Origin of the sequence: Rhizobium sp. NPDC090279 (genome assembly GCF_044769665.1) — a bacterium.
Classification (GTDB): domain Bacteria; phylum Pseudomonadota; class Alphaproteobacteria; order Rhizobiales; family Rhizobiaceae; genus Rhizobium.
This window is the reverse complement of sequence record NZ_JBIVYI010000001.1, coordinates 855,934-900,920: the sequence shown is the minus strand read 5'-3', so window position 1 is coordinate 900,920 and position 44,987 is coordinate 855,934. Positions and strand designations below refer to the sequence as shown.

General features: G+C 59.1%; 37 protein-coding genes and 2 pseudogenes (1 of these 39 running past the window's edge). 28 read left to right on the top strand and 11 right to left on the bottom strand.

All coding sequences use genetic code 11. The features are described from left to right. Positions 1 to 280 precede the first annotated feature (280 nt). Complete coding sequence (locus ACIQWP_RS04090; protein ID WP_402782661.1) at positions 281 to 574, top strand: hypothetical protein; 294 nt, start codon at positions 281 to 283, stop codon at positions 572 to 574. A gap of 12 nt (positions 575 to 586) precedes the next feature. Here ACIQWP_RS04090 and ACIQWP_RS04085 read toward each other — a convergent pair. After that, a pseudogene (locus ACIQWP_RS04085) lies at positions 587 to 739 on the bottom strand (IS630 family transposase); the annotation flags it as partial. 87 nt (positions 740 to 826) lie between these two features. Between ACIQWP_RS04085 and ACIQWP_RS04080 the strand changes: the two are divergent. Continuing rightward, on the top strand, positions 827 to 2,380 hold the full coding sequence (locus ACIQWP_RS04080) for an ISL3 family transposase (RefSeq protein ID WP_402782659.1): 1,554 nt from the start codon (positions 827 to 829) through the stop codon (positions 2,378 to 2,380). Positions 2,381 to 2,471: 91 nt separating this feature from the next. Here the strand turns inward: ACIQWP_RS04080 and ACIQWP_RS04075 are convergent, their stop codons facing one another. Beyond that, positions 2,472 to 3,959 carry a GMC oxidoreductase gene (locus ACIQWP_RS04075; protein WP_402782657.1) on the bottom strand — a complete coding sequence of 496 codons (1,488 nt, stop codon included), beginning with the start codon at positions 3,957 to 3,959 and terminating at the stop codon, positions 2,472 to 2,474. A 123-nt stretch (positions 3,960 to 4,082) separates the two neighbouring features. Here ACIQWP_RS04075 and ACIQWP_RS04070 point away from each other — a divergent pair, with 123 nt between their 5' ends. After that, complete coding sequence (locus ACIQWP_RS04070) at positions 4,083 to 4,970, top strand: sugar phosphate isomerase/epimerase family protein (RefSeq protein ID WP_402782655.1); 888 nt, start codon at positions 4,083 to 4,085, stop codon at positions 4,968 to 4,970. 25 nt (positions 4,971 to 4,995) lie between these two features. Here the strand turns inward: ACIQWP_RS04070 and ACIQWP_RS04065 are convergent, their stop codons facing one another. Further along, on the bottom strand, positions 4,996 to 5,844 hold the full coding sequence (locus tag ACIQWP_RS04065) for a sugar phosphate isomerase/epimerase family protein (RefSeq protein ID WP_402782653.1): 849 nt from the start codon (positions 5,842 to 5,844) through the stop codon (positions 4,996 to 4,998). Positions 5,845 to 6,655: 811 nt separating this feature from the next. Between ACIQWP_RS04065 and ACIQWP_RS04060 the strand changes: the two genes are divergently transcribed. Beyond that, the gene (locus ACIQWP_RS04060; RefSeq protein ID WP_402782651.1) at positions 6,656 to 7,672 is read left to right on the top strand and encodes a hypothetical protein; all 1,017 of its coding nucleotides are present in this window, start codon (positions 6,656 to 6,658) and stop codon (positions 7,670 to 7,672) included. A 463-nt stretch (positions 7,673 to 8,135) separates the two neighbouring features. Then, positions 8,136 to 8,750: a hypothetical protein gene (locus tag ACIQWP_RS04055; protein ID WP_402782649.1), complete on the top strand. Its 615-nt coding sequence runs from the start codon at positions 8,136 to 8,138 to the stop codon at positions 8,748 to 8,750. Between the two features lie 384 nt (positions 8,751 to 9,134). On the opposite strand, the gene ACIQWP_RS04050 is transcribed toward ACIQWP_RS04055, so the two are convergent. Next, positions 9,135 to 9,872, bottom strand: a complete 738-nt coding sequence (locus ACIQWP_RS04050; RefSeq protein WP_402782647.1) for a LuxR C-terminal-related transcriptional regulator — start codon at positions 9,870 to 9,872, stop codon at positions 9,135 to 9,137. A 495-nt stretch (positions 9,873 to 10,367) separates the two neighbouring features. Next, positions 10,368 to 11,456: a hypothetical protein gene (locus tag ACIQWP_RS04045; protein ID WP_402782645.1), complete on the bottom strand. Its 1,089-nt coding sequence runs from the start codon at positions 11,454 to 11,456 to the stop codon at positions 10,368 to 10,370. Positions 11,457 to 12,060: 604 nt separating this feature from the next. On the opposite strand from ACIQWP_RS04045, the gene ACIQWP_RS04040 reads away from it, so the two are divergent. The 4 genes and pseudogenes from ACIQWP_RS04040 to ACIQWP_RS04025 all read left to right on the top strand — a co-directional run. Continuing rightward, positions 12,061 to 12,636 carry a PE-PGRS family protein gene (locus ACIQWP_RS04040; protein WP_402782643.1) on the top strand — a complete coding sequence of 192 codons (576 nt, stop codon included), beginning with the start codon at positions 12,061 to 12,063 and terminating at the stop codon, positions 12,634 to 12,636. Between the two features lie 105 nt (positions 12,637 to 12,741). Further along, positions 12,742 to 14,457: a type I secretion system permease/ATPase gene (locus ACIQWP_RS04035; protein ID WP_402782641.1), complete on the top strand. Its 1,716-nt coding sequence runs from the start codon at positions 12,742 to 12,744 to the stop codon at positions 14,455 to 14,457. A gap of 11 nt (positions 14,458 to 14,468) precedes the next feature. After that, complete coding sequence (locus tag ACIQWP_RS04030; protein ID WP_402782639.1) at positions 14,469 to 15,914, top strand: HlyD family type I secretion periplasmic adaptor subunit; 1,446 nt, start codon at positions 14,469 to 14,471, stop codon at positions 15,912 to 15,914. Between the two features lie 7 nt (positions 15,915 to 15,921). Continuing rightward, positions 15,922 to 16,179: pseudogene (locus ACIQWP_RS04025) on the top strand (transposase); the annotation flags it as partial. 685 nt (positions 16,180 to 16,864) lie between these two features. On the opposite strand, the gene ACIQWP_RS04020 reads toward ACIQWP_RS04025, so the two are convergent. Both ACIQWP_RS04020 and ACIQWP_RS04015 read right to left on the bottom strand, forming a co-directional pair. After that, positions 16,865 to 17,809 (bottom strand): MYG1 family protein, encoded by a 945-nt coding sequence (locus ACIQWP_RS04020; RefSeq protein WP_402782637.1) that lies wholly within the window; start codon positions 17,807 to 17,809, stop codon positions 16,865 to 16,867. Between the two features lie 394 nt (positions 17,810 to 18,203). Next, positions 18,204 to 19,061, bottom strand: a complete 858-nt coding sequence (locus tag ACIQWP_RS04015) for a GNAT family N-acetyltransferase (RefSeq protein ID WP_402782740.1) — start codon at positions 19,059 to 19,061, stop codon at positions 18,204 to 18,206. 383 nt (positions 19,062 to 19,444) lie between these two features. Here ACIQWP_RS04015 and argE point away from each other — a divergent pair, with 383 nt between their 5' ends. The 7 genes from argE (at position 19,445) to ACIQWP_RS03980 (ending at position 26,569) form a co-directional block, all read left to right on the top strand. Next, a complete protein-coding gene (gene argE, locus ACIQWP_RS04010; protein WP_402782635.1) occupies positions 19,445 to 20,572 on the top strand; it encodes an acetylornithine deacetylase in 1,128 nt (375 codons plus the stop codon). A gap of 13 nt (positions 20,573 to 20,585) precedes the next feature. After that, entirely contained in the window at positions 20,586 to 21,509 is a 924-nt protein-coding gene (locus tag ACIQWP_RS04005; protein WP_402782633.1) for a 2-hydroxyacid dehydrogenase, read from the top strand. Between the two features lie 24 nt (positions 21,510 to 21,533). Beyond that, positions 21,534 to 21,887: a cupin domain-containing protein gene (locus ACIQWP_RS04000; protein ID WP_402782631.1), complete on the top strand. Its 354-nt coding sequence runs from the start codon at positions 21,534 to 21,536 to the stop codon at positions 21,885 to 21,887. Positions 21,888 to 22,034: 147 nt separating this feature from the next. Further along, positions 22,035 to 23,498 carry an aldehyde dehydrogenase family protein gene (locus ACIQWP_RS03995; protein ID WP_402782629.1) on the top strand — a complete coding sequence of 488 codons (1,464 nt, stop codon included), beginning with the start codon at positions 22,035 to 22,037 and terminating at the stop codon, positions 23,496 to 23,498. Positions 23,499 to 23,510: 12 nt separating this feature from the next. Further along, positions 23,511 to 24,554 carry a tartrate dehydrogenase gene (locus tag ACIQWP_RS03990; RefSeq protein ID WP_402782627.1) on the top strand — a complete coding sequence of 348 codons (1,044 nt, stop codon included), beginning with the start codon at positions 23,511 to 23,513 and terminating at the stop codon, positions 24,552 to 24,554. A gap of 14 nt (positions 24,555 to 24,568) precedes the next feature. Next, positions 24,569 to 26,026, top strand: a complete 1,458-nt coding sequence (locus ACIQWP_RS03985) for an NAD-dependent succinate-semialdehyde dehydrogenase (RefSeq protein WP_402782625.1) — start codon at positions 24,569 to 24,571, stop codon at positions 26,024 to 26,026. Positions 26,027 to 26,221: 195 nt separating this feature from the next. Next, positions 26,222 to 26,569, top strand: coding sequence for a hypothetical protein (locus tag ACIQWP_RS03980; RefSeq protein ID WP_402782623.1), 348 nt, complete (start codon positions 26,222 to 26,224; stop codon positions 26,567 to 26,569). Positions 26,570 to 26,599: 30 nt separating this feature from the next. Here the strand turns inward: ACIQWP_RS03980 and ACIQWP_RS03975 are convergent, their stop codons facing one another. Continuing rightward, complete coding sequence (locus tag ACIQWP_RS03975; RefSeq protein ID WP_402782621.1) at positions 26,600 to 27,874, bottom strand: NAD(P)/FAD-dependent oxidoreductase; 1,275 nt, start codon at positions 27,872 to 27,874, stop codon at positions 26,600 to 26,602. 15 nt (positions 27,875 to 27,889) lie between these two features. Next, entirely contained in the window at positions 27,890 to 28,558 is a 669-nt protein-coding gene (locus ACIQWP_RS03970; protein WP_402782619.1) for a haloacid dehalogenase type II, read from the bottom strand. A gap of 321 nt (positions 28,559 to 28,879) precedes the next feature. On the opposite strand from ACIQWP_RS03970, the gene ACIQWP_RS03965 reads away from it, so the two are divergent. The 7 genes from ACIQWP_RS03965 (at position 28,880) to ACIQWP_RS03935 (ending at position 37,290) form a co-directional block, all read left to right on the top strand. Then, the gene (locus ACIQWP_RS03965) at positions 28,880 to 29,719 is read left to right on the top strand and encodes a GNAT family N-acetyltransferase (RefSeq protein WP_402782617.1); all 840 of its coding nucleotides are present in this window, start codon (positions 28,880 to 28,882) and stop codon (positions 29,717 to 29,719) included. Positions 29,720 to 29,732: 13 nt separating this feature from the next. Next, positions 29,733 to 31,106, top strand: coding sequence for an aspartate aminotransferase family protein (locus ACIQWP_RS03960; protein WP_402782615.1), 1,374 nt, complete (start codon positions 29,733 to 29,735; stop codon positions 31,104 to 31,106). 238 nt (positions 31,107 to 31,344) lie between these two features. Continuing rightward, positions 31,345 to 32,067, top strand: a complete 723-nt coding sequence (locus ACIQWP_RS03955) for an HAD-IA family hydrolase (protein WP_402782613.1) — start codon at positions 31,345 to 31,347, stop codon at positions 32,065 to 32,067. A gap of 64 nt (positions 32,068 to 32,131) precedes the next feature. Continuing rightward, entirely contained in the window at positions 32,132 to 33,742 is a 1,611-nt protein-coding gene (locus ACIQWP_RS03950) for an ABC transporter substrate-binding protein (protein WP_402782611.1), read from the top strand. Positions 33,743 to 33,833: 91 nt separating this feature from the next. Next, complete coding sequence (locus ACIQWP_RS03945; RefSeq protein ID WP_402782609.1) at positions 33,834 to 34,784, top strand: ABC transporter permease; 951 nt, start codon at positions 33,834 to 33,836, stop codon at positions 34,782 to 34,784. Next, on the top strand, positions 34,781 to 35,632 hold the full coding sequence (locus tag ACIQWP_RS03940; protein ID WP_402782607.1) for an ABC transporter permease: 852 nt from the start codon (positions 34,781 to 34,783) through the stop codon (positions 35,630 to 35,632). The genes ACIQWP_RS03945 and ACIQWP_RS03940 overlap by 4 nt, the downstream gene beginning before the upstream one ends. Before the next feature lie 2 nt (positions 35,633 to 35,634). Continuing rightward, a complete protein-coding gene (locus tag ACIQWP_RS03935; RefSeq protein WP_402782605.1) occupies positions 35,635 to 37,290 on the top strand; it encodes an ABC transporter ATP-binding protein in 1,656 nt (551 codons plus the stop codon). 25 nt (positions 37,291 to 37,315) lie between these two features. Here ACIQWP_RS03935 and ACIQWP_RS03930 read toward each other — a convergent pair whose 3' ends face one another. Next, a complete protein-coding gene (locus ACIQWP_RS03930) occupies positions 37,316 to 37,792 on the bottom strand; it encodes an Lrp/AsnC family transcriptional regulator (protein WP_402782602.1) in 477 nt (158 codons plus the stop codon). A 233-nt stretch (positions 37,793 to 38,025) separates the two neighbouring features. Here ACIQWP_RS03930 and ACIQWP_RS03925 point away from each other — a divergent pair, with 233 nt between their 5' ends. The 5 genes from ACIQWP_RS03925 (at position 38,026) to ACIQWP_RS03905 (ending at position 44,317) form a co-directional block, all read left to right on the top strand. Then, positions 38,026 to 39,351, top strand: a complete 1,326-nt coding sequence (locus ACIQWP_RS03925) for an NAD(P)/FAD-dependent oxidoreductase (protein WP_402782600.1) — start codon at positions 38,026 to 38,028, stop codon at positions 39,349 to 39,351. A gap of 143 nt (positions 39,352 to 39,494) precedes the next feature. Continuing rightward, the gene (locus tag ACIQWP_RS03920) at positions 39,495 to 40,520 is read left to right on the top strand and encodes an ABC transporter substrate-binding protein (protein ID WP_402782598.1); all 1,026 of its coding nucleotides are present in this window, start codon (positions 39,495 to 39,497) and stop codon (positions 40,518 to 40,520) included. Further along, the gene (locus ACIQWP_RS03915) at positions 40,517 to 41,557 is read left to right on the top strand and encodes a FecCD family ABC transporter permease (protein ID WP_402782596.1); all 1,041 of its coding nucleotides are present in this window, start codon (positions 40,517 to 40,519) and stop codon (positions 41,555 to 41,557) included. The genes ACIQWP_RS03920 and ACIQWP_RS03915 overlap by 4 nt, the downstream gene beginning before the upstream one ends. After that, positions 41,554 to 42,315 (top strand): ABC transporter ATP-binding protein, encoded by a 762-nt coding sequence (locus tag ACIQWP_RS03910; protein ID WP_402782594.1) that lies wholly within the window; start codon positions 41,554 to 41,556, stop codon positions 42,313 to 42,315. Before ACIQWP_RS03915 ends, ACIQWP_RS03910 begins: the two co-directional genes overlap by 4 nt. Before the next feature lie 250 nt (positions 42,316 to 42,565). After that, positions 42,566 to 44,317 (top strand): thiamine pyrophosphate-binding protein, encoded by a 1,752-nt coding sequence (locus tag ACIQWP_RS03905; RefSeq protein WP_402782592.1) that lies wholly within the window; start codon positions 42,566 to 42,568, stop codon positions 44,315 to 44,317. Here ACIQWP_RS03905 and ACIQWP_RS03900 read toward each other — a convergent pair. Beyond that, a protein-coding gene (locus ACIQWP_RS03900) for a LysR substrate-binding domain-containing protein (RefSeq protein WP_402782590.1) crosses the window boundary here: on the bottom strand, positions 44,308 to 44,987 show its 3' portion. Its footprint extends 250 nt past the window's final position; the window shows 680 of its 930 coding nt (coding positions 251-930); its start codon lies beyond the right edge, outside the window — the gene reads right to left on this strand; the stop codon is at positions 44,308 to 44,310. The two genes, ACIQWP_RS03905 and ACIQWP_RS03900, sit on opposite strands and share 10 nt — an antisense overlap.

Sequence of the window (44,987 nt, the reverse complement as noted above, 5' to 3'; positions counted from 1 at the left end):
ATAAAGCTCTCACTGGGCGGGATTAGCCCCGCGGAATTCCGCCGGAATCTTGGAATTGCAGCATAAGCCGTCCAAGAATTTGTCCGCACCTCCTCCTGGGGAAAATTCACGCGGCATTGACAGGCAACATCGTGAGCCCGGGTGGGCAGGCGCAAATCAAATATGAATCGTAGCTGCATCCCCTACGATATCGGTGGTGACCGCCCGAAAGATCGGTCATGGGGGTTTCACGTGAGAGCCCGGCCGCTAAAGTTTCCGTATCCGATTGGTTGGATCTGCAATGACATCTCAATTCGACATGTTTTCCGGAAATGCGCAGACGCCAAGCCGATCGAAAAATGCGCGTGCACGGCTCCAAGAGTCTGCTGAAGCGGTGCCAAACGAAGCCGAGATGGTGCGTCTCCTGGAGGCAACGGGACGCTATCAGATCCTGCGAAAGCTCAAGCCGCGTAGGGTCGTCGCCATTGCAAGGCAGGCCTATCCGCTGCGAGGTGTCATCCTCGACACAGAGACGATCGGTGTTCATTTACGTCACAAGTTCACCCAACTTTGCATTTCATCGGCACCCGCCTAGAGCGCGTCCATTTTACTCAGGGTCGTATCCGCACGCCTTGAAGTAGTTGGCGCACTCTCTGGGTTTGTAGAGCGGGACGATTTCACCGACTGTGTCCTACAGGGCTTCGACGTTGCGCTTGGCTCGCGCACGCAGAAGGGCCCTGAGCTTGGAGAAGGCCTTTTCTGTCAATCGGCGTCCAAATTTGGGTCTGACTCAATCTTGATGATGTTTTAGATTCCACTGGCCTGGTTTTCACGGAGAACCAGCGCCATGCGAACCCAGTTTCGGCTTTCCGATCTGATCCCTGCCGAGTTGACCGTCAAGTCTGTGCACCACACACCCGATGCGATCGTCATCGCCGCATACGGTCAATCCCCAGGTTGCAGGTGTCCCGAATGCGGTACGACCTCCCATCGCGTTCATAGCCGCTATCCTCGGATGATCGCCGATCTGCCGTGTGCGGGCCGAAAGATCGAATTGCACCTGACGGTCCGACGCTTCGTCTGTAGTGCCGTCCATTGCTGCCGAAAGATTTTCGCCGAGCGTTTCGGTGATGGCGTAATCCGTCCGATGGCTCGCCGGACAGCCCGTCTGGACTGCCTGGTTCGGCATCTCGCTCTTGCATTAGGTGGCCGTCCGGCAGCACGGTTTGCCGTTCGTCTCGGGCTTCCGGTTAGCAATGACACGCTACTTCGAACCGTTCGCCGATATGATCGCCCACCGCCACCCTCGCCAAGCGTTATTGGCATTGATGACTGGGCGTGGCGGCGCAATCATCGATATGGCACGATTATTTGCGATCTGGAACGGCGAAAGACGATCGCGTTGTTGCCGGACCGAGAACCCACGACCGTAAAGGCATGGCTGGTAGAGCAGCCGCAAATCGAAATCGTCGCAAGAGACCGTGGCGGCGGGTATGCGCAGGCCGCTGCACAAGCCCTGCCACACGCCGAACAGGTCGCCGACCGCTGGCATCTCATGGAAAACGCTAGCCACGCTTTTCTTGACGCCGTTCGCAAGTCGATGCGGCAGGTCCGCACGGCAGTCGGAACGGCAACCGTAAACCCTAAGCTTCTGACTGCTGCCGAGCGCTTGCAATATGAGGGATATCTGCGACGTGAAGAGGCGAACTCTGTCATTCGTGGACTCGTCGGCGAAGGCGTGTCCATCAAGGAGATCGTGCGCAGAACCGGGCACAGCCGAAAGCTGGTCCGCAGTGTCGTCCGTGGTCAGCGTACCGACATCTTTCGGGTGCGGCAAACCTCCCTCGAACCGCATTTGCCTTGGCTGGAAGCGCAATGGGACGCCGGATTGCGAAACGGCGCTGAACTGTGGCGGCAGCTTCGGCTGGCTGGTTTCGGTGGAGGTCTCCGCGTTGTTACAGAATGGGCAACACGACGAAGGCGAGCCGAAAAAGCCGAAAACGGGCTCGGCCACGCGCCCGCAGCACGCACCGTCGTCCGCCTGATGACCCTTGAACGCAGCAATTTGACCAAGGCTCAGACGATGACGGTCGCTGCAATCGAGGAGCGGCTACCAGACCTTATCGAGGCCAGAGATGTCGTGGAAAGCTTTCACGAAATGCTGCGACGCAAGTCTAAAGATGATCTGGACACGTGGATCGACCGCGCAGCACCAAGTTTGGTCGCGTCATTCGCTAACGGCGTTATCCGCGACAGAGCGGCGGTTCAGAATGCAATCACTTCAATTTGGTCAAACGGCCAGACAGAGGGTCAGATCACCAAGCTGAAACTCATCAAGCGCCAGATGTATGGGCGCGGGAAGCTCGATTTGCTTGAGGCACGTGTTGTTGGAGCACCCTGATGTCATCGAGATTGCGTCAGACCCAAATTTGCACGCCGGAACACACACCAGGACCTTGAGTTTTTGCGTCGCCATTCAGCCAGTCTGCCGATCAGCCGGTGCGGCGAGCGGCAGCGATCTGGCTGGCGCCGATGCTGGCGAGAGCGACGCTGAACAGGGTCGGATTGGTGGCGGTCATCGTTGGAATGACGCCATTGCCGGCGACATAGAGATTGTCGAAGCCCCAGACCTTGGAGTTCCTGTCGCAGACGCTGGTGCCATCGTCGTGTTCACCCATCCGGATCGTGCCCTGATAATGCAGCGACGAGCCGACGGGCTGCACGAAGGTGGCAAAGCCAGGCGCCGGGCGACCGATAATGGCGGAAATGCGCTGGGCATGACCCTTGGCCTCTTCGAGGCGCGCCTTGTCGCCTTCCGACTGGCGCCACTGGATGGAGATGGCAGGCAGGCCGAGCCAGTCGCGGCGATTGTCGTCGAATGTGACGCGGTTGTCGGCGCTGATATCGGAGGGCACGAAAACGCCCATGCCGATCGGCTGGCCGCTCATGTCGCTGGCTTGCGGCATCGAGTGCAGGCTGGCCGGGGCGATGGTGACCGAGTAGGGGAAATCCTTGGTGGCCGGAATCCAGCTCATAGCCGTCATCGGCACATCGGTCTGCATCTCGGTGATCTGCGAGACGATATAGTGGTCGTTGATATAACGGCCGAGCGCTTCGGGGCGGATGCCCGAGGCGTAGAGCAGTTGCGGGGAATGCAGTGAGTCACAAGCAACGACGACCGTGCCGGCCGTGACGACGAAAGTTTCTTGCGAGCCGGTACGGGCAAGTTCGACACCGGCGACATGGCCATTTTCATGGATCACGCGGCGGCAGGACGTTTCGGAGAGAATATGAAAGCTCTCCTCCGGCTCATCGACGAGGTCGCCGAGCACGACGTCCGTGCCGTGATAGCGCAGGCCATCGCGACCGGGCGTTGCGGCGAGCGGCATCGGCTGGACGAAGCGATCGGGCGTACGACCGGGATTGAAGACCTCACCCAGGCGCTCGCGCAGGGCGATGGCGGCAACATCGCCGGCGCGCGGGTCCTTGTTGGTACCGAGCAATCCCGCCGACACGGCCAGAGCCTTGTTCATCTCATCGGTGGGGATGAAAGGCACCAGTTCGATCTCGGATGGGACCGGCGTGCCGGTCGACCATTTCGTGCCCATGCCACCGACATTGGCTGCCGAGAAGCCGGCAAAAAGGTTTTCATCCTGAGCATCGGCGTCGTTGGCGATGAAAAGGCCCGAGCGGCGCAGCAACGAATGATCGAAGCCACCAGCGCGGCGAGCCTCCCATTCCTCCTTGTTGATCGGCATACGCGGGCTGCGGTCGCCACCCTGGGCATGCACTTCGAAGGCCGCTCGTTCATCGAGATCTAGGATATTGTCGAGATGCGCGCCCTTTTGTGGCAGGATCTGCGGGCCGGCCTCCACCATCAGAATACGCGCTTCAGGCCAGTTGTTCCTGATGACCCGTGCATAGGCCGAGCCGGTCGGGCCACTTCCGATGATGACGACGTCGGCAGACTGACGAGACATTCCTGCTATTCCCTATTGTTAAATCAATTTGATTTTAAACAAGGATGTATCGTAGCCGAAGTCAACCGGCATTGTTAAGATATCGAACAAAGTTTTAGTGACAGCGCACAAGGAGATGCCGCGATGAAGATAGGTCTGAGTTCATACAGTTTCCGTCCGTTGATGCAGAGCGGCGCCATGCGGATCGAGGATGTCTTTGCGTGGGTCGGCAAACATGGCGGCGATCATGTCGAACTGGCCACGCTTTCCGTCGCACCCGAAGGACAGGATCTGCAATATGAACTCGCCAACGACGCGGAGATGCTGGAGCGACTGAAGGGCGCATCGCAGAAAAGCGGCGTGCCGCTTTCCGGCCTCTGCATGTCCGGCAATTTTATTGATGACGGCGAACGAGCATTCCAGCTCAACCGGCTGAAGCGCTATGTCGAGCTTTGCGACAAGCTCGGCGTCCGCTTCCTGCGCCACGATGTCGTGCCGTGGTCGCTGCGAGTAACGGAGCCGGGCCAGTTCGAAGCGGCATTCCCGTCGATCGCCGACGCCACCCATGAGCTTGCCGCGCATGCCGGGCGCTATGGTGTGACCACCAGCGTCGAGGATCACGGCTTCTTCATGAACTCCAGCGAGCGAATCAAGCGGCTGCTGCATGCCGTCAATCTGCCGAGCTTCAAGCTGACCGTCGATATCGGCAATTTCCTCTGCGTCGACGAGAACCCCTTGACGGCAACGCGTGCCTGCCTCTCCCAGGCAAGCTTCGTCCACATCAAGGATTTCTATGTGCGCCAGACCGCGCCTGGCGCAGACTGGCTGCAGACCGTTGGCGGCCAGGCAATCCGCGGCTCGGTTTTCGGCTACGGCGACCTGCCCGTCAAGTCGATCGTCGAGGACATCGTCGCCTCGGGCTATGACGGCTTCGTCTCCCTGGAATATGAAGGCAACGAGCCGACGCAATACGGCTGCGAAACCGGCCTGAAGAACGCGAGGGCGTTGTTTGCGGCCGCTGTCGGCCGCTGAACATTGCCTTCCTGCAATTGCGGGACTAGAGCGCGGCGATCCGATCGACGCGCCTCCTGAGATCGGTGAGGCGATGTCGGTCGCCTCCCGGCACCTCGATCGAGGCCCAGCCGGAATAGCCGACATCGGACAGCGCCTTGTTGACGGCAGCCCAATCGCAGTCGCCCTCGCCCAGCTCGACATTAAAGCCCTTCCACGGCCCCTCGCTGTTCATCTTTTCGAGACTGTATTCCTTGATGTCGATCTTCAGGATACGCTTGCCGAGCGCCTCGATCCAATCTGTCGGCCGACCGTAGCGGAGCACATTGCCGACATCGAAATACCAGCCGAGCTTCGGATGGTTGAAGCGATCGACGAAATTCGCCGCCTCGAGTGGGCTCAGCAGGAAGTCGTTCCACACGTTTTCGAGCGCGACCGATACGCCGCTCTCTTCCGCAGCAGACAGGATCTTCGCGACCTCCTCGCCGGCTCTCGCGTAAGCGGTCTTGTAACTGGTGGCTGCATTGACGACGCCGGGAACAAGCAACACCGTCGTGGCGCCATAGAGCTTTGCATCATGCAGAGCCTTGACCATCGAATCGACACAGGCCTGCCGTGCCAGAGGATCGGGGTCCGTCAGCGGACGCTTCCAGTGCACGGCATTGACGAGGCCGGGGATATCAAGGCCAGTCTTGTCGCGAGCGTTCAGGACCTCGTCGAGCGGCAGGTCATTGGGCGAGTCGAGCTCGACCCCGTCATAGCCGAGATCGCGCAGGAGCTGGAACTTCTCCAGAATGGAAAGTGACGGCTCCTCGACCATGCCCCATTTCAGGCTGATCTTCGCCAAGGGGCGAGCGGAAACGGGTAACGCGGGAGGATTGGCGGATTCGGTCATCGATGGATCTTTGCTTGGTATGGGCGGAGGTGCGGCGGAACTATGTCAGCCAATACAAAATCGATCAATCGGTCATTGGAGGGCAAGAAGCGATGTCCCCACGCGCAGCTGAATGGGAGCCGCGACGTGGCCAGTCGCCAGGCAACTTCAGCGGGCCTCCACTTGCGGACTCGAACGGGATATTGGCAATATCGAGCTGCGCCGGGTCAGCTCTCAGTGGCAACCAACATGAACGAGGTCGAGTAACTTACTCTTGAACGGGTATGAACCGACGAACCTGCTGTTGTAAAAGCCCTCCGTCTCGCGCTCCCAAGAGTAGCCAAGGCAACAGGCAACTTTGCACTAGGAGCGGCCGTCGCTGCGGAGTTAACAATGGACAGACTACTCTCTGGCGCCGCTTTCATGATCAATTGTCTCGGGGCCTCACCATGCAGGACCGCCAGTCTGAAACTTGAAGTTGACTGCTAGCCCCTGCTGGCTCTATCCAAAGCGGATGACAAACGTTCTCAGATTCCCGCCTGAAAACATTGCGGAAAACATGGCAACCATACTTCCTTGCATAGATGGGGCGGGCTTGGAACGAGCTGCTTCCCGACCCTCCTTTGCGGCCACACCAATCGCCAAATCGCCCCGCACTGCCAGGCCCGAAGACAGACATCACATTGGCTACATGGCCGGGACGCCCCTGGCAACGGGCCGACTGCTCAGCGAGCGCATGTTCGATCGCATCATCATGGCGATGGTTTGAGGCGAGATGCGGGATGATAGACTGCAGAGATCGTTACGGCGAAAAAACAAGGACAATGTGCGAATGGCAAAACTAGCCTCATTTGGAATTCTCGCCGCAATGGCTTTTGCGACGACGATCGGGAGCACGAACGCAGCGGATCGACTGTTGGCGGAACCTCTCGACGAATCCACGAAAGCGCTCCTTGCCACGATGACGCCTCAGTCCAAGTGCCAGATCCTCGTTGACGCGATGCGCGATAATAAGGAAGCAGTGATCAGATGGGGTTCAGTCCTGATCGAAATGTCCGTCATGTCCGGCTCCAACATTTTCCGAAATGAATTTGGCCAGACGGAAATCAAAGAGCTCCATCGGCGCTCGTTCAGCGGATGCGCCAAGCATCCCGACGACACGATTTCCAGCCAGGCGCACGCATCGTTTCAGGCGATCGCCGAGGAGATCCACAAGCCGGGCTATCACGACGGCCCGGAACTGGATGACGTTTCTGTCCCTGCAAATGTCCAGGCCGCCGCCGAAAAGCTGCGGTCGATCCTGCCCGATGCCCCTGTCGTATCAGAAGCCAGGATCACGAAGAAAGCGAAAGACGGTGCCAAGCCGGGCCGAGAAATTACTTTCACGATAAAGCCGCACAAGGGCGGGACGACCCGCGTTCGGGAAGACTACACGAATTTCACCATGGATCGTGAATTGATGGGTCTGGTACAGTTGAAATCAAGAGATAATACGCGGGGATACACCGGGCCTTCGGGAGACCAAAGGATAACGACCACGACAGCGGTCGCGCTGGACGCCTCGACATGGACTGCCGGAGCCTCCTTTTCGTTCGAGATTGAGACATCAGGAGGAGTTGGAGCAAGAGGCGGCGCGTGGAAAACCTCCTGCAGGATTGGTCAACCAATCGATGCCAGCATTGTCCATCCGTCTCTTATGGGCCGCGCATGGCCACTGGAGTGCGAAACCTCCGATTCGAAAGACCGCGGATTTTACATTGAGGAGCTTCGCTATTATTTGAGGACACACGGCGAATCGAAATATGGAACCGCCGACGACCAGATCGAGCGCCTCGATATCACTCGTTGATCCCGTCATCACCTGTTTCAAGCCCCGATCTGACGAGCTTGAAGCACTAATATAGGCTTCAGCTACTATACGATCTGTCGGTTAGTCCCGCAGAGATGGTTGCTTGTGGGGCTCTGTTTCGATGAGCGTAGACGGCAATTCTATTGCAATCCGTATAACCAGATTGCTTGCGGCGCAAACCGTTCCTACACCGAAGCACTCTTCAGTCGGGCAATGGATAATCATGAATTTGTAGTTTTGGTTCGTAGCGCTTCTTTTTGTAACACCGGGCTCGTGCATAGCGAGCGCGAATGAACAAGCTACACAAGGATCGTTTCCTTCGAGATCTACGCGCGCGAGAATGTACAATATAATGCAACATCTATGCGAAAATCGTCGACGGTTAAGAAAAGGAAATTAAGGCGTGATGATATCAATAAAACGATACTTCCGTGTATATTGGTCCCTTCTTTGGCGATTTTGGGTGATCATACTCCCCATCGGTACCGCATATAATATTATTAAAATTAGACCTCCTTTTGACTTATTTCTGAAATGGATGAGCCTGGAATATTATTTTGATCAATCAGCATTGCAGGTCATATTAGAGCCCACACTGCGGGCGATATCATTTGCGGCGGTATTTACCATTTTTGCCACCTTTCACGCGATTCCGCAGTCGCGTCCCAAAGAAAATGGATCATTGTTTTCAAGCAGGCGGTGGTCTGCAATGTATCTATTGCTTGCTGTTTGGGAGCTGTTTCTGGGATCGCTGAACATCCTGCTCATATTTCAGAGTTCGACGGCGATGTGGCTATTGGTTTGGAACTCGGGGATCGTCGTGCTCTTGAATTGCTTATTCCTTGCCGCTCTCACATTTGGATTCATCAACAGTAGTAGAGTTGATGAAGAGGATCAGAAGTCGGAAATGCCAAGCGTCCCTCCCAAACGCGAATGGCGACATGAGGAAGCACCATCTGCGGAAGGAGCTGCCCGAAAAATTACCGAGTTTTCGCCGATAGATATGGAAATCCGCATCCCAGGCGGTTTCGTGGTAGCGACGAAGACTGACAAACCTGACCGTGATCGGATAAAATGAGGACACTAGGACCCAGCCTCGGAATGTGCGCAATCCTCAACCCGAGATTATTGCGTCCAACGGCATCCAACGTTGTCTTACTCCCATCGCTTCATGATGGGCAGCCGGCATTTAGTCACCTTAATGCAATTCAAGATAGAGATAGATCAATATATAACCAGAATGAAACTTGACCTAAGAGCGGCTCGCCCATTTAGGCTTGCGTGGCAGTGCGGTCGAAACCGCTGTCCGAGTCTTCTTGAGCAGAATATCCCCTGCCTTCACTGCGGTTATGCAATCGATCGTGCGGTTCAGGCAATAATCTTCGCCGCTGATGGTAGAACCAAGCCGTGATCCGAAACCCAACTGAAACGCTGCGACGTTCCTCGATACTGGCGACACCGCCTAACTCGGCGACACGTCATGCTCGCCGTCGGCTCTTCGAACTAAGCGGGCAACCACCTCGGTGCGGTTCTGCGCCTGCAACTTACGCATTATATGTTGCAAATGCATCTTCACCGTATGCCCCGACAGATTGAGTTTTCCTGCGATTACCTTATTTGAGCAGCCGCATTGCAACTCTGCGAGGACATCCGCTTCCCGGGGCGTGAAATCGGCAATCGCCAAATACTGGGTCCTGTCGTCCAGGCTTCTTTCGGCCTCATTTCCGGCCGGAGGATGCTCATTTGAGCCGTTTGCAACAGTTCCCAATAGCTGCGGGCAGAATGTTCCTCCCGCCAGAACGAGACGAAGACCGGCAAGGGCAATGTCAATAGGAAGCGACGTCGAGAAAAAGCCGCGGATGCCCATTTTGAGCGCCTGGCGGGCTATGTCGACGTTATCCGTTCCTAAGAGCAACGTGATAGGAACCTCAGGAAAACGCACAGCAATTGCCGCGAGATCATCACGCAGGCTGGTGCTCTCCACACCTCTGCCGGCTAGATCTAGCGCAATCAAACGTACCTCCGCTCCAAGAGCTCTATCGAGACTCTCGGTCGAGATCATATCGATAAAGTTCCACCCGGCGAGTTCACGCTCAAGAAGCTTCACCACAGTCGTTCGCGCCAGTGTAGAATGCTGAATAACGACAATAGTCGGTGCATTGCGCCGCATATGGCGCTTGGTTTTAGCACTGTTGGACATCTGCGTGCTCCCCCGAATATTTGCAGCCCAACAGCAATCCATATTATTCCTGCTCTCGTTTCATGTCATGATGCAAAAAAGTGGTACTCTCGATATCAATAGTCTTATCTCTCACGATAGTTCTTATAGTCTACAAGACATGAGCGATAGACAACTAAAACATGTATAACATGTCGAAACACCTACTTATGAGGAACTGTGGAATCGACGTGTCGCTATGGATATTGCAACTTCTCCGAATTCGCATGCAGCAAACGGGTCAACAAAATGTTCAAAACACGGAAAAGACAACCGATCTGCTATGGAAAAGAGTGTGGGGGATACAACGAGCTGCCGATCAGCTTGGTTTCATTCATATATCAACTTAAAGCAGCAGCAACACGGCATAGGCACCGAGAGATGCCAGGCAGAGAAAGCGATCCGATATATGGCATGAAAGATGGCGCGGAGAACGACCTCGTGCAATTGAGGCTCCGCAATGCAAGGGGCTGTCCGCTAGGTATGGATGAAGCCGAGAATATCGTCTACGAGGGCCGAATGAGCGTCCGTGAGGTTGCCGCCTCCGCCATGACCACCGACGCCAGCCAACTGAAGCGCATGCTGATCGTAGAGCACATGATCGATCTGTTGAGCGTCCGCCGTCCCACCGGCGGGAACGGCAATATTGATAGGATGGAAATAGGCAAGATTGACGTCTACCATGCTGCCGGTTGACGATCCAATCCCGCCGCCGCCAGCCTCATGATTGCCGGTAAAAATCGTCCCTGACGACATGTTGAAGCCACCGCCGTTGCCACCGATGCCTGCAATCTGCATCGTGCCCTGATCGAAAACTGCGTTGTTTGTCTGATGGGCCTCCGCCGAACCGCCAGCGGCGCCCACGGCGATGTTGATCGGTGAGAAGATGGCCACGTTCACGTCGACCATGCTGCCGACGAAGTATCCACCACCACCGTGGCCAGCATAATTGTCTCCAGTAAACGTCAATGCAGTTCCTGGGCTCGTTGACGAGTCATGGCTTGCGATGTTGTGGTCTCCGCCCGAACCGCCGACACCACCGATCTGGGTTGCCCCTTGCAGGAACATCGCGTTGTTCAATTGGTCAGCATGAGCCTCCGCGCCAGGGCCTACCGCCACGGCAGTGTTCACGGGGGCAAACACCGCAACGTCGGTGCTTACGAGCCCACCGTAGAAGAAGCCACTGCCCCCGGTGCCCGCATGATTGGCGTCGCCGCCGCCACCGATGGCAACATTACCGCTACCGCCATTCCCGCCGATCCCTGCCATTTCGGTGGGATGCTGATTGATGAGCGCGTCATTGCCCTGGAAGGCGTCGGCACTCGAATGAGGTCCGGTAATAGCAGCATTGGACGGCATAAAGACGGCCAATGCATTGCTGTCGATCACGCCTTCGCTTATCCCATCGCCACCGCTGCCGGCTGAATTATAGTTCGGACCAGACGCGACATCCAATGGAAGCCAAGTCGGCACCAGAGCCAGATGACCCGCCGCCAAATTGGAGGTGGGGTTTTGATCGGTGCCTGCCTTGGGCAAGTCTTCCAATAGGGGACGAATTTCCGGCATTGCCGTCTCCATTCCGCGCTCAACCGCACGCCTCACCGAGCGTGCAGCCTATGCAACTTGAATTGTTCAGGCATTGTGCATCTGAAAACAGGAAAAGCAGAGCCTGCAATTCGTCTACATCCTGTCGGCTAGGACCGTAGCCATTTGGCTGTCATGGATGCAGTATCCGGCCGAGCGAGTTTGAGGACACAAATCCGGCTCTGGAATAGAGGCCCGGCTTCGTGCAACACCCTCTCCTGCAGTGCAACATACTGGTTTTTCCGCGCCGAACAGGATCTCCTCCGTCAAGCGGAACCCGATCAGAACCTCGGAATTTAGGCAGTTCGCTTAGGGAGTCGTTGCTTGGAAGAAGGGCAGCGCTTCGACTAGGGCACAGACATAATCACGACCAGGTCCTCCGGCGCCAAATCACCAAGTTTCAAGTCAAAATGACGCTCCGACGCCTCCAAGCATACGCCTGAAGGAACGTCACCGAATATCTAGATAGCTCGCAGATTAAATCGCGAGTAATATTTACCTGTGGTTGTATTTGCTGGCGGTGGGATGCTGGATACCCACCCCGCAGAACGAACACGGACGCAACGAAATTGAAGGAGGGACATCAATGCCCATTCCACAAATATCTGACACGATTCACTTCAGTGACCCGACTGCCGGCGACGCGAGCGCCGGCAACGGCGGCGATGGCATCAGCCATGGCAATATTGACTACAACCCGGTTGCGTACGTCGCCAACGTGCAATCGGTCGAAGGAGCATCTACCGATCTGCACAACGGCGATCATGTCGGGCAGATGGCGGATTGGACTGCCGGCAGCGGCGGACCCGGTGGCTTTGCTCAAGCCCAGAATGGCTTCCTGGCGGCGGTCACGAACAGTGGCGCCGGCGGCGCTGGGGGAGATTCTCACTCCAACGGCAGCCAGGGAAGCGTGAGCGGCGGCGACACGGCGGCGGTAAGCGCGGATACGACGGCGACGCAATATACTCAGCTTATGGCTGATCAGCATGCCACCATCCTCGCGGGCGTCGGCGGCAACGGCGGTAACGGCAACTTGGCTCAAGGCGGTGACATCTCGGCAGCATTGGTTCACACGGACCCCTCAACGACGACCGTGAACAATGCTCTCGATCATTTCTCGAACGACTTCGGCCATATCGATCTCAGCCATCTTGGTTCATGAACCCTAGGCCCTGCGGGTCGCCGGCTTCGGCTGGCGACCCTCATAGGTTGTGGAGCCCGCGCCGACAGCCTCGTCTTTTCAGCATCAGTGGAGCGAGATCGGATAATGGCAACGCTTTCTGTAAAGCCATCGCGCCCACAGACACAGCTCGTTGTTGCGCTTCGGGCTTGTGCCGGAGCCTTCGGGTTGGTTTTCCTCTATAGCTGCGGCTACAATCTCTTTCTTCTAGCGCCCTCCGTCTATCTTCTGCAGATCTACGACAGGGTCCTGTCGAGCCGAAGCGCTGACACACTCCTGATGCTCACAATCATCATCGCCATCGCCGTCGTGGTCGGGTCCACGCTGGATATCGTGCGTCGGGCAGCTCTTTCGCGCATCGGCAGCTGGCTGGATCACAGACTACGGCCCATGGTACTCACCGCATCATTCGAATATGCCGCTCGCGCCGATGCAGGAGCCGCCACCGAGTGCTACAGGGACCTGGCCACCTTGCGCCAATTTCTCGATTCACCGGCAAGCTCCCTTTTCTTTGACGTCCCCTGGGCGCCGGTCTTCCTGCTCCTGCTCTTTCTTGTTCATCCGCTGCTTGGAACCATCGGCATTGTGAGCGCACTTGCGCTTCTGCTGTTTGCATTCCTCACGGAACTGGCGACGCAAGAGCCGCTTACCCGCGCCAACCTCGCCCTTTCGAGGAGCTATCTGCGATTTGCGAGCGCCCTCAGAAACATCGAGGTGATCCGGGCAATGGGCATGCAGTATGGCGCAGCGCTGCTCGTCTATCGCGATGCGGAAATGGCAAGAAGAGCGCAGGACATCGCGATGAACCGGACGGAGATCATTCTTGGTTTCTCCAAATCGATCCGCACACTCGCGCAGATCCTGATGATGGGATCTGCCACATGGCTGGTGCTCGCAAGCAACAGCAGCCCCGGCATCATCTTCGTTGCGAGCCTGCTGCTCGGGCGCGGGCTGGCGCCGATCGAGGGCGCGATAGGTGCATGGCGCTCCCTGACGTTCGCTCGGAATGCCTTCAGTCGCCTGAACCGAATGTTGATCGCCATAGCATCGGAACACGATGCCCGAACGGTGCCGCAACCGGAACCGAATGGTCTCGTTCTCGACAATGTCGGCTACATTCAGCCATTCGCCAACAGGCAGATATTGACCGGTATCACGTTGCGCCTCGCGCCAGGCGATTGCATAGCGCTCATCGGCCCGTCGGGATCGGGAAAATCGACGCTAGGTCGGGTCATCGCCGGCGTTGTACAAGCAACGAGCGGGTGCGCTCTTCTTGGCGGGGTAGACATTTCGGCTCTGCGCCTTTGCGGAGGGACCCACCACGTCGGATACCTGCCGCAGGACATCGAGCTCTTCGGCGGAGCAATCAAGGATGTGATCGGCCGGCTGGATGGAGGAGATCCCGCCAAGGCGATCGATGCCGCGAAGCTGGTTGGATTGCACGAGGCGATCATGCGGCTGCCAAAGGGCTACGAGACCGATATCGGCGAAGGTGGAAGCCTGCTCCTTCGCGCTCAGCGCCAACAGCTGGGACTGGCAAGGGCGGCCTATGGAAATCCGTCCCTCATCGTCCTCGACGATCCGAATTCGAGCCTGGATTATGACGGCGAACGCATGCTGTACAAGGCGATCGAGCGCATGAAATTGAGGGGCATGACGGTTGTGATCATAACCCACCGGATGGGTATCCTGCCAGTCACCAACAAGATTGCGATTATGCGCAACGGGACCGTGGCTGCCTTCGGCGACAGTGAGCGGATTTACGAAACGCATCTTCAACCGCCATCGCAAACGGGAACGTAAGGAGGGACGCCATGACCCTTGTTCAACTGGACGCAACGCTGGCAAGATTTTCAAATTCATCAAGAGCGAGCCAACGGTTCGTTGAACGATCGATTGCGACGCCCAAGCTACTGGCGGCCTATTCGCCGGTGATCGAGCAGAAGCAGCGCGGGCCCGCCCCCCCTTCGCCCATGCCGGGGCTCAGAGGCGTTATCTGGACAGGGAACCTGTTGGTCGGCGTCTTCATAGTCGGCTTGGGAATCTGGTCGGTTCTGGCGCCGCTGAAAAGCGCAGCGGTTGCATCGGGCGTCATCGAACCGGAGTCCAGCCGTAAGACCATTCAGCACCTGGAAGGCGGAATTGTGCGACGGATACTCGTCAAAAACGGCGATACGGTCACAGCCGGACAAGTCTTGATAGAACTCGACGACACGAAGTCTCGCTCGGAGCGCGACAGTATTCAAGGGCAACTTTGGGACGCAGAAGGAAGCCGTGCCCGCCTGCTTGCCGAACAGACGGGCGCCGACCATATCGCCTTTCCGCAGGACCTCAGGACAGCAATGGACAGAGATCCTTCGGTCGGTGCGATTTTGACGGGGCAACGGAAGATCTTCGAAGCGCGTCGCCAGGTCATGCAGGCGGAAGTTGGCATCACCAACGAGAAAATCGGGCAGGTGCGGCAGGAAATCGTCGGACTTGGCGCGCAGAAGTCAGCACTGACCGACAGAACGGCAATCTCGCAGCAGGAACTGGATCAGGTTACGGCACTCAACGCCAAAGGATTGGAAAGAAAGAACACACTTCTCAACCTCCAGCGGGAAAAAGCAGACCTTGCTGGCCAGCAGGGCCAGGTAGATGCGCAGATCTCTCGCGCCTACCAGGTGATCAGCGAGTCACAGGCCGACCTTGCCAAGATCGAGAGCGACCGGTTGAGTGAGGTCGCACAAGGCATGCGCGACACCGAAAGCCAGATCATGCAATTGCGCGAGCGTCTGTGGGCGATCGACGACCAACTTTCAAGGACCGATATCCGCGCTCCCGAAGATGGAACGATCATGAATCTGCGCATCCACACGGCCGGTGGCGTGATCGGCGCGGGCGAACCGCTCGTCGATCTTTTGCCCCGCGCCGATCGCCTCATCGTATCAGCCCACGTCCGACCGGAAGACATCAATCTCGTCCGCGCGGGGCTCGAGGCACAGGTTCACCTCCTTCCATACAATCAGCGGCGCGTTCCACTTCTGAAAGGTCGGGTCGAGTATGTATCGGCGGACCGTCTCACCGATGCACAGAGCGGCCAGCCCTATTTTGCCGCGACGATCCGGGTAACGGACGAGCGGTTGGCGAAAATGAGCGATGTCGAACTGGTCGCGGGCATGCCTGCGCAAGCACTGATCGAAACGGGCAAAAGCAGCGTGGCGTTCTATGCCATCAGACCACTCCTCGACAGCTTCAACAGAGCATTTCGTGAGGACTGAAGCGGTGATGGGCAAGAGAAAATTCGACAACGACCAGATCACGGGCATTCTGAAGGAGCACCAAGCCGGGGTGACGGTGGCAGATGTTTGTCACAGGCACGGCATCAGCGAACCGACCTTCTATCGATGGCAATCCCTGCAGTTCGGAAGTGCCGGTCTCGATGCCAGAAGGGTAAGAGCATTGGAGGAAGAGAACCAGAAACTCAAGAAGCTCCTGGCCGAAGCCATGCTCTCGGCGGCAACGCTGAGTGAGATGCTGGCGAAGACATCGAAAGGGTGAAACCAACCTCTAAACAGCCGAATTTGCAGGCCACCTTCCGACACCGCATATCCGGGTAAGGCACCATATTCTTGGCCGAGGGAGCCTCCCCAAGTGGAAGCCAAGGGATACGGCTCGAAAAGTAACAAGCTCGATCACAATGTGGCTTGCTCTTGATGGACTAGAGCCAGCGCATACGCCACCATTTTCGCTCTATCCCGATTGGCTGGAAAGGGAGAGCCCAGCAGAATATGCTTGCGGGAGCAGAAATTGCCGAGACGATAACTTGACTAATTGATACCGATTTTAATAAGTCAGATATGCCGCCCGCTGATCCAGGCTGCAGCGGTCAACGGCGCGCTCCCAACCGGGCTTTCCATGGCAATGGCTCACCTTCCAAACGCACTGCATTCGCAATGAACATCGCCGCTGACGATATCCCGGCGCAATCGCTCGGTTCGCCTCGGGCCCCGTCTACGACCTTCCGCTGATCTGGGGCTTCGGCGCGCTGCCGACGGCGGAACGTTTTGCTCGCCTCATCACCGCCAGGCTGATGGGTGAGACCGGGTGACGATTGCACAGCATGCCTCGGAACGCACTGGCCGCCCCGTCGGCATGCTGCTCGCTGATCGGCGCGCCCTACTTTCTGGTTCTGATGCGTAGGCGAGGAACATGAGCCGGAAAACCGGCTCTAAGGCGTTGTGACAGCTCCGGCTCTTTTCTCGGCGTCCTCCACTGCTAATTTCGCCAGAGCGAGTGCGGCCTCTTGCGTTTTGGCGGCCGCAATAAAACGGCCGTTATGGCAGAAACTGGCACCCTCAATTCCCGTGGCCACTTCCAGGTCACGACCGCTCAAGCCCGCCCAGGTGGCAGGAAGGTCTGCGCGCAGTTCGAACCCCTCCTCCGCTCGGCGAATTCCGGTCAGGCACCAATCGGCCTCGCGCGGATGGACCACGAACAGGAGATGATCGGCGCCTGCCTTGACGATTGCTGGACGAAACGGCATGCCCATCGGCAGCTCGAGAATGCGCCCCTCCCCCGCGGACGCGATCGCCCGCAGCACCAGAGCTTCGGCACGCAGTTTCGCATGGAGCCCAGCAATCTTCGCTTCTACAAAATTGCGGGCGATCGCGACCGCGGTATGGAATGCCCGATCGGTTGCCTCCGGATCAGCATCGTCGAAGACAGGCTTCAATGCTTCGAGCAAGGACGGCAGGGTCAATCCCGCCAGCAAGCCGGCGCTATCCGGGCTGAGGGCACCATTGTCGACTAGGTCGATTGGCAAGACAAAGCTGGCATCGAAAGCAGCATATACGGTTTCGACAAAGGCGTTCGGGACAGACAGGGCGGTCAGGTAGTCGCAGCCGAAATGTTTCCAGATCAAACCGAATGAACTGAAGGGCTGACCATCATCGCGCTGCGGCGCGCCGCGCTGGTGATGATCGAAAATCCCAGCAGCCATATCATATGCGCCACCAACATCGTAGACGATGCGATCAGCGCCAGGGGTGATCCATTCCGCCGTCCTGCTGCGAACCAGCCGCGCGTCGGGGAAAAGCCGCGTAAGAATGACGCTGGACAGCACTTCGTCGGCATGAAAGCCGCCGGAATGCGTGACGAGGAAATTTGGAGCCATGCGGCCATAACCTTATTGTTCGCGAATTGGACGGACCGGCAGATAACCAGATTTGCGTGTCACCTCAACCACTCATCATCAAAGTGTAGGGGGGAGCGCTGTCAGCAAGACGGGAGATCCTCGATCGTGACCCGAATGATCCAGCCAGTATGCGGCTGTATCCTTGCACCGTTATGTTGATGATGCCTACGCTACGACAAAGATGGCGGAATATTGTGCCGGTTTAATCGACCGTTCGATTTGTTTGGATGGCCGCAAATGCCTCTTTCTTGAGGATGAGGAATTCGGCTGCTGCTGCGATCACATCACGTCGCTAGACTACCGGGATCGGTCGAGACACCGCCGATATGAGAGCGGTAAGCATGTCTCATGCCGATCTCCATGCAACGAAACCTCAGCCAAGCGCTTGGCTGACAAGAGCATAGGTAGCCATCGTCCCGGCTACAGCCTTGTTTCTATTGGCGGGATGATTTCCAAGCGACATCGTCAGGACAGTATCATAGACGATCATGCCACACTGCGACACGTAAGACGCAAAGTCGCCGGTCTCCATATGGGTATCGAGACGGAGGAATTGGCCTGCATGACGCGCCACATGCGGCGCGACCACGGCGATCGCATCAGCATCATTCAACGCAACGACCGGTCCGACGACATGGCCGCGTCCGAAAGGCCGGCACAGTGCAAAAGCCTGCAAATCCGCTCCGTGGAACAGACCGTAACCGATCGACTGCTCATCGAGACGCCTGAGCAGCTCCGAGCGATCGGCACCGAATGCGATCGTATCGAGCCGTAGGATTGCCTCAAGATCGTCGGCGCCAAGCTGCCGCACCTTGCCCCCCAGGGCCAGCGACGCAAAATCCTTTGCGATCCGCGCCTCCCCCTGACATTGGTAGACCGTTTTTTCCGGCTTGAAATCCAGAGAGAGGTATAGACGGCGCGCTGCTTGGGTCGCGCTGAGGCTGAGACGGCGTCCCGCAACCTTGTCCAGTATCCCGTTCATGAGCCATTGGCCGGTACCATTGGTCTGCAAGCGCGGAGACGTAATCACCATCCCGATAGTAGCAAACCCATCGCCGTGCGGAAACCACATGGCAGATCCCATGACGCGACCGATCTCGTCAAGCGCGACGATGCCGCTGCCCGTCTGCCGCAGAAATTCCCAGTCCTCGGCTCGATGTGGCCACCGGACGGAGATCGACAGTGCGTGCAACTGATCGAGTTCCACGTCCTTGATGTCGCCGATATGCATGGAGAAAGCATCGACCCGCAAATTGTCTGACACCTTCACTGGACCACCTCAAAACTTGCTACCCGTAATCATACGCCAAAACAGAGGCGCTCCTCGCCAGCAACAATACGCGACGCCCGTCGATACAATTAGCTCGAATTGCCTCTGGCCGCACAACAATCGACTGAAACATCCCGACATTCGGCATGCAATTATGAATGTAAACGCCAATGCTACTGGCGAATTGTCCGCAAATTGCCACAGCCGCCGATGAGATCGAACAATGTCGCCGCTCCTACGCTACCCAGCAGCCGTCAGGCAGTTCCCTAAGCCTGCGCCCGGCCGAGACCGGGGCATGGCCCGCAACGTAGATCACGGCAAGTCTGGCCAGCTTTGAGGACCACATGGACACGATTGAAATCCTCGCCCGTCTTGTCGCCTTTCCCAGCGTCGTCAGCACGCCAAATGCCGGTATCGTCGACTGGATCAGGGCACATCTGGAAAATCTCGGAATCCACGTCACCGTGCTTACCGGACCCGAAGGCGACAGGTCCAACATCTTTGCCACGATCGGCCCCAGAGATGTCGCGGGCTATATTCTGTCCGGACATATGGATGTCGTGCCCGCTGGGGAGCCGAGCTGGACCTCGGAGCCTTTCGCGCTCAGAAAGGAGGCGGACAGGCTCTATGGGCGCGGCACGACCGATATGAAAGGGTTTCTTGCCGCCGCACTCGCTGCCGCGCCGGATCTTGCCAGGGCAAATCTTGGCCGCCCCATCCATCTCGCTTTCTCCTATGACGAAGAGGCGGGATGCCGGGGGGTGCCGCACCTCCTGGCACGCCTCAAGGAGCTCTGCGCACATCCGCAAGGTGCTATCATCGGCGAGCCGAGCCGCATGCAGGCCGTGCGCGCCCATAAGGGGAAAGCGGCGGCTCGTGTCACGATCGCTGGACGGGCGGGCCATTCATCCCGTCCGGATCTCGCGCTCAATGCCATTCATGCCATGTCGAAGGTGCTCAATGCTGCGGTCGACGAGGCGCGGAAACTGACGCTTGGCCCATTCGATCCAGTATTCGAGCCTCCCTATTCGACACTTCAGGCAGGTGTCATTTCCGGCGGGCGGGCGCTGAACATCGTCCCCGACAATTGCCACCTCGACCTTGAGGCACGCGGGATAGCCGATGTGGACCCCGAGGAACTGCTTGTTCCCATCAAACACAGCGCGGAGATGCTTGGCGAACAGGGCTTCTCCGTGGACTGGACCCCGCTCAGCGCCTATCCCGCGCTGTCGCTTGCGAAGGACGCGCCGCTCGCAACCCTGCTGGAGGAAATCACCGGCAGACCATCGCTCGCCGCGGTCAGCTACGGGACCGAAGCCGGCCTCTATCAGGCGGCCGGCATTGACGCGATCATCTGCGGTCCGGGCGATATCGACCGCGCCCACAAGCCGGACGAATTCATCCTGGAGACCGAACTTCAAGAGTGCCACCGAATGATCATGGCCCTGGCGAAGCAATGCGCACAGGCCTGAAGGAGCAATCGGCATGACCTTTCTCTTCAATTCGGATGCCAAGCGCGGCGCCGTCTTCGCCCAAAGCTTCGCCGAGGAACTGCCAGATCTGGCCTTCTCCATGGACCCGGCAAGCGTCGATCCGGACGAGGTGCGCTACCTGATTACATGGGCGGTGCCAGATGATCTCGCCCGCTACCGCAATCTTGAAATTCTGTTCTCGATCGGCGCGGGCGTCGACCAGTTCCAAACCGATCTTGTGCCTGAGCATGTCAAGATCGTCCGCATGGTCGAGGACGGCATCGTCAGAATGATGCAGGAATATGTGACACTCTCCGTGCTGGCGCTGCATCGCGGCCTTCTTTCCTATCTCGCCCAGCAGCGCGCCGGAGAATGGCGCGCCATTCCGCAGCGCCAGGCGCAAGACAGGCGTATAGGGGTCTTGGGATTGGGCGTCCTTGGAGCGGCGGTGCTCGAGCGGCTGAAACCTTTCGGCTTTCCGCTCTCAGGCTGGAGCAGATCGCCCCGGACAATCGAGGGGATCGCGTGTCATCACGGCAATGCCGGCCTGATAGCCATGCTGTCGGCGACCGATATCCTCGTCTGCCTGTTGCCGCTGACCCCGGAGACGACCGGTTTTCTGAACGCGGAGCTTCTTCGCACGCTGCCGGCGGGCGCGATGCTCGTGCATGCGGGCCGCGGCCCGCAACTCGACGGCGCAGCACTGCTTGAAGCACTCGATGCCGGCCTTATGGCGGGTGCGGCCATCGACGTGACCGATCCGGAGCCGCTACCGCCGGATCACCCATTCTGGCGGCATCCGAAAATCATGCTCACCCCGCATATCGCCAGCGTGACGCAGCCCGAATCCGCGGCCCGCGCGGTGGTCGACAATATCCGGCGTCTTCGTGCCGGACTTGACCCGATCGGGCTCATCGACCGCAAGCGCGGATACTGAAATCATAGAAGCGAAAGGACCAGCATGTCTCTGCTCAAAACCGTCATCACCGATCCACACTCGGCTCCGCGCGAATCCAAGGCCCTGCCGGAAAGGCTGATCGCCGGCGATCCATCGTTCAAGACCTGGCCACAGGATGAAGCGAAGGATGGCACGGTGCGCACCGGCGTCTGGGAGGCAACGCCCGGCGAGACACGCTCGATCAAGGGCGAAACATTCGAATTCTGCCACATCCTCTCCGGCGTCGTCGAAATCACGCCCGACGACGGCGAGCCGCTGCTGTACAAGGCAGGCGACAGTTTCGTGATGAAGCCGGGCTTTGTCGGAAGATGGAAGACGATCGAGACGGTTCGCAAGATCTACGTCACCGTGGGATAAAGGCGGCGACGGCGCGGCCATCCGCAAAAGAAACCACTGCCCACTCGCGTTAAAACGCAAGAATCGTCGGTATGTGCAATGTCAACGAAGCATGCTGCTCGCGAGCCAGCAGTAGGCTCTGGGCAAACGCCTTAGAGAGAACGTCCGATGGGCCTGAGTTTCGATCCCGACACATTGCCTTTGCCGATCGGCCATTTCATCGGCGGGGAGCTCGTTGCGGCCCCTGGCGAGATTCGCATGTGCAGACCCTCGGATGGCAAGGCCTATGCGGGCTGCCCGATCGCCGGTCCCGATCTGGTCGAACAGGCTATCCAATCGGCCAAGGCAGCATTGAAAGCAAGCAACTGGGCCGGCGTACGCCCCCGGGAACGCGTCAGGGTGCTGCATGCCTGGGCGGACCTGATCGAAGCGGAGGCGGACACGCTTGCCCGGATCGAAGCGCTGTCGTCGACCCGCCTGATCAATCAGCTGGTGGGAGGCGACATCGCGGTCACGGCCGAGCAGATCCGCTTCTTTGCCGAATTTGCCGACAAGGAAGGCAGCGATGTCGTGCCGACCGATGACGCGACCTTCGGCATGATCCTCAGCGAACCCTATGGCATCGTCGGCGCGATCACACCCTGGAACTTCCCTGTCTCCATGGCTGGTTGGAAGCTCGGGCCAGCGCTCGCCGCCGGCAATGCCGTCGTTCTCAAACCCTCGGAAATGACGCCGTTTTCGACGGTATATCTCGCCGAACTCGCCATCAGGGCGGGCCTGCCCGCCGGCCTCTTCAATGTCGTACTCGGAGACGGACTTACCACCGGCACGGCGCTGACCGGCCATCCGGAGATCGCCAAGGTCAGCTTCACGGGTTCGACGCGCGCGGGTTCGGCGATCATGGAGAATATCGCCCGCTCGGGCATCAAGCCCGTCACCCTGGAGCTTGGCGGCAAGAGCCCGCAGATCGTCTTCAAGGACGCCGATCTTTCGAAGGCGGCCGATGCGATCGTCGGCAGCCTCCTGTTCAATGCCGGCCAGGCCTGCGTCGCCGCGACGCGTGTCATCGTCGAGGCAAGCGTTGCCGATCAATTCACCGAGGCGCTCGTCGCACGGATGACCGATATCAGCCCCGGTCCAACCTGGGACGAAGCCACGCGCTACTCGCCGATCATCTCCGAGCGTCAGCGCGACAGGATCGACGCTATCGTCGGCGCTGCCATTGAAAACGGCGGCCGCTGCGTGACCGGCGGCAAGCCGATGGACAGGCAGGGCTATTTCTACGAACCGACACTCCTGACCGATCTCGATCAATCCTCTCCGGCCATCCTCGAGGAAATCTTCGGGCCGGTCCTGACATTGCAGACCTTTAAGGACGAAGAGGAAGCGATGGCGCTTGCCGATCATCCGACCTACGGGTTGGCTGCAGGCCTGTTCACATCGGACCTGTCGCGCACCATCCGCCTTAGCAGGCAGCTCCAGGCGGGCACGATCTGGGTCAACCGCTACAGCCGCTCGCGGGATCATATCCTGCCGACCGGAGGCTACAAGCGCTCCGGCATCGGCAAGGACCTGGGGCGCGAAGCCTATCTCGCCAACCGCAAGACCAAGAGCGTGCTCATCAGCCTTTGAGGGACCAAAACCATGAAGACCTACTCCATTGCCCTGATCCCCGGCGACGGCATCGGCCGGGACGTGACGGATGCCGCCTGGTCGGTGCTGCAGGTCGCCGCAAAAACCTGCGGCTTCGCATTGAACGGCACCGAATTCCCCTGGTCGTGCCGGTTCTACAAGGAGACGGGGCGGATGATGCCCGAAGATGGGATCGAGATCCTGAGACCGTTCAATGCCATCCTACTGGGTGCCGTCGGCTGGCCGGCCGAAGTGCCCGATGCAGTATCGCTTCATGGTTTGCTGCTGCCGATCCGTAAGGCCTTCGTGCAATATGCCAATATCCGGCCGCACAGGCTGCTGCCGGGCGTGCAGGGCCCGTTGCGAGCGCAAAAATTCGATATTCTCTGCATCCGTGAAAACACCGAGGGAGAGTATTCGGGCGCCGGTGGCCGCGTCCATCAGGGTACGGCCGATGAAGTGGCGGTGGAGACATCGATCTTTACCCGCACTGGCGTCGAGCGCATCCTGCGCTTCGGCTTCGAGCAGGCCCGCGCCCGGCGCGGCAAGCTTGCCTCCGTCACCAAGTCCAACGCCCAGAAATATTCCATGGTGTTCTGGGACGAGATCACCGCCAGGCTTTCGGCCGAATATCCCGATGTCGAAGTATCGAGCTATCACATAGACGCCATGGCAGCTCGCATGGTGATGGCGCCGGAAAGCCTCGATGTCGTCGTCGCCTCCAACCTGTTCGGCGATATCCTGACCGATCTTGGCGCCGCCATTCAGGGCGGGCTCGGATTTGCGGCTTCGGCCAACATCAATCCGCAACGCAGCGCGCCCTCGATGTTCGAACCGGTTCACGGTTCGGCTCCGGATATTGCAGGGCTCGGCATCGCCAATCCGATGGCCGCCATCTGGTCCGGGGCGATGATGCTCGATCATCTGGGCGAGAGGGATGCGGCAAGCCGCGTCATCGCAGCCATGGAAAGTGCGACAGCGCTCGGCATCGGCACCATCCAGGGCAGAGACCGCACGGAAACCATCACCGCCGGCGTCATTGCCGCGCTTTCATGACCGCAGAGGACCTCATGTTGAATTTGAAGGACAAGCAGCTTTTCCGCGACAAGGGATTGATTGACGGTCGCTGGCTCGGCGCGGCGTCGGGCGCTACAGTGGATGTTCACGACCCGGCCAAACAGGCAGCCATCGGCACCGTGCCCGATATGGGTTCCGCGGAAACCCGCCTTGCGATCACCGCCGCCGAGCACGCGCAGCGGAGCTGGAAGCGCAAGACCAATGCGGAACGCGCGGCCCTCCTGGAGGCCTGGCACGATCTCATGCTTGAAAACGTCGATGATCTTGCCCTCATCCTGACGACGGAACAGGGTAAACCACTCGACGAGGCGCGCGGAGAAATCCGCTATGGCGCGTCCTTCGTCAAATGGTTCGCCGAAGAAGCGCGCCGCATCAACGGCCATACGATTCCCTCCCCCACGCCCGATCGCCGCATCATCGTGCTCAAGGAGCCGGTGGGTGTCTGCGGCATCATCACGCCCTGGAATTTTCCCAATGCCATGATTACGCGCAAGGTCGCGCCGGCTCTCGCGGCAGGCTGTACCGTCGTCATCAAGCCTTCTGAATTCACCCCCTACTCCGCTCTCGCACTCGGATTTCTCGCCGAACGCGCGGGTATTCCGGCCGGCGTCATCAATATCGTCACCGGTATGCCGGCCGATATCGGCGATGAGATCATGCGCAACGAAACCGTGCGCAAGATCTCCTTCACCGGCTCGACCAGGGTGGGCGCGCTTTTGATGCGCGGCGCCGCGGACAACATCAAGCGGCTAAGCCTCGAGCTCGGCGGCAATGCACCCTTCATCGTCTTTAACGACGCCGATCTCGACCTGGCCGTCGAAGGCGCACTTGCCTCCAAATTCCGCAATGGCGGCCAGACCTGCGTCTGCGCCAACCGGCTTCTCGTGCAATCGGGAGTCTACGACGCCTTTGCGGCCAAGTTGAAGGCAAAGGTCGATGCCATGAAGGTCGGGCCGGGCACCGAGGCAGGCGTGTCGATCGGCCCAATGATTAACCGAGCGGCCATCGAGAAGATCGACCGGCATGTCCGCGACGCCTTGACCAAGGGTGCTACGATTATCACGGCGGCCCGCCAACTGCCCGACGGCGGGCAATATACCGCTCCCATCATCCTGACCGGCGCGACGACGGACATGGAGCTTGCCGGCGAAGAGACCTTCGGACCGGTCGCCCCGCTCTTCCGTTTCGAGACCGAGGAGGAGGCGATTGCGATCGCCAACGGCACGCCCTTTGGATTGGCCTCCTATTTCTACACCGACAATCTCAAGCGCGCCTGGCGCGTCGGCGAAGCTCTGGAATTCGGCATGGTAGGGCTCAATACGGGGTCAGTTTCGATGGAGGTCGCGCCCTTCGGCGGCATCAAGCAATCCGGCATCGGCCGCGAGGGTGCGCAGGCCGGTATCGAGGAATATCTCGAAATGAAGAGCTTTCACATGGGCGGGCTCGCCTAGATCTGATGGCATACCCGCCCTGACGATCACGAGGCCCATGGTATCGAATACCGGCTCTGGCTTCTTGCCATCCCGCAAACGGCTCGACCCTGCGCAAGCAATTGCGGTTGCGAGACAATGAAAGTGATGCATAGATCATGACCGGGGCCCGCCAATGAAATCCATCAGCACGCGTCGGGCGGATATGGAGTGGACATGATCATTCGTTCTTGGCGAGCCGTCGCCGGCTCAGACGAGGTGCTGGCCGCTTACGCAAGGCATCTTGAAACGACAACTTTTGTCGAAATGGCGCAACTGCCCGGCCACCTTGGCGCGACCCTCGCCCGCAAAGTGCGAGGCGAAAACAATGAGCTGGTGGTCATGAGCTTTTGGGCCGACATGATCTCTGCCGGCCATTTCGGCAAAGGCGACTTTGACGATGCGGTGGTGAAGCCGAGCACGCAGAAACTTTTGCACTCCTTCGATTTGAAGGTCGAGTATTTCGAGACCGTGGTTTCGACCGGGCTTGTCGGCGGCCGGGACTCCGCCCTTAACGACGGATAGATCAGTCCCACCAGAGTCCGACGATTATCGTCACTGAAACTTGTCCAGCATCTTGTAGTAAAAGCCCACGAACGGCAGGAACCACGGTTTGCCGAAATGACCAGGCACAGCCGGCCAGTCGACATCCTTCATGGGATTGCGATCCTCGCGGCCGAGCATGGCATCGGCCATGATCATGCCGAGATGCGTCGACAGTTGCGCGCCGTGGCCGGAATAACCCATCGCATACCAGGCGCCGTCATGATAGCCGGCGCGCGGATAGCGGTCCTTGGTCATGTCAACCAGGCCACCCCAGCAATAATCCACGTCGACGCGGGCAAGCTGCGGGAATATCTCGGCCAAGCCTGCCTTCAGGATTGCGCCGCTCTTGGCATCGGAACGGTGATCGGAGGTAGCAGAAAATCGCGCCCGTCCACCGAAGAGCAGCCGGTTGTCTGGCGACAAGCGAAAATAGTTGCCGATATTCATCGAGGTGACGCAAGTGCGGTTTCCGGGCATGACCGAAGCAACCTCGTCCGCCGTCAGCGGCCGGGTCGCGATCAGAAAGCTGCCGACCGAGATGATCCGCCGGCGGAAATAGCCGAAATTCGGCGTCGTATAGGCGCCGGTCGCCACCAGCACGTTGTCCGCGGTGATCTCGCCGCGCGGGGTCACCAGCCGATGTCGGCCCTCTTCCTGGGTCCGGCTCGTGACAGGCGCGGCCTCGTAGATCACCGCGCCGTGGCGGACAGCTGCATCGGCGAGACCTGCCGCATACCGGCCCATATGCATCATCGCACTCTTCTTGAAAAGCATCGCCCCATGAAAGGGGGAGCCGACTTCGGTTTTGAGGTCGCTGGGCGAGAGCAATGCGGTGTCCGGATCGACCTCGGCGTGAACAGCTTCGAAATTACGGGCGATCGAACCGAAGTGCTGTGGTTTCGACGCCAGCTTCAGCTTACCCGCACGACGAAAGTCGCAGTCGATCCCTTCTTCCGCAATGAGAGCTTCGATCGTATCGATGGAAGCATCGATCGCCCGATACAGCGCGACAGCCCTGTCCTTGCCGAGTCCGGCCTTGGCCGCCGGATAGCTGTGCGCAAGCCCGTTGTTCAGATGACCGCCATTGCGGCCCGACGCGCCCCAGCCGACACGCTCGGCTTCTAGGACAACCACCCTGGCGCCCGCCTTTGCCAATTGCCGGGCTGCGGAAAGCCCGGTGAAACCGCCTCCTATGATACAGGCATCGAAATGCCCTTCGAGCGGACCTTGCCGTCCCCCCGCAAAGGCTGGTGACGTATCATGCCAGTAGGAGACGAATTTCATCGGCTACACCTTCCCTCAAAGCCCGACGACGGCAGGCAGTCCGGAGATGTCCGATATCTCGATATATCCGTAATAGGGATTGGCAGGCTCATGGCCGCGGTTGACCCAGACCTTGTTCTTGACGCCGAGATCATGTGCCGACATCAGGTCATAGCGGAAGGAGGAGGAGCAATGCAGAATATCCTCGGGCCCGCAACCAAGCATATCGAACATGTATTCGAACGCCTTGAAGCGCGGCTTGTAGGCATTGGCCTGCTCGGCGGTATAGACCGCATGGAACGGCGCACCGAGCTTCTCCACATTGGACATGATCTGGCTGTTCATCGCATTGGACAGGATTACCAACGGGATCTCCTTGGCGACCTTGGCCAGCCCGGCCGGTACATCCGCATGTGGCCCCCAGCCGGGCACGCGTTCGTAGATCGCGTTGGCATCCTCAGCGCGAAATCGAACGCCATTGGCGCGGCAGGTCCGCTCGATGGAATTGTGAACGACGGCGGCGTAGGGCTTCCAGTCGCCGAGGATCTCGTCCAGCCGGTAGGCGGCGAAGTTTCTGGTGAACTGCTGCATCCTCGCTTCGTCGAGCTGCGATCCATAAATATCGCGCGCCGCCTCGGCCATTTCAAAATTGATAAGCGTGCCGTAGCAGTCGAAGGTGATGTATTTCGGCCGGAAAGGCGCCATGTGCGTTCGTCCTCTATCTAAAGGGCATCTGCGATCTTCGCTCAGACGATCATAGGCCGAAGTCCTGCGGCGGGCGTGATCGAATTGGCGTCTCCGCAAAGCATATTGTTCCGTATGCACAGCGTCGTTTGGCAGAGTGTTGCAGCTGCAAGGCAACGCGACACCGTTTCTTGGGCCATTGGCGAGCCATGGATAAGGCATCGACAGCATAAGATGCGGCCAATCGCATTCCCTACGGCGAAAGATATCACGACAAAGCACGCCTTCAGTTGATCTGCCCCGCGCGCATCACCGAGACTTGAGACAAGGAAAGGATGCCTCATGCGAACCGACGACATAAACCTGGTCAGCTTCACATCGGAGCATGTCGACGGCGCCCTGGCGCTGTCGCGCCAAGCCAAATGGCCCCATCGTGCCGAGGACTGGCACATGGGTCAGCGCTTAAGCCGCGGCATCGCAGCGGTCGACGAGGCGGGCAGCGTCGTGGGCACGATCCTGATGACTCCCTATGGCGAGGATTGCGCGACGATCAATATGGTGATCGTCGATGAAGCGATGCGCGGCCGCGGCCTTGGCCGCAAGCTCATGGACGAGGCGATGGCGCTTGCCGGCGGTCGCCCCCTGAGGCTCATCGCGACGACCGACGGCCTGCCGCTCTATCGCAAGCTCGGCTTCGTCGCCGAGGGGGAGATATTTCAGCATCAGGGACATCTCGGCGATCTTGTCCCGCTCGGAGAGGTAGAGGCTGCAGCCGCTGGTGATTTTCCCGCAATCAAGGCGCTTGATCGCGCGGCCTTTGGTGCCGATCGCGGCACGCTCCTCGATGTGCTTTCGGCCGTGGCACAGGTGGCGGTCGTTCGGCGCAATGGTCGCGTCGAATCCTATGGAGCGCTGCGCGCCTTTGGTCGCGGCGATCTGATCGGACCCGTGGTGGCATCGAGTGCCGCGGATGCGAAGTCGCTGATATCAGCGCTTGCCCTTCGCAAGTCGAGTTCTTTCCTGCGCGTCGATACGAATGAAGCCTCGGGACTGACCGGCTGGCTGGCGCAGATCGGCCTCGACCATGTCGGCGGCGGCATCGCCATGCGACGGCAGACTGGCGAAGCGATGGTCAGCCAGGACGCAAGGATATTTGCATTGGCCAATCAGGCTTTCGGATAATCTGGAGAACATCATGCTCGCCAACTCGCTGATCGAACTCGATCGCGCGCACCTCATCCATCCGGTTTCATCCTATCGCGGACACGAAAAGCTCGGCGTGCGGGTATTGAGATCCGCCAAGGGCGCAACCGTCACCGATGCATCTGGCCACCAGCTGGTCGATGGATTTGCTGGGCTCTGGTGCGTGAACGCCGGCTACGGGCATGAAAGCATCGTCGAGGCGGCAGCTCGCCAGATGCGCGAACTGCCCTATGCGACCGGCTATTTCGATCTCGGCTGCGAAGCGGCCATTCGGCTGGCCGCCGAACTTGCCGACCGCGCACCAGGCGATCTCAACCATGTCTATTTCACGCTCGGTGGATCTGACGCCGTCGACAGCACTGTGCGTTTCGTGCGCTATTACTGGCATGCCAAGGGCAGACCTGAACGCGATCAGTTCATCTCGATCGAACAGGGTTATCACGGTTCCTCGACCGTGGGGGCCGGGTTGACGGCGCTACCCGGTTTCCATGCCGGCTTTGGCGTGCCGTTTGACTGGCAGCACAAGATTCCCTCGCCCTATCCGTATCGCAACCCTGTCGGCAGCGACGCGGATGCGATCATTGCAGCATCCGTCCTCGATCTCAAATCGAAGATCGAGGCGATCGGCCCCGAGCGGGTGGCGGCATTCTATGCCGAGCCGATCCAGGGTTCGGGCGGCGTCATCGTACCACCGATGGGTTGGATGAAGGCGATCCGCGACCTTTGCAGCCAATACGATATTCTCTTCATCGCCGATGAGGTGATAACGGGCTTCGGGCGGACGGGACCGCTGTTTGCCTGCTCGCATGACGACATCGTCCCGGATTTCATGACGACCGCCAAGGGTCTGACCTCCGGCTACGTGCCGATGGGCGCAGTCTTCATGTCGGATCGCGTCTACGATGTCATCGCCGATGCCGCGGGAGATGCTGCGGTGGGCCATGGCTACACCTACTCGGCTCACCCCGTCAGCGCGGCGGTCGGTCTGGAAGTGCTGAAGCTCTATGAAAACGGACTGCTGGACAACGGCATCAAGGCAGGTGCCCGACTGATGAGCGGCCTGGAAGGCCTGCGCGATCATCCACTGGTCGGGGATGTCCGCGGCCGGGGAATGCTGGCTGCGGTGGAACTCGTGGTCGACAAGGACAAGAAGACGCCATTGCCGAGCGCCGCCATGCCCGCACGCAGGATCTTTGACCGCGCGTGGGACAACGGCCTCGTGATCCGCGCCTTCACACAGGGCGTCCTTGGCTATGCGCCGCCGCTATGCTGCACGGACGATGATATCGACACGATCCTGGAATGCACCTTGAAGACCCTCGACCAGACATTGGAGGACCCCGACGTGCGGGAGGCCATGCGTTGAGGTGGCAAACGCCTCCCATTGCATTGGCGAAATGTTGGTCGAACGCGGAAATTCGGAATTTTGTGCCGCGACATACCATCAATTCGGAGACTCCGCCGTTCAGGAGCTGCCAAACTGCTTCCTAGGACGGCTGAAAACCGGCTTTTCCGCGGTCTTGACGGGAAAAATTCCGCCCTGGGGCCAAAATTTTATGCTGCCGGCGATCCTTGACCGAGCAAAGTATGAAGGAGAGCATGACTTGGCCAGAGACTTTCACGACTTCAAATACCTCACCTTCGACGTCGTTGGCACGCTTATCGACTTCGAGGGCGGCATAAAGGCTTCCCTTGCGGAGATTGCAGCGGAAGCCGGCACCTCCATCGACGGCGAAGAAGCATTGAGGCTCTATCGCCAGGCGCGCTACAGCGAGGACGCGGATCTCTTTCCGGACGACCTCGCGCGGGTCTACATGGTCATTGCACCCGCCCTCGGGCTTCCGGCGGAGGAGCGATATGCGCTGCGGCTGCGCGATTCCGTGGCAAGCTGGAAGGCGTTCGACGACAGTGCCGAGGCTCTTGCCGAGCTTGCCAAGACTCATCGCCTTGTCGCCATGACAAATGCTCGCCGTTGGGCGCTGGACCACTTTGAAAAGAGACTGGGATCGCCGTTCTTTGCGGCCTTTACGGCCGACGACACCGGTACTGAAAAGCCCGATCCGGCCTTCTTCGAACAGGTCTTCGAATTCGTCGCCACCAAAGGGGCGAGCAAGGACGACATTCTGCATGTCGCGCAGAGCCAGTATCACGATATCGGCATTTCGCGAAAACTCGGCCTGACCAACTGCTGGATCGAGCGCCGTCACGCCCAAGACGGCTACGGTGGAACGATAGAGCCCGATAGCTTCACCAAGCCCGACTATCATTTCCCGTCGATGGCGGCATTCGCCTCGGCCGTCAAGGAAGCGCTGCCGAACACACATTAATGCGACCCGGGAAAGCTCGCGAAAAAGACGGGCACCCATCCAATCAACAAAAAAGGGGAATGACATGACCGACAGAATTGTAAACTGGACCAATGCCGACGAGGCAATGGTGGAGAATGCGATCCGACGCGGAGCAACGCGGCGCGATCTACTGAAGCTGATGCTGGCTGGAGGCATTGCGACATCGGCGGCAGGTATCGTTCTCGGCCGCGCTACGCAGGCCGTGGCAGCGACACCCGTCTCGGGCGGTGCCCTCAAGGCAGCCGGCTGGTCGTCCTCGACCGCCGATACCCTCGACCCCGCAAAAGCCTCGCTATCCACGGACTATGTACGCTGCTGCTCGCTCTACAACCGCCTGACCTTCATCGATAAGGCCGGCGTGACGCAAATGGAGCTTGCCGAGAGCATCGAGAGCAAGGACGCCAAGACATGGACGGTCAAGCTGCGCAAGGGCGTGACGTTCCATGACGGCAAGGACCTGACGGCAGACGACGTCGTCTTCTCGCTGAAGCGCCATCTCGATCCGGGTGTGGGATCGAAAGTCGCCAAGATCGCCGCGCAGATGACCAGCTTCAAGGCAGTCGACAAGTCGACCATCGAGATTTCCCTGGCCGATCCGAATGCCGACCTGCCGACGATCCTTGCCCTGCATCATTTCATGATCGTCGCCAACGGAACGACCGACTTCTCAAAGGGCAACGGCACCGGAGCCTTCGTTCTCGAAACCTTCGATCCAGGCAACCGCTCGGTCGTCGTGAAGAACAAGAACTACTGGAAGTCGGGCCAGCCCTATCTCGACTCCTTCGAATTCTTTGCCATCAGCGATGACAATGCGCGTGTGAATGCCCTGCTTTCGGGCGACATTCATTTTGCAGCAGCGATCAACCCGCGTGCGATGAAGCTGATCGATGGCCAATCGGGCTTTACGCTGTCGAAGACGACCAGCGGCAATTATACCAACCTCAACATGCGTCTAGACATGACCCCGGGCAACAAGAAGGATTTCGTCGACGGGATGAAGTCTCTGGTCAATCGCGAGCAGATCGTCAAATCCGCACTGCGAGGCCTTGGAGAGGTTGCCAACGACCAGCCTGTCTCCCCAGCCAATATCTACCACAACAGCGATCTGAAACCGAAAGCCTTCGATCCCGACAAGGCCAAGTTCCATTTCCAGAAAGCCGGCGTGCTCGGGCAGTCGATCCCGGTGATCGCCTCCGACGCGGCGACCGCCTCGATCGACATGGCGATGATCATTCAGGCCGCCGGCGCCGATATCGGCATGAAGCTCGATGTCCAGCGTGTTCCTTCTGATGGCTATTGGGACAATTATTGGCTGAAGGCGCCCATCCATTTCGGCAACATCAATCCGCGCCCGACGCCTGACATCCTGTTCTCGCTCCTCTATGCCTCGAATGCGCCGTGGAACGAGAGCCAGTACAAGTCCGAGAAATTCGACGGGATGCTTGTCGAAGCGCGCGGCTTGCTGGATCAGGCCAAGCGCAAGCAGATCTACGGCGAAATGCAGACGATGATTGCCGAAGAGGCTGGCACCATCATTCCGGCCTACATCTCGAATGTGGATGCTCTCTCGAGCAAGGTAAATGGTTTGGAGGCAAATCCTCTCGGTGGCATGATGGGTTATGCGATGGCGGAGTATCTCTGGCTGCAAGCCTGACGGCGACTGCCCCGGGGACGGCCCGCGCCGCCTCGGGGCTTGTGTCCGCACATGCTATTTCGTTTCATAGAACGCCGCAGGAGCGCTTCGTTTGAGATCTGAGGTTCCCCTACTTGTCCTGAACCGGCTCTTTATCGCGATCATCACCTTGCTGATCGTGTCTTTCGCCGTCTTCTTCGCCACCAGCATGCTGCCGGGCGACACCGCCTCCATCCTGCTGGGTCAGGCGGCCACGCCCGAGGCGGTCGCGGGCTTGCGCAAGGCCATGCATCTCGATGAGCCAGCAATCCTACGGTTTGTGGGATGGCTTTTCGGCCTGGCAAAGGGCGACCTTGGCATTTCCTATGCGAATAACATGCCGGTTGCGCAGCTGATCGGTCGTCGCCTGCTGGCGACGCTTGAGCTTGCCGCCATAACGACGGTCGTTTCGGTGCCGCTCGCGCTGCTGCTTGGCATTACCTCGGCGATGCTTCGCGGCTCCTACTACGACCGGCTTGTCACGATCATTTCGATCGGAGTGATCTCGGTGCCTGAGTTCATGGTGGCGACGTTTGCGGTGCTATTGTTCGCCGTTTATCTGCGCTGGCTGCCTGCACTTTCCTCCATCAACGAAGCGCACACATTCTTCGACATCCTCAAGATCTACGCCATGCCGGTCATCACGCTTACCTTCGTGATCTCGGCCCAGATGATCCGGATGACGAGGGCGGCACTGATCGAGACGCTGAAGACACCCTATGTGGAAATGGCTTTGCTCAAGGGGGCCTCGCGCAGTCGCATGGTGTTCAAGCACGCATTGCCGAATGCGCTCGGTCCCATCGTCAATGCGATCGCGCTTTCGCTCTCCTATCTCGTCGGTGGCGTGATTATCGTCGAGACCATCTTCAATTATCCAGGTATCGCCAAGCTGATGGTGGACGCCGTCGCGACCCGTGATCTGCCGCTCATCCAAAGCTGTGCGATGATTTTCTGCGTTGCTTATCTCTTGCTGATCACCACGGCCGACATCGTTGCCATCCTGTCAAACCCGAGGCTGCGATGACCATGAAAAGTTTGGCTCACCGTACCCCCTCCATGCTTGGCTACAACGTCAGCCCCATTGGCATCGTGGCATTTGCCATCATCCTCGGCTGGACGATCATCGCCCTGTCAGCACCCTATATTGTTCCCTATTCTGTCGGCGAAATCGTCGATAGCGACTATTTCGGCCCAATCAGCCACCAATTATGGCTGGGTTCGGACTATCTTGGCCGTGACATGTTCTCGCGAGTGCTGATGGGCGCGCGCTATACGGTCGGCATTTCATTGGCTGCGGTCGCGCTTTGCTGTTTTTGCGGCGTGACGCTCGGCATGATCGCTGCCGTTATCGGCGGATGGTTCGACGCGATTTTGAGCCGGTTTCTCGACGCTCTCAACTCGATCCCAAGCAAGCTTTTCGGCCTGGTCGTCGTTGCCGCCGTCGGCTCGTCCATTCCCGTGTTGATCCTCACTCTTGCCGTCATCTACACACCCGGCGCCTACCGTTTTGCCCGCGCGCTTGCCGTGAACATCAACACCATGGATTTCATCACCGTTGCGCGCACTCGCGGCGAGAGGGTCGGCTATATTATAGCCTCTGAAATCCTGCCGAACATTATCCGGCCGGTTCTGGCGGACTTCGGCTTGCGCTTCGTCTTTGTCGTGCTCCTGCTATCGGGCCTTTCCTTTCTCGGCCTCGGGCTGCAGCCGCCCTATGCCGACTGGGGAGCCCTGGTCCGCGAAAATATCGGCGGCCTGCCCTTCGCCGCACCCGCGGTGATCGTGCCATCATTCGCCATCGCCAGCCTCACCATCAGCGTCAATCTGCTGATCGACAACCTGCCGCGCAGGATCAGGGACAGGAGCGCATGACGATGACCAACCTCGTTGAAATCAGGAATCTGAAAGTAGAGGCCAGAACAGACTCCGGCCGCGTCATCGAGATCATCAGGGATGTCAGCTTCGACATCGCAAGGGGCGAAATTGTCGCCCTCATCGGCGAAAGCGGCTCGGGCAAGACGACGATCGCGCTGACGCTCATGGGACATGCACGCGAGGGCTGTCGCATCTCCGGCGGCAAGATCTATGTCGATGGGCAGGATATGGCCGCGCTCTCCGAAAGCGAACGGGCGAAAGTCCGCGGCACGACGGTCGCCTATATCCCGCAAAGCGCAGCGGCGGCCTTCAATCCCGCCACCAAGATCATGGAGCAGGTGATAGAAGTCACCCGCATTCACCGGCTGATGCCGCCCGAAAAAGCGCGCGCTCGCGCGGTCGAGCTCTTCCGGGCGCTGTCGCTGCCAAGTCCGGAAACAATCGGCGAACGATATCCGCATCAGGTCTCCGGCGGCCAGTTGCAGCGGCTGGCGGCGGCCATGGCTCTGATCGGCGAACCCAAGCTGGTCATCTTTGACGAACCAACCACGGCGCTCGACGTGACGACGCAGATCGATGTGCTGAAGGCATTCAAATCCGTCATCCGTGCCGGCGATATTGCCGGTGTCTATGTATCGCATGACCTGGCGGTCGTGGCGCAGATCGCCGATCGCATCGCGGTGCTCAAGGGCGGCGAAATCCAGGAACTGGCAAAGACTGAAGCAATCCTGACGCGGCCGAGCCATCCCTATACGCGCGAGTTGTTGGCCGCCTTCGAGCCGAAGCAGGCCATCCGTGACAGCGACACGGGTGGAGCGATTGCATCTGTGTTGAAGATCGACAGCCTGGTTGCCGGCTATGGCGATCTCCAGTCCAACGGACTGCCGGCAGTCTGTGCGGTTCAATCCGTGAGTCTGGAGGTGGAGAAAGGCCGAAATCTCGGCATCATCGGTGAATCCGGATGCGGAAAATCGACGCTGGCTCGGGCGATTGCCGGCATATTGCCGGCCGTATCAGGCACCATTGGTTTCGGTGGCAGCGAGATCAATCGGGCCGCAAAATCACGCACGCGCGATCAATTGCGCGAGATGCAGATCGTCTTTCAGTATGCCGATACCGCGCTCAACCCGGCGAAGTCCATCGGCGATATTCTCGAGCGGCCATTGGCTTTCTACCATGGGATGGATCGCAAGGCTCGCGCGGCCCGGGTCGACGAATTGCTTGATATGGTCAGATTGCCGCGCGCGCTGCGCTATCGCTATCCGTCGGAATTATCCGGCGGGCAGAAGCAGCGCGTGAATTTTGCCCGTGCGCTTGCAGCCGAACCGCGCCTGATCATTTGCGATGAAATCACCTCCGCCCTGGACACTGTCGTTGCAGCAGCGATCATCGATCTGCTCAAGGAATTGCAGCGCGAGCTGCATCTGTCCTACATCTTCATCAGCCATGATCTATCGGTTGTCGAAGCGATCTGCGATGAGATCGTCGTGATGTATGGCGGTAAAAAGGTGGAACAAATCACGCGCGAAGCCGCAAATACGCCTCGCCATCCCTATTCCCAATTGCTGTTCGGTTCCGTTCCAAAGCTCGATCCGAAGTGGCTCGACAATCTCGTCCAGGACCCAGACCTTAAGCGTGAATATGGTCACGGCTAGCCAATGGGCCTGGCTTCAGGATCGGTCACAAGGGAAACAGGCTGGTCAGTGGCATGTGCGCCTTGACGATGGGTGACTTCAGAACGACGAAGCTGAAATACTTGTCGATCCCGATGTCCATATCGGTCAGCCGTTCCATGATGGTTTGGTATTCGCCGATCCCGGCGGTAACAAATTTGATAAGATAGTCATAGCCGCCCGACACGAGATGGCACTCGATCACCTGGTCGATTTTCTCGACCACATTCAGAAAGCGGGCAAAATCGATCTGTCTGTGGTTCTTCAGGGTGATTTCGGTGAAGACGGTCAGCGTCTGGCCGAGCTTGGCAAGATTGATCTGGGCCGAGTAACCTTCGATATATCCTTCCGCCTGCAGCCGCTTGACGCGCATGAGGCATGGGCTCGGTGAGAGGGCCACCAGCTCGGCCAGCTCGACATTGGTGATGCGGCCGTTTTTCTGAAGCTCGTAGAGGATTTTGATGTCGATCCGATCCAGTTTCATAAGAGAGGTCCGCCGTTGAGAGGGGCGCCACGAGCGCGGCACAAAATGCTGTGTTCAAGCATGATAAAGCCTAGCATATCGCTCGACCATGTCCACCCGAAAGACAAATCTGCTTTTCAGCACAATAGTTTATATGACAGGTTATTCTCGGCATAAAATTCGGCGCTTCGGCAATCTCCAGCAACGTTTGGCCGAGCAATCTATTAGATTTGGGTAGAATCTGGAGATCGCGCATGCCTGCACCGCTTTGCCTCATCGAAAGCTCGACGGAGTTGCCGAAGTCCGCCGACGCAGTGATTATCGGCGGCGGTATCGTCGGCGTTTTCGCTGCTTACTATTTGGCAAGATCAGGCTTGCGTGTCGCTCTCGTCGAGAAAGGACTGATCGGCGCGGAACAATCCAGCCGTAATTGGGGATGGTGCCGACAGCAGAACCGCGATGGCCGGGAACTGCCGATCGCGACGAAGAGCCTCGATCTCTGGGAAAAGTTCGCGGCCGAAAGTGGAGAGAATGCCGGCTTCCGCCGTTGCGGGCTATTCTATCTCAGCAATGACGAGCAGGAGATCGCCGGCTGGGCGCGCTGGCATGATTTCGCCCGCACGGTGGGTGTTACGACCCATATGCTCGATACTGCGGCGGCGACCGAACGCGGCAGGGCGACAGGACGCATTTGGAAAGGCGGCGTCTTCTCGCCGACCGATGGGGTCGCCGATCCAGCCAATGCGGCGCCTGCCGTCGCCCGCGCGATCAAGAAGCTCGGTAGCACCGTTCATCAGAACTGCGCCGCCCGTGGCTTGGAAACGCAAGGCGGCCAGGTAAGCGGCGTCGTTACCGAGACGGGTGTGATCCGCACGAATACGGCAATCCTTGCGGGCGGAGCCTGGGCGTCATCCTTCTGCCGGCAATTAGGGGTCCGCTTTCCGCAGGCTTCGGTTCGTTCGTCGATCCTGGCGGTCTCCGCCGGCACCGGAGAGTTACCGGATGCCTTGCACACCAGCGGCGTATCGGTCACGCGCCGCGGCGACGGCGGCTACACGCTTGCAATCAGTGGCCGCGCCCGGGTCGACGTAACGCCGCAACAGTTGCGGTTCGCGTCACAATTCATTCCGATGTTTCTCAAACGGCGGAAAAGCCTTTCGCCGGGCGGGCTCGAAGGCTTTCGCTCTGGCCATGAATCGTTGAAACGCTGGCGGCTCGATCGACCGACGCCGATGGAATACATGCGTGTCCTCGATCCCAGACCGGACCAAGCTACGATAGAATTGACACACGCACGGGCTCTGGAACTGCTGCCGGAGCTGCGCAAGACCGAAATCACAGCCGCGTGGGCCGGATATGTCGACAGCACGCCGGACGGCGTTCCGGGTATTGGCGAAATTGCTACGCTGCCAGGCTTTATTCTTGCGGCTGGATTTTCCGGCCACGGTTTCGGCATCGGCCCCGGAGCGGGGCACTTGATTGCGGATATCGTCACAGGAGCCAAGCCTATCGTCGATCCCCTGCCCTATCATCCAAATCGTTTCGCTAGTTCCGTCTGGGGCAAGGTTGCAGACTTCTGAAGGCGAGGACCGAGCGCGTGGGCTCATGGGCCGCTGTAAAAATATGAGAAATATACTCTTGTTTTCTGTCGACTTGCAGGGCAATACCGGCGCGGGCATTTTCGTCCGATTTCGTCTGACTGCAAACCATCAGGATATTTCTCGTGACCATATTGAAATCAGTTTTGACCATCTCAACCCTTTGCGCAGCACTGAGCTTTGCCGCAACGGCAGCCTCCGCCGCTTCGACCAGCTATCCCCTGACTATCGATAACTGCGGAGCCAAGGTCACGTTCCAGAAGGCTCCGGAGCACGCAATCGGGCTCGGACAGAATAGCGCCGAGATTCTTCTTCTGCTCGGCCTTGAGAACAAGATGGCCGGCACCGCCTTTTGGCCGAGCAAGGTTCTGCCTGAGCTCGCCGAGGCAAATGCCAAGGTCAAGCTTCTGACCGTCGAATTCCCGACTTTTGAATCGATTCTTTCGGAAAACCCCGACTTTGTCGCTGCCGCCCTGCCGAGCCTGATGGGACCGAGCAGCAAGGTCGCCAAGCGGGAGGATTTCGAAAAGCTCGGCATCCCGACCTATCTGTCGCCGAGCACTTGCCTCAGCACCGCCGTGGTCAAGGACCAGTATGGCAGCCGCGGAGAGCTCTGGAACATGGACCTCCTCTACAAGGAGATCAACGAACTCTCGCAGATCTTCGATGTGCCCGATCGCGGGCAGGCCTTGATTGCCGATTTCAAGGCCCGTGAAGCCGCGCTGCGCTCCGCGGTGTCCAAGGATGGCAAGCAGCTCTCTTATGTCTTTTGGTTTTCCAGCCAGTCGCCCTCTTCCGACGCCTATCTCGGCGGCAAGAACAGTGCATCCGGCTTCATCGCCGATCTGCTTGGCGGGCACAATGCGATTACGGCGGAAGCCGAGTGGCCGACGCTCGGCTGGGAAAGCATCATCGCGGCCAACCCGGATGTCATCGTCGTCGCCAGCCTTGACCGCAATCGCTGGGAACTCGACAAGCCGGAAGCCAAGATCAAGTTTCTCACCACCGATCCCGCCGTCAGCCAGTTAGCCGCGGTCAAGAACAAGGCGATCGTCGTCATGGACGGCCAGGCCATGAACCCGACCATCCGGACGATCTATGGCGCCGAACAGGTCGCCCAGCAACTCAAGGCGCTTGGTCTCTTGAAGTGATCGGCACATACCGAACCCTGAAGCAGCTGGTCATCATCGGCCTGCTGCTTTTCGCCTCTCTTGCCGCGATCGGCCTGACCATCGGTATCAGCGTCGGTATCGGCGACCTGCCGATCCCGCTTTCAACGACCTTCTACGCCATTACCAACAGGCTGGGGTGGACGGGTATAGAACTCAATCGCATCCACGAAACGGTGATCTGGGACTATCGCCTCAGCCGGGCATTGGTGGCTGCTTTCTGCGGTGCTGGATTGGCGCTCTCAGGAGCGATCATGCAGTCGCTCCTTCGCAACCCTCTTGCCGAACCCTATGTGCTCGGCATTTCGGCGGGTGCGTCGACCGGCGCGGTTGCCGTCGTCATACTCAATATCGGCGCCGGCGCAGTTTCCCTTTCGGCTGGCGCCTTTGCCGGCGCATTCGCGGCCTTTCTCTTCGTCGCCCTGCTTTCAAACGGCACGCGAGGCGGTGCCGATCGCACCATCCTTGCCGGCGTTGCCGCCTCCCAGCTTTTCAACGCAGCGACATCCTATATCGTAACAACATCAGGAAACGCACAGCAGGCGCGGGATGTGATGTTCTGGCTGCTCGGCAGTTTCGGCGGCGTCCGCTGGCCGGAATTCATGCTGGTGGCGACCATTGTCGGCTTCGGGCTCGCTGTCTGCCTGCTCTATGCGCGCGTGCTGGATGCGTTTGCCTTTGGCGACGAGGCCGCCTCGTCTCTCGGTGTCAATGTCGGACGAGCCCGGATCGGGCTCTTCGCATTGACCGCGATGATGACGGCGACGATCGTGAGCATGGTCGGCTCGATCGGTTTTGTCGGCCTCGTCGTGCCACACGCGGCGCGCTTCTTTGTCGGGCCACTTCATATCCGGCTGCTGCCGGCGTGTGCCATCGTCGGAGCGATCTTCATGGTGCTGGCGGATATCGCCTCGCGTGTCCTCATCCCCCAGCAGGTGCTGCCGATCGGCGTGGTCACGGCGCTGGTTGGCGTTCCGTTCTTCTCGATCATTCTCTACCGGTTCCAGCGCGCATCATGAGCATCAAGGCCGACAACGTCATCTGGAAAATCGGCGCAAAAACCGTACTCGACGGGGTCTCGTTCGAGGCGCCTGCAGGCAAGATGCTCGGCCTGCTCGGGCCGAACGGCTCCGGCAAGACCTCGCTCCTGCGCCTGCTTGCCGGATTGAAACGGCCGAACTCCGGTCGCATCACGCTCGAACAGAAGGATCTTCAGCGCATGCCCCGTCGTTCGATCGCAAGGCGCGTCGCCTTCGTCGAGCAGCACAGCACCACCAATGCCAATCTCAAGGTCATCGATGTCGTAAAGCTCGGTCGGTTCCCGCATCGATCGATATTTTCCGGCTGGATGGCGGCTGACGACGCAGCAGTCGAAGACGCCCTCGAACGCACCGGTATGAGGGCGAAACGCAATGATCGATGGCAGAGCTTGTCGGGTGGCGAAAGGCAACGCACCCACATCGCGCGAGCCTTGGCACAATCGCCGACAGAACTGATCCTCGACGAGCCGACCAACCACCTCGATATCCAGCATCAGATCGGCCTGATGCGGCTGGTTGCCGGCCTGCCGCTCACCAGCATCATCGCTCTTCACGATCTCAACCATGCCGCCATGTTCTGCGACGAGTTGATCATCATGCAGCACGGCAGGATCGTCGCTTCCGGCACCCCGGAAGCCGTATTGACCGAAGATCTGCTGAGAAACGTATTTGCCGTCGAGGCAAGGGTCGAAACGTCTTCGCACCATGCTCGCCCACATATTCATTTCATGCGTTAAATCGCCCCGGTGCGAGTACACGCAAGAGGAAGGAAGGGGGTCTGCATCAGCTTTCGGCGATCGTGACCTGGGCGGGCATGACCGATAGCGACGTGGCCAACTTGCGCCGCCCTCTCATGGCGCAGTCCTAGCGCGGAGGTCAAGACCGGCAAATTGACGGCCTGACAAACCTTTTTCCGTCGATCTGCCGGTCCCGGGCAAATCTCTCCTTCCTTATTCTGTTCATGGCAGTGAAAGACGGGAGAAACGGATGCGTGGTGCCGATATTCTGGTTGAAATGCTTATTGGATACGGGGTCGACACGATCTTTGGCGTCCCCGGGGACACGAACGTTCCGCTCTACGAGGCGCTTCAGCACCGCGAGGATAGCATTCGCCATGTGATGGCACGCGATGAGCGCTCCGCCGGCTTCATGGCCGATGCCTATGGACGCTTCACCAACAAGCCGGGTGTGTTCGAATGCCCGTCGGGCGCGGGCGCGATGTATTCCCTGCCGCCGGTGGCGGAAGCGAACGGGTCGTCGGTGCCGGTGATCCTGCTTACCATCGACATTCCGCTCCCCGGCGAAGGACGCGGCGTCCTGACGGAGCTCGACTGCGCAAAGCTGTTCGAACCAGTCACAAAACTGTCTGTGCAGGTCAAATCCCCGGAGAAGCTGCCTGAAATCATCCGCCGCGCTTTCCGCGTTGCCTGTTCCGGCAAGCCCGGTGCCGTCCATCTGCAGATTCCCGAAGACATGCTGCTCGCCGAGGTCGACCTTGCTCGGATATCCTTGCATGTCGAGGAGGAATGCCGCACCTTCCCTGCCTATCCAACGCTTCCGCCCCGTGAAAAACTCGAGGAACTGCTCGCCCTCCTTGCCAAGGCGGAGCGGCCATTGCTCGTCGCTGGGGGCGGGGTAAACCGTGCCCGCGCAGGTGACGAGATCACCCGCCTTGCCGAAAAATTCAACGTGCCGATGTGCACGACGATGACCGGTCAGGGTGCTATCGATGACGACCATCGTCTGGCAATCGGCGTGATCGGCGACAACGGGTATCACCCCCATGCCAACTGGGCGCTTGAGCATTCCGACTTCACCTTGTTCGTGGGCTCACGCATCGGCTCGGTCGTCACTATCGGCTGGACCTTTCCGCGGATTACCCTCAACAGGCGACTGGCTCAAATCGATATCTCGCCGGAGATCATGGCCAACAACTACGAAAACCTGCTGTCCATCCAGGGCGATGCACTGCTGGTGCTCAGGCAACTGCTGGAACTGGAAGATGGTATCGAGCCCGCCCGACACCAGCCTTGGGTCGACGAACTGAACCGGCGTCGGACACTCTTCTGGGAACATGCAGAAGAGGCGCTTTCGGACGAACGGGTTCCATTGCGACCGGAACGAGTCGTTCGCGCCTTCAACCAAGCTCTTCAATCCTCTGGCAAGCCGGCGCTGATTTACTCCGACGCGGGTACTCCGACGCCCTACATGACGCGCTTTTTCAAAATCAACGACCGCGAAACGCGCTTTGCCATCCCACGCGCCTTCGGCGGCCTCGGTTCGGCGCTTCCCGCAACCGTCGGGGCCTGGCGGGCCGATCCGTCCAAACGGCCGATCGGCCTTTTCGGCGATGGATCTTTCGGCATGACGGTCGGAGAATTGGAGACGCTGGTGCGCCTGCAGGTGCCAGCGATCCTTCTGCTCTTCAACAACGGAACATTCGGCTGGATCAAGGGTCTTCACCGGCTGAAAGGACACAATCAGTGCTTTGGCGTGGATTTCCTGGCGCCACGCGGGCAGGCAATCGCGGAAGCCTATGGCCTGAAGGCTTGGACAGCAAAGACCGCTTTGGAACTCGATGGAGCATTGGCTGCGGCCTTTGCCCATGAAAGTGGGCCATGTCTCATCGATATCCATGTCGAGTCCATCGCCGATCGCGTACCGCCGGTTTACTCCTGGCTGTTGAAACGGGGGGAAGATCCGCTCGACCTGCGCCCGGCGGAGAAGACCTACCTTTGACCGAGAGGATGCGCCGGCGGCAAAAACTGTCTCCGGCGCACGAACTCGGTTGCGAACCAATCACGAAAGACGCGCACATTGGCCGAACTCATCCGCGCCTGCGGGAAGCAGAGATAAAACCCTTCTCCTGAGGTCTGGAGCCTGTTGAGGGCGGGCTTCAGCGTTCCGCTCGCCAGTTCGTCGCGCACATGCAGCTCCGGAACAACCGCCAGACCCATGCCATTTATGGCGCATTCGACGATGATGTCGAAATTCGGCAGCCGCGGACCGTAGATGCGGCTTTTGTAATGCACGCCTGCGCCCCTCAGCCAATGCAGCCACAGACTTGGGCGGCTGGAATTCTGGATCAAGGGAAAATCCAGCAGCGCCTCGTCATTCACCAGGCCTTGGGGTGGCAGCAGCCTCGGCGCGCCAACCACCATCAACTCCTCATGAAAAAGAAGCTGGCTGCGCGCTCCGCTCCAATTGCCCGTGCCGCGCAGGAATGCAAGATCCAGTTCTGACGTTGCAAAGTCGAGATCATGCTGGCACGGATAGACTTCAAACCATGTTTGCGGATGGGCGCTTGCGAAAGCGGTCAACATCGCCGCGCCCCAGCGCCGCATCAAGGTCGGCGGAAAGCCGATCTTCAGCATGCTTTGCGCTTTTCGGCCTCTTACCGCATCGATGG

What these genes read in the sequence shown, in the direction of transcription:
- ACIQWP_RS04050 (WP_402782647.1), bottom strand. Translation starts at nt 9,872, where the DNA reads ATGTCCAACAGTGCTAAAACCAAGCGCCATATGCGGCGCAATGCACCG.
- ACIQWP_RS04040 (WP_402782643.1), top strand. Translation starts at nt 12,061, where the DNA reads ATGCCCATTCCACAAATATCTGACACGATTCACTTCAGTGACCCGACT.
- ACIQWP_RS04020 (WP_402782637.1), bottom strand. Translation starts at nt 17,809, where the DNA reads ATGGCTCCAAATTTCCTCGTCACGCATTCCGGCGGCTTTCATGCCGAC.
- ACIQWP_RS03965 (WP_402782617.1), top strand. Translation starts at nt 28,880, where the DNA reads ATGCGAACCGACGACATAAACCTGGTCAGCTTCACATCGGAGCATGTC.
- ACIQWP_RS03935 (WP_402782605.1), top strand. Translation starts at nt 35,635, where the DNA reads ATGACCAACCTCGTTGAAATCAGGAATCTGAAAGTAGAGGCCAGAACA.
- ACIQWP_RS04035 (WP_402782641.1), top strand. Translation starts at nt 12,742, where the DNA reads ATGGCAACGCTTTCTGTAAAGCCATCGCGCCCACAGACACAGCTCGTT.
- ACIQWP_RS03940 (WP_402782607.1), top strand. Translation starts at nt 34,781, where the DNA reads ATGACCATGAAAAGTTTGGCTCACCGTACCCCCTCCATGCTTGGCTAC.
- ACIQWP_RS03930 (WP_402782602.1), bottom strand. Translation starts at nt 37,792, where the DNA reads ATGAAACTGGATCGGATCGACATCAAAATCCTCTACGAGCTTCAGAAA.
- ACIQWP_RS03905 (WP_402782592.1), top strand. Translation starts at nt 42,566, where the DNA reads ATGCGTGGTGCCGATATTCTGGTTGAAATGCTTATTGGATACGGGGTC.
- ACIQWP_RS04060 (WP_402782651.1), top strand. Translation starts at nt 6,656, where the DNA reads ATGGCAAAACTAGCCTCATTTGGAATTCTCGCCGCAATGGCTTTTGCG.
- ACIQWP_RS03970 (WP_402782619.1), bottom strand. Translation starts at nt 28,558, where the DNA reads ATGGCGCCTTTCCGGCCGAAATACATCACCTTCGACTGCTACGGCACG.
- ACIQWP_RS03950 (WP_402782611.1), top strand. Translation starts at nt 32,132, where the DNA reads ATGACCGACAGAATTGTAAACTGGACCAATGCCGACGAGGCAATGGTG.
- ACIQWP_RS04075 (WP_402782657.1), bottom strand. Translation starts at nt 3,959, where the DNA reads ATGTCTCGTCAGTCTGCCGACGTCGTCATCATCGGAAGTGGCCCGACC.
- ACIQWP_RS03990 (WP_402782627.1), top strand. Translation starts at nt 23,511, where the DNA reads ATGAAGACCTACTCCATTGCCCTGATCCCCGGCGACGGCATCGGCCGG.
- ACIQWP_RS03925 (WP_402782600.1), top strand. Translation starts at nt 38,026, where the DNA reads ATGCCTGCACCGCTTTGCCTCATCGAAAGCTCGACGGAGTTGCCGAAG.
- ACIQWP_RS04045 (WP_402782645.1), bottom strand. Translation starts at nt 11,456, where the DNA reads ATGCCGGAAATTCGTCCCCTATTGGAAGACTTGCCCAAGGCAGGCACC.
- ACIQWP_RS03995 (WP_402782629.1), top strand. Translation starts at nt 22,035, where the DNA reads ATGGGCCTGAGTTTCGATCCCGACACATTGCCTTTGCCGATCGGCCAT.
- ACIQWP_RS04030 (WP_402782639.1), top strand. Translation starts at nt 14,469, where the DNA reads ATGACCCTTGTTCAACTGGACGCAACGCTGGCAAGATTTTCAAATTCA.
- ACIQWP_RS04005 (WP_402782633.1), top strand. Translation starts at nt 20,586, where the DNA reads ATGACCTTTCTCTTCAATTCGGATGCCAAGCGCGGCGCCGTCTTCGCC.
- ACIQWP_RS04080 (WP_402782659.1), top strand. Translation starts at nt 827, where the DNA reads ATGCGAACCCAGTTTCGGCTTTCCGATCTGATCCCTGCCGAGTTGACC.
- ACIQWP_RS04000 (WP_402782631.1), top strand. Translation starts at nt 21,534, where the DNA reads ATGTCTCTGCTCAAAACCGTCATCACCGATCCACACTCGGCTCCGCGC.
- ACIQWP_RS03985 (WP_402782625.1), top strand. Translation starts at nt 24,569, where the DNA reads ATGTTGAATTTGAAGGACAAGCAGCTTTTCCGCGACAAGGGATTGATT.
- ACIQWP_RS04090 (WP_402782661.1), top strand. Translation starts at nt 281, where the DNA reads ATGACATCTCAATTCGACATGTTTTCCGGAAATGCGCAGACGCCAAGC.
- ACIQWP_RS03975 (WP_402782621.1), bottom strand. Translation starts at nt 27,874, where the DNA reads ATGAAATTCGTCTCCTACTGGCATGATACGTCACCAGCCTTTGCGGGG.
- argE (WP_402782635.1), top strand. Translation starts at nt 19,445, where the DNA reads ATGGACACGATTGAAATCCTCGCCCGTCTTGTCGCCTTTCCCAGCGTC.
- ACIQWP_RS04015 (WP_402782740.1), bottom strand. Translation starts at nt 19,061, where the DNA reads ATGCATATCGGCGACATCAAGGACGTGGAACTCGATCAGTTGCACGCA.
- ACIQWP_RS04070 (WP_402782655.1), top strand. Translation starts at nt 4,083, where the DNA reads ATGAAGATAGGTCTGAGTTCATACAGTTTCCGTCCGTTGATGCAGAGC.
- ACIQWP_RS04065 (WP_402782653.1), bottom strand. Translation starts at nt 5,844, where the DNA reads ATGACCGAATCCGCCAATCCTCCCGCGTTACCCGTTTCCGCTCGCCCC.
- ACIQWP_RS03960 (WP_402782615.1), top strand. Translation starts at nt 29,733, where the DNA reads ATGCTCGCCAACTCGCTGATCGAACTCGATCGCGCGCACCTCATCCAT.
- ACIQWP_RS03980 (WP_402782623.1), top strand. Translation starts at nt 26,222, where the DNA reads ATGATCATTCGTTCTTGGCGAGCCGTCGCCGGCTCAGACGAGGTGCTG.
- ACIQWP_RS03910 (WP_402782594.1), top strand. Translation starts at nt 41,554, where the DNA reads ATGAGCATCAAGGCCGACAACGTCATCTGGAAAATCGGCGCAAAAACC.